Raw genomic sequence first — 47,844 nt, 5'->3', positions numbered from 1 at the left:
TCAGAAAGAATTTTTTGTTCTATAGTTGTTTTAGCTTTTTCAATCCCATCAATTATTTTATTTTCAAGTTCTTTTTCATTTGCCTTTAAAATCTTGCTTTGAAAGTATTGAACTGCATACGGAAGAAAAACTCCAAGTATTGCTACTAAAGTTGTTAATAGAAAAATAAGTTTACTCCATGCAGAATCGTAAAAATCATTTACCTTACTTAAAATTTCTAAAGTATCTTTTGAATTATTTACTGCTGTTTCAGTAATTGGTTTTGCAATTTCTAAAAATAATCGGATCATAGCTTAATTTCTTTTTGGTTGTGCGCTAATATAATTTATTCAAATAGCAAATCATTACGGAAAACCGTAAACAAGTTGATTTAAAAAAGAAAACTTTTTATAGCAAGTTTATCTCGTGCTTAATCAATTCTGTATTTACGTGCTTTATTCTTCAATTTAGAATAATTTTAAAATAACATTTGCTACTACCCTATAAATATTTTAAGTAAAAATCCTATATTTGACATTTATGACAGAAGCCATATGATAGACAAGAAAATACACCAAGGAAGAAATATTAAGCGTTTTCGTGAAATGCTTGGAATAAAGCAAGAAATACTTGCCTATGAACTGGGCGAAGACTGGAACCAAAAGAAAATCTCTCTTTTGGAACAAAAAGAGTCTATAGAAAAGAATATCTTAGAACAAGTATCCAAAATCCTGAAAGTACCTACTGAAGCTATTGAAAATTTTGACGAAGATATGGCAATTAACATTATTTCGAATACTTTTCATGAAGGATCAATTGCTAATGCAACTGCTGAAAATATACAGTGTACATTTAATCCCTTAGATAAAATGGTAGAGCTTTACGAGCGTATGCTTGAACAGCAAAAAGAAATGATTGACAAATTGGAGAAATTGATTAGAGAGAAATAATACTAGATATTCCTGTTGCGCGTAATTATTTTTAAACACATAGAAACATAGATTCGATGTCTATAAAAGAGTATTACAAGAAACATGTTTCTTACACATAGTAGTCTCTGTGTGTTTTAAATAAGTGAAACGCCTTTTTTGAGACATAAAATCTATGTTTCTATGTGGTAAATGCGTTAAGTATTATCTTTTTCTACTCATACAATTTCGTTAGAACTGTTTCTTTAGGAACTAAATCATCACCACCTCTTTTGGCAAATTGTAAAAGATCTTCCTTTACAAATAAAACCGCACTTGCCGAACCGTCTTTGCCTTTGATGCTAATTTGAGCTTTCTCACCAAGTGCATATACACTACCATCAACCTCCATGACACCGCTAACAAATTTTTCGTTACTGCTTGTAATTTCAGCCGTTCCGAATATTTTGTTATTGGATTGCGCCAGGTTTAATTTCAGTACATATTCCTTGCTGCAAGTTTTACAATTTTCAGTGCTCCAGGTTCCGGTAAATTTATTGGCCTGCGCATACGATTGAAAGCTTACGAGAATCAATAATAGAAGAATTTTTTTCATGAGTTTTAAAATAGGTAAAATTTATCAATCAAATATAAACGAAAAAAAGCACCACAAAATATGTGGTGCTCCATATTTCCCGTATTTGAAAAATTATTTTAATTTTTTCAAATAAACCGATTTTCCGTTTAGAGCAACATTTATTTCATTGTTCTTTTCTGAAAAAGTTGTTCTCAGTGCATTTCCTTTAAAAATGGTAACGTCACCATAAACTTTTCCGGTTGCGTCAGAAACATACTCAAACAATAATTTTTTATTGTCTGGTTCAAGTCCAATTTTATAACTTGAAAATTTAGAAGTTGTCAAATCAAATTCCTGATGCGTGTCAATGATATTACCGTCGGCGTAAAAATTAGTAACCGTTTTACTTAACGTAATATCCGGATAATACTGATTGACCTTTTGCAGCAGAGCATATTGCTCCGGAGATGCGTCTTCTTTTTTAGAAGTAATTGTTTGTGCAAATGAAATTGTGGTAAAGATAAGTGTAAATAATAAAATGTAATTTCTCATAATTTAAAATTTTAAAGATTAGTATTAAAATGATTTTTGGCAATCTATTTATGCGTAATACACCCAAACTTTTATTAAAAAAGGTTTAAATCACACTACAAGATATGAAATCTTTACCTTTGCAAAAAATGAAAAGCAATTTTTTAAGAAAATGACAACAAAAAAATACATTAAGCTCATCCTTATCTTAGGTTCTTTAACAGCACTTGGCCCTTTTTCAATTGATATGTATCTGCCTGGTTTCTCAGGTATAGCAAAGGATTTACATACTTCAGTCGCCAAAGTTTCGATGAGTTTATCGAGTTATTTTATTGGAATTTCGGCCGGACAATTACTTTACGGACCATTATTAGATCGTTTTGGAAGAAAAAAGCCTTTATTTATAGGTTTGATGATCTATATTTTGGCTTCTTTAGGCTGTATTTATGTAACTGACATTGACTCCTTTATTCTTTTGCGATTTGTTCAGGCTATCGGAAGTTGTGCAGCAACAGTAGCTTCTGTAGCCATGGTTCGGGATTTGTTTCCTGTAAAAGATATTCCGAAAGTATTCTCTTTATTAATGCTTGTCGTTGGGCTTTCTCCTATGCTGGCGCCAACAATTGGTGGTTATGTTACAGAAGATTACGGCTGGCATACTGTGTTTTTTATTTTGATGTGCATGGGAATTGCAATTCTTATAGCGTCTCAAATTGGTTTACCTGACACCTACAAACCGGATACGTCAATATCGTTAAAACCAAAGCCGATTATTACCAACTTTTTAAAAGTGCTTAAAGAACCTCAGTTCTACACTTACGCCTTTACAGGGGCTATCGCTTTTTCGGGTTTATTTTCATACGTTGCGGCCTCACCTATAGTTTTTATGGATATTTATAACGTTGATGCTAAAACTTACGGCTGGATTTTTGCTTTTATGTCGGTTAGTTTTATTGGTTCAAGTCAGTTAAATTCGGCCTTACTGAAGAAATATTCCAGCGAACAAATGATTTTTGGTGCGTTGATTTCACAGTCTGTCATTAGTATTATTTTCCTTATTTTGGCTTTAAATGACCTTTTAGGATTGTATGAAACTATTGGAATGTTATTTTTATTCCTGGCTTGTCTGGGAATTTCAAACCCAAACACTGCAGGTCTTACTTTGGCTCCTTTTGCTAAAAATACGGGAAGTGCCTCGGCTCTAATGGGTGCTATTCAGCTTGGTTTAGGAGCTTTGGCTTCATTTGCTGTTGGAATTTTTGTAAAGAATTCTGTTGCGCCAATGGTGGCCATTATGACAACAACTACCATTACAGCTTTTATTGTTTTAAATATTGGTAAGCGTTTTATAAAACAAAAAGTAAAAGTTTCTAAGGATGATGATGTTGTGATTGGTCACTAAAGATTATTAAACTCCAATCATTTAAATTTCAAATTCCAAAGAATTGTGAGTATTTCATTGAGCATAAAAAAGCCAGATTCTATTACGATTCTGGCTTCTTAATTATAATATAGTTTGTATCTTTTTTCTTTTTGGAATTTGAAATTTAAATGATTGGGATTTATTTTCTAAGATCTTTTATCAGGTCTGATAATCATTCTCAAAGACTGATCTCTTGCAAAATACGCGACCATCCAGTTCCAGAATGTATTTAATCTGTTTCTATAAGTAATTAAAGATATTAAATGGATAAACAGCCAGATAACCCAGGCAAAAAAACCTTTAAAATGCCATTTTGGACTTGGTAAATCAACTACGGCTTTGTTTTTTCCTATAATTGCCATGGAACCTTTGTCATTGTAAGCAAAAGGTTTCAAAGGTTTGTTTTGAACTAATGCTTTAAAGTTTTTAGCCAGATTTAAACCTTGCTGAATGGCAACCTGAGCAACTTGCGGATGTCCGTCAGGGAAATTTTTATCACCGGCTGTGATGGCTGTGTCACCAATAGCATAAATATTTACGAGTCCATTGACTTTATTGTATTCATCTGTCGCCATTCGTTTTCCACGGCCATAGCTTTCTGCTGGGATTCCTTCAAAAATTTTAGCAGAAACTCCGGCAGCCCAGATCAGATTTTTTGTTTTAATGGTCTCGCCGTTAGCGAAATGAACGGTATCATCAATATAGTCTGTAACACGAGTATGAAGTTTAACTACAACTCCTAATTTAGTAAGTGCATCCAGAGTGTCTTCCTGAGAAGCTTTACTCATAGGCGAGAGGAGTGCGTCTCCCCCATCGACTAAATAAACATTACTCGCAGATGTTTCCAATTCCGGATATTCTTTTAGCAAAATACTCTTTCGCATTTCGGCAAACATTCCAGATACCTCCACTCCTGTTGGTCCGCCTCCTGCTACCACAATGGTTAACAATTTGCGTCGTTTGCGAATATCTTTGGTAATTGCTGCTTTTTCAAGGTTTTTTAGCAGTGCGTTACGCATTTCGATGGCATCGTTTAAAGTTTTCATCGGAATAGCGTTTTTCATAACGTTTTCCATTCCAAAATAACTCGTTTCTGCACCGGTTGCAAAAACCAAATGATCGTATGTTAATTCTCCATTATTTAAGATAATTTTATTCTCAGCCGGAACAACAGAAAGCAATTCGCCTAAACGAAATTGCAGATTTTTTTTTCCGGCAAAGAATTTTCTAAAAGGATAACTGATGCTTGAGGGTTCTAAAAATGCAGTTGCAACCTGATATATAAGTGGTGGGAAAAAGTTATAATTATTCTTATCTACAAGTGTTACATGTATTTGAGGATGGTTAACCAATTCTTTTGCAAGATTGATTCCTGCAAAACCACCTCCTATAATTACTATCTTCATATACGCTGTTTATTAAGTAAGATTATACTAAAATTACCTTATAAATATACAACATAAATTAGCAAAGTAAATTGCCCAGAATACTACTTTTTGAATTTTTTAACAGGTTTTTCAGCCACTTCAACTTTGTTCTGCAGAACATAATTTGCTAACAATTTTTCAATCAATTCATCCTTAGTTAAATGATGAAAAACAGTTTTTACTTTAGTTTTCAAATCTGTTGAAATATCATGATTCGGTTTTGTTTTAAAGATTTGTTTCGCCCATAAAAGAGTATTGTTCTCTTCAAGACTTGCTACCGAAGGCTTTTGAAATTTAGTGAATTTAATTCCCAGTTCATTTTCAAATTCAGGAATTTCGACTACTTCTTCCTCTTGTAAAACAGTTAATGAAAGTCCTTTTGCCCCTGCTCTTGCTGTTCTTCCGCTACGGTGAACATAATTTTCATAAGTATCAGGTAAATGATAGTTTACCACATAAGAGATTTCTTTTACATCAATTCCTCTTGCGGCCAAGTCGGTAGCGACTAATATGTTGATATGTCCTTCACGAAACTGCTCCATAATTCTGTCTCGAATTCCCTGTGATAGACTACCATGAAGCGCTCCTGAAGAAAAACGATTGATTGCTAAATTCTTCGCCAATTTATTGACTGCAGCTTTGGTTTTACAAAAAATAATACCGCGTTCACCTTCTCGTGAATTTAAAAAATGCATTAAAACATCCAGTTTTTCAATTGGATCTACTACAATATATTCATGATCAATTCCTTGATTACCTGCAGTTTCCATATTTGCGCTAACCTGAACTACATTTTTATTTAAATAGTTCTGAATCAACTGCTTGATTGTTCCAGGCAAAGTAGCTGAGAACAATAAAGTACGGTGCTTTTTAGGAAGTTCGGCAACAATTTCGTCTAAACTTTCTTTAAGAATGGAAACCATTTCATCAGCTTCATCTAATACTAAATAGTCGGTTTGTTTTAGATCAATAGCTTTGCGCTGAATTAAATCGATCAAACGTCCCGGTGTTGCTACTACAATATGGGTTGGCTGAGTCAACCGCTCGATTTGTGGTTTTATTGGAATTCCGCCACAAGTTGAAGCGATAGATATGTTTGGAATGTGTTTTCCAAAATCCTCTAAATTTCTAAATATTTGTTGTCCAAGTTCTCTTGTTGGAACCAAAATGACAGCCTGAACTATAGGAGACTCTGTATTAATCAATTGTAACAAAGGCAATCCAAAAGCTGCTGTTTTACCGGTTCCGGTTTTGGCTAAACCAACCACATCGTGAGCTTCTGCTAAAAGTAACGGAATTGTTTTTTGCTGGATTTCTGTTGGTTCAACAATGTTCAATTCGCTTAATGCTTTTAAAATTGGTGCTGAAATTCCTAATGATGAGAATTGTTTAGACATCTTTTATTTTTGTTTATTTTGTTTTTATTTGTTTCAAGTTTCAGGTACTTTGAGAACTTAAAAATGAATTTCTAGTAATTTGCAAAGGAGAAATTGCAATAGAATTAATTACTCTAAAATGCTATTTCTCCTTTTAAAAATATAATTTTGTTTAGATTCCAAAAAACTTGAAACCTTAAACCTGAAACAAAATATCTCTATTCGTCCGGTTCGTTCATGATTTTTTCACGATACTTTTTACCAATCAGTAAAACTAATTTTAGTTTGTAATCGTCAACCAGCCATTCACGGTAGTTTTTACTACATTGGCTTAAGCATTTTGCATAACGTTTGATACGGCATTCTATATCATCATCAAGTTCTTTACCTAATGATTTTGCTTCTTGTAAAGTTTCTGTATTATCAACACACATCGCAGCATGCTGCTCCAATGATTTATCCAATACAACTTTGGATCGTAAATTTTGTTTGATGATTAATTTATGTTCTTCATCAACATCAAAAGTAACATCGGCTGTTTTGCTGAATTTAGCACGTAATTCCGGTGGCATGCTGTATTTGAAATACAATTCGATCTCTGTGTCATCACGTAGGTTTTCTAAATAAAACTCTGGTGATTTAAAAATGTGTTGCCAATTTACCGGCTCACTCCATAGACCAAAACGAGCAGCATTATTACCAAGATCAATCACTGTAAATTCATCTTTTCCAGGTAATTTACGAGATCCGCGACCAATCATCTGATAGTATAAAGTTAATGATTTTGTTGCTCTGTTTAGGATAATCGTTTCAACTGTTGGCTCATCAAAACCAGTTGTCAAAATCCCTACAGAAGTTAAAATCGCATCTGGAGTCTTTTTGAACCACTGCAAGATGTCTTTACGCTCTTCAGAACTACTCGTGTTATCAAGGTGTCTGATATCATAACCTGCTTCTCTAAAAGTTTCATACACGTATAACGAAGTATGAATACCATTATTAAAAATTAGGGTCTTTTTACCTAACGAACGTTCGGTATAAGCATGCAGTAATTTTTCCTGCATGATGGTATTTGTATATAAATCATCTGATGATTTTACAGTATAATCACCATTGATACCAACTTTAAGTGACGTTAATCCAACATCATAACTATAAGTAGTTGCACGCGCCAGAAATCCTTTGTCAATCAATGAACTAATAGTGTCACCCACAATAAGTTCATTGTAACTCTGGTGCATTGGTAATTTTATGTTTGAACTCAAAGGTGTTGCAGTTACTCCAAGAATAAAAGCATTTTTGAATGAGTTTAATAGTTTTCGGAATGAGTTGTAATGCGCCTCATCAATAATAACCAAACCAATGTTATCTAAATGTAACTTCTCGTCGTTGATACGGTTTTTCAATGTCTCCACCATCGCCACGAAACATGAAAAATCGTTTTGATCCGGTAACTCTTTTACTTTACTATTAATAATTTTATTAGAAACACCAAACCCTTTTAGCATTTTTGAAGTTTGCTTACAAAGTTCGATACGGTGTGTTAGAACAACCACTTTTTTATCATTATTAGCTAAATAACGACGAACGATTTCGGAAAAAATCACTGTTTTTCCACCACCAGTAGGTAATTGATATAATAAATGATGTTTCGAAGGAGCATTATCTAAACGTTCAAAAATGGCATCGATATCGCCTTTCTGATATGCATAAAGTTCTTTTTTCTCTTCTCTTTCTATTTCTAAAGTGTTTTGAGACATTGTTTATTTTTGGATTTTTGCAAAAATACACCGAAAAAACAGTTTTTCACTTTATTTTAACCTAAAATAAATGTTTTTTTTAAATAAGATTTTTTATGAGAACTACTCTTATTAATCAATTTTCTCTAAAATTGCCTCAAAATCATACTTATTTTTCCATTTTTGTTGAAGAGTTTCTTGTTCAATGGCAATAATTCTATCTTTAAAATCAGGCAAAATTCCGTTGGAAATTGAAAAATTCACAGCTTGTTCAAATGAATTCAGGATGCTTTTGTAAAACAATTCCTGCTTCACCGGATTTTGTGACGAATACGTTTGCGCAATCTCTATATTGTAAAGCATGATATCTGCCACAACAAAAGGATCTACTCCTAATAGCATAAAATGTTTGATGTATTTCTGCGCTACCGAACGACGGAGTTTTGCTTTAGGGCGTCTCTTGGCTCCAGCTTTTTTAATTGGAAAATATTCGTGCGAAATTTTCACCTTACATTCCTGTAGCAATTTATCTTCTTTTGGATTAAAAGCAAAATCATAATACACTTTAACAGGATTAAACTTTTCATACAATTCGATAATTTGCTCTTCGAGCTGCTCTTTGTTTAATTCAGCAAGGTATTTTTTTAAATCACGTTTACTCATTGTCAAAGTTTAAGGTTACAAAAGTAAATTACTTTCCTGATTCATACCGCAAAAACCAACGATAATACTTAATTTTGCTTGTATTAAACTCAAAAAATAGAATATGCTCAAGATTTTCAAAGTTACTGCAATTTTAGAGGGAATCTCTTATTTAGTATTGTTTACCAATATGCTTTTCATCAAAACCAATAATCCTGAACTTTATCATACCCTGTTACGTCCATTAGGAATGACTCATGGCGTTTTATTTATCGGATATGTGCTGTTGGCATTTTTACTTAAAAAACCACAAAATTGGGATTTAAAAACCTTTGCAATTATACAGATCGCCTCTCTTATTCCGTTTGGAACTTTTTATGTAGAAAAAAAATACCTGGAGAATAATGCCTAGACTTTTGGATAAAATATTTAATTTTTTATACCCTATTTTTAGAGATTGGGGCATGAGCCGCAATATGGCTTCTTATGTCAGCCTGATCTTTAATATCGCCATCATGGTGATACTGGCTTATGCTATTTATTATTTGGCAAAATTTGTTTTGGTTACACTGACTGCTGTTTTCGCTCAGCGTACTAAAACAAAATTTGATGATTATCTGATTCACAATAAAACAACCAAATACACGGCATACCTAATTCCGTTTTTCTTTATTTACAAGGCAGTTCCAATTATTCTGGATAAGTACGAATACTGGGAGTCAGTTTTTGGAAAAATCGTTGGTGTTTATATTGTTTTGCTTGGATTGTGGATTACCAGAACCATTTTTAATGCCTTACGTGATTATTTAAAACAAAAACCGGAATACAGCGATAAACCTATTGATAGCTTCGTTCAGGTTATTATGATCGTGCTCTGGATTTTTGGAGTTGCCATTATTATCTCAAAGTTATTTGGAATCAAGCAAGGCGAATTACTGACCATCTTAGGAACACTTTCGGCTATTATCATCTTGATTTTCAGGGATACTATTCTTGGATTTGTTTCGAGTGTTCAGGTAGCTATAAACGATATGGTTCGCATTGGTGACTGGATTACGATGGATAAGTTTGGTGCGGATGGAGATGTTATCGAGATTAACCTGACGACTGTTAAGGTCCGAAATTTTGACAATACGATTACCACAATACCAACCTATGCTTTGAGTTCTGATTCTTTTCAAAACTGGCGCGGTATGCAGAAGTCAGATGGACGACGTATTAAAAGACATATTTTGATCAAAAGCAGCAGTATTCGTTTTCTGAATGATGAGGATTTAAATCAGATGAAAAAAGTTCAATTGATCGCTTCTTATATTGAAACCAGACAATCCGAAATCGATAAATACAATGATTTACGTGGTGTCGATAAAACCTTAGCGCTTAATGGACGCAATATGACTAACTTAGGATTGTTTCGAAAATACATCATGCAGTATTTGATAACACATCCGGGTTTAAACAAAGACATGCACATGATGTGCCGTCAGTTGCAATCGAGTGCAAATGGAGTTCCTTTAGAGATTTATGCTTTCTCGAGCGATAAACGCTGGGCCAACTACGAATATATTATGGCTGATATTTTTGACCATGTTATGGCTTCTGTAGAATACTTCGACCTTGAGATATTCGAATTGCCTTCGAAAATTGGGCATTTAGATTAGTTTTCAGTCTCAGTCTTCAGTCTCAGTTTTCAGTTTTATACTGAGACTGAAAACTGAGACTGCGACTGAAGTTTATTTCTTAACTTTTTCAAAAACAAACCCTGATTCGTTATATTCTATGGGTACTTCAGGTACAAAAAGAGGAAGATTCATATAGGTACCAATTATCCCTTTCCCTAAAATAAATTTGTTTTCTTTTTTCAGTAAAGCCAACGGAATTCTTCTCCAGCCACCTCCATTGGAAATAAAATGAAAGTCACCTCTTAAAGTATCACCTTTAATGTTTCCTCTTACATCTCCAGAATCCTTACCAATTTTATGGTAGAAAATTTCATAACGACCGTAAAATCTCTTGTCGTTTATATGGATATCTAAGACTGCTGTATCACCTTTGTGAACCGCACGATAAACGGCATGATTGTAAATTTCTTTGTTTTCTTTTGAATTACAGGACAGTAGAAAAACAAACGATAAAGTAACGAGTATATTTTTTTTAGTCATTTTAGAAGGTTTATGCTGTATAAGATATAAAAGAACTATAGACGGTCTTTTACGAATTCAATTTGAGTTTTTCCGTGAGCTTTAGGTTTACCTTCTTCATCGAGATTAACCATTGTAGTCTTGTCTATGGTAATGATGATTTCTCGGGTCATCATGTTACGTACTGCACATTTTAGAATTAATGAAGTATTTCCAAATTTTACAACATCTATTCCAATTTCAACAATATCCCCTTGTCGGGCAGAACTTTTAAAATCAATTTCCGACATGTACTTGGTTACGACTCTGGTGTTTTCTAATTGAATAATCGTATACAGTGCCAACTCTTCATCGATCCAGGCGAGTAACTTTCCGCCAAATAATGTTCCGTTTGGATTTAAATCTTCGGGTTTGACCCATTTTCTGGTATGAAATCGCATAATATTTAGTTTGAATAAAAAATTTTGTATCAGAATTTTTTCTAAATTTAAAGAAAAAACATGGAAGCGAGAGACACTTTTTTAAAAGAATTCAGAGGCGAAACTTTAGGAACAATAAGTGCTCAATCTTCAGCAGACGAGTTGTTTCAAAATCAAACCATTAGACCTATTTTAAAACTTCAGAATGATTTGTTTATTGCGGTTTTCATCAACTATGTCAATAAAAATAAGGCTGATTTCTATTCTTATACGGTCGAAAAGAAACTTCAGGTTATCGAAAACTCCATTCAAAAGGACATTAAGTTTCGAAATTCTCTGAAAGGAATTGTAATTGCTCTCTTTACAATTGAAGAATATGAAACATATATTCAAAACTCTTCAAGCTTAAACAAAAGAATGATGAATTTATTGATCGACCGATTGAAAAGTCAGGTACAGTTGTTTGAACTGGAGTCGAATTCGAAATAAATACTTTAAATGACCATAGAATTTACTGAAGATAAAAAGCAAAGTTTTTTTGCTTATAAAAATGATGAATTATTGTTTTATTCCACTATAAAGTTTAACTGGTTAAGAAAGAATTTAGTTAAAATTTTTAATTCTAATAATGATCTAATTTTAGAACTGCAAAGTTATGAGCCTGTTTTCAGTTCTCCGAAGTATAAAATTTTATTTCAGAATAAGCAAAAAACAAAGGATATAAGTGAAATTACGGAACTAAATTTATTCTTTGATATCAATAAAAAAATAAGAAAAACAAATGAGAATCTCTTTTCTTTCAAAACTAGTTTTTCTTATTATTCGACTACAACTAAAATAGCTGATTTAAAAGTAAAGTATTGGAGCTCCAAAATGTCTTTGCAAATTAATGATGAAAACATTGAGTTTCTTGATCCAATAATAATTCATCTTTTATCAACTTACACAGGACATAATTATGGTGTAGACTAATAGTTTTAAAGTGATTTAATCAAATCCGAAATAAAGTCCAAAAATATTTAGTTCAAAAGGTCGAAAAAATAAAAAAGACTAACTGGTTACAATAACCTGTTAGTCTTTTTACAATGCACCTGTTAGATGCGACTCTCAAAAAAATGTTTTATACACAGATAAAACAAAATCATATAAACAATGATTCTAAAATATAGAATCATTGTTATTTTTATTCCTCAGACAACATTAATTCTTTAATGTATTTCACAGGAGCACTTCCAAAACTTAAGAATTTCTCATGAAACTTTTTCAGATTAAACTTATCTCCTTCTTTCTTTTTAAGTTCCTCTCTTAAATTGTAGATTTCTGTATATCCTGTAAAATAAGAGCACAGCTGTACTTGCGATAAAGTAACACGTTTCCATTTTCCATCTGCCTCAGCCTGTTGCTGGAAAGCTTCTTTGGTTAACAAATCCAAAGCTGCTTCTTTAGACATATTTTTAGTATGAACACTAATATCTAAAATAGTATTGCAAGTTGCTCTTAAATTCCATTTGTAATACATCAACCACATTTCATCAGAATTTTTATAACCGCTTTCCAACATCATTTTCTCCGCGTAAACAGCCCAGCCCTCTATCATTGCACCATTTCCTAAAATAGATTTAATGATACTTGGCGACTGGTTACTGTATACCAATTGGGTGTAATGCCCCGGAACAGCTTCATGAATGTTTAAAATCTGTAAAATATAATCATTGTACTCGCGTAAGTAGCTTTCTGCGTTTTCAGCTGTCCAGCCCGCCATACTTCCTACATTATAATAGGTATTGGCATTTTTATCATAAGGGCCCGGAGCCGAAATCGAAGCTCCCGCAACTCCAGCCATATAAGCAGGTTCTTTGCGAACTACCAGCGGTTTTGAAGGGTCAATATACAATAAATCTTTTGCTTTTACATAAGCCGTTAGTTCCGGAATTTGTTTTTCAATTTCAGATTGGAATTTCTCCGGTGTAGTGTGCTGCAAAGAGATTTTATCAATTACCTGTTTGATTAAATCCAGTTTATCTGCAGGTTTTGGCTCATTTCCTTTGTATTCTTTCCAAAGTTTATCCGCCAGAACAAACATTTTTTCATGTAAGTCTTTTTTATGATCTACTGCAATTTTAAAAATCTCCTCTGCTGTATAGCTCGATTGGATATCAAAATTGAATTTTTTAGCGTACAATTCCGATCCAAGTCTAAAAGAACGAGGTGTTTTATTCGGTAATTTTTTCAACCAATCCACGTAGTCAGCAATTGCTTTTTTAGCAACTATACCTTTGTTCAGCATTTCTTTTTTCTCAACAGAGCTTAGCTTACTTTTTTCTAAAGCTGCAGCCAAATCCACGTCAAAAACAGTAGAACCTCCAAGGTTTTGTGCTATAGCAAGTTCTGTATGTTCTACAGTTGGATTTTTAATATTCTTTTTTGCTGCTTCATAATAAGCCGGAACATTATTCATTTTAGCATTGAAAGCACGCAAACGAATTTCCGGAGTATCGTATTTACCGTTTAGAATTTCTGCAAATGCTCCGCAGACATTATATTCAGAAGGATTCCACTGAGACGATTTTAGTTCTTTTACACTAAAAATAGTAGCCTCCAATTGATTTTTAATCATCTGAAAATCGGTCTTATTATTATCAGACAAATCTTCAGGATTAAATTGTTTTAAAGAATCTAATTGTGCATTAGCGAAATCAAGTTGTCTTTTTTCCTCAGATGCATCCGGAACAACCAAAATGCTGTCTAGTTTGTGATAACCAACCCCCGAAGCCCAGCCTGGGTTAATCTTCCATAAATCAGTAACAAAGCGATCCTTGTAGGTGTCGAATTTTATATCTAACTCTTTATCTCCGTTAGACTTGCCACTTTTATTACAGGAAAAAAGTACCGTAATTGCAAAAAATGAAACAAACAGTTTTTTCATAAGTTATTTTTTTTATGGTTTAAAGATAAAAAAAATGTTCTTTATGCAAAACAATTTACTATTTGTAATTAATATTTCAATAATTCTAACAAAACACCTTCAAAACGATTCCTAGGTAAAAATTGATCTTCGAGGGCCTTCGTAAACGGAATCGGTGAATCTAAACTGGCTACCCTTTTTACAGGACCATCCAGATATTCAAAACATTCTTCCATAATTAAAGCCGAAATATCGCTGGCAATACCACCAAACAAAGTATCTTCCTGATAAATAATCACTTTTCCTGTCTTTTTAACCGAATTAAAAATAGTTTCGGTATCCAAAGGCTGTAATGTTCTAAGATCAATTAAATCAGCCTTTATATCAGGATTTTTACTCAACGTTTCCAACGCCCAATGCACCGTAGCACCAAAAGCGATAATAGTAACGGACTCTCCTTCTTTTAACAAGGCCGCTTTCCCTAACGGAATGGTATAATATCCTGCAGGAACATCCTGATATATACTTCGGTACAATTGTTTGTGCTCGAAAAACAAAACCGGATTTGGGTCATTTATTGAGGTATTCAATAACCCTTTTGCGTCATACGGAAAAGCCGGATAAACGACTTTTAAACCAGGTGTTTTAGTAAACCACGCTTCATTAGTCTGCGAATGAAAAGGTCCAGCCTGAGTTCCGCCTCCGCATGGCATACGTACGACAACATCGGCTTTTTCACCCCAACGGTAATGAGATTTGGCTAGTAAGTTAACGATTGGATTAAAACCTGTAGAAACAAAATCGGCAAACTGCATTTCTACAATAGCTTTGAAACCGTTAATCGATAACCCCATCGCTGCAGATACTACTGCGCTCTCGCAAATTGGTGTATTCCGGACGCGTTCTTTTCCAAACGCCTTTACAAAACCATCAGTAATTTTAAACGCTCCACCATATTCTGCAATATCCTGGCCCATTAGAACCAAATTTTCATGCCGCTCCATAGATTGCTTTAAGCTACTGCTTATCGCATCAATGAATCGAATATTCTCTACTTCTGAATCTGCTTTAACTTCTTCATAGGTATAGGGTTTATAAACATCATTTAATTCATCACTATAGGTAGGAACGATTTCTGGCTCTGCATTGGCAATTGCCCAATTCTCATCAATTTCCTGTTTAATAGTACTGTGTAACTGTTCATCTAATTCGGGAGTAAGCACGCCTGTCTCAACTAAATATTTTTTATAGTTCACTACTGGGTCTTTGGCAGCCCATTCGTCCATTAATTCCTGCGGAACATATTTTGTACCACTCGCCTCTTCGTGACCACGCATTCTAAAGGTTTTAAACTCCAACAAAACAGGATGCGGATCTTTCTGCATCTCCTCTTTCAATTGCGCCAGCTTATTATAGATTTCCAGTATATTATTTCCATCAATAATATAACTATCAATACCATAACCTATACCTTTATCGGCCAGATTCTCACAAAAATATTGCTCGTTTGTTGGCGTCGACAATCCGTAACCGTTATTTTCGATGACAAACATTACAGGTAGTTTCCAAACAGCAGCTATATTCAAAGCCTCATGAAAATCACCTTCGCTAGTAGCGCCTTCACCTGTAAAAACAGCTGTTATTTTATTATCTTTTTGAAGTTTATGTGCGAGAGCAATTCCGTCTGCGATCCCCAATTGCGGACCCAAATGCGAAATCATTCCTATAATATTGTATTCCTGAGTACCAAAGTGAAAACTGCGATCTCTTCCTTTTGTAAAACCATTTGCTTTTCCTTGCCATTGCGAGAATAAACGGTGTAACGGAATGTTTCTGCTGGTAAAAACACCTAAATTTCGATGCATTGGCAACACATACTCTGAGTCATCTAAAACAGAGGTAACTCCTACTGCGATTGCCTCCTGCCCGATTCCCGAGAACCATTTAGAAACTTTTCCCTGACGAATTAGAATCAGCATCTTTTCTTCGATGAGTCGCGGTTTTAGGATTTTTTTATATAAGTCTAATAATTGAGTATCAGTTAGGTCTTGTCTGTAAAAGATCATTAGCGGTTAGTTTTTAGTATTTCAAATATAGAAAAATATAACAATTTTATAGCTTTTTGTTAGAAAATTTTAATTTTAGTATAACTTTTAAAATTCAATTCTAAAATATTCTCTACCTTTGTTATTGAAAGGTCTTAGAACGCCTTTTATCTTTAAATAAAAATGTAAAGTATGCAAAACATTCCTAGTGTAGACTTACGTGATTTCCTTTCGGACGACCCGAAACGTAAACAAAAATTTGTAAATGAAATCGGCAGTGCATTTGAAAACATTGGCTTCGTAGCCCTAAAAGGTCATTTCTTAGACGACCAGTTAGTAGACGAGCTTTATAGCGAAATTAGAAAATTTTTCGCTTTGCCAATAGAAACTAAGCATAATTATGAAATTCCCGGTATTGGCGGACAAAGAGGTTATGTATCTTTTGGAAAAGAACATGCTAAAGGACGCAAAGAGGGAGATTTAAAAGAATTCTGGCACTTTGGCCAGTACGTAGATGCTTCTTCTAAGTATGCAACGGAGTACCCTGAAAATGTAAATGTTACCGAATTACCTCGTTTTAATGTTGTAGGTAAAGAGGCGTATCAAATGCTTGAAAAAACAGGGGTTTATGTATTAAGAGCCCTGGCTTTACATTTGGGTTTAGATGAGTTTTATTTTGACCAGTATGCCAAAGAAGGAAACTCTATTTTAAGACCTATTCATTACCCACCTATTACTTCTGAGCCGGAAAATGCGATTCGCGCAGCTGCTCACGGAGACATCAACCTTATCACATTATTGATGGGTGCTCAGGGTAAAGGTCTACAGGTACAAAATCATGATGGCGAATGGATTGATGCTATCGCAGAAGACGATCAGTTGGTGATTAATGTTGGAGATATGTTGTCGAGACATACAAACAATAAATTAAAATCGACGATTCATCAGGTAGTTAATCCGCCAAGAGAATTATGGGGAACTTCACGTTATTCTATCCCGTTTTTCATGCACCCGGTAAGCGATATGAAACTGGATTGTCTAGAAAACTGTATTGATGACGAGAATCCTAAGAAATTCGAAGATATTACAGCGGGAGATTATTTATACGAACGCTTGGTAGATTTAGGTTTAATTAAAAAATAAACATAAATTAAATTCCAATCTTTAAATTCCAAATTCCAAATTCATAATTGGAATTTGGAATTTAATTTTTACATACTATATTTATTGGAATTTATTTTAAGCATAAAAAACCATGGACTTACAAGATCAATTAAAAAATTTGTTTCCGGATCATGTCGAATCCAACGAACCTGAAGAAATTCAGGAACAAGACCATGTTCTTTTTATTCAAAAAGAACCAATGATCTGCAAATTCGAAAAACGAAAAGGAAAAGCCACCACCATAATCGAAGGCTACGAAGGATCAGATGAAGATTTTAAAGTTTTGGCCAAAGAAATTAAAACCAAACTTAGCGTTGGCGGAACTTTTAAAGACTCGGCTATAATCATTCAGGGTGATTATCGCGACAAAATAATGGAAATCCTTAAAGCTAAAGGATTCAAAACGAAAAGAGTCGGCGGGTGATGATTTTAGATTGCAGATTTCTGATTCATAGAATATAGATTATAGAATATAGATTATAGAATTTTCAAAAATCTCAGAACCTCAGAACCTTAGAACCTTTGCTCCTTTGCACCTTAAAAAAAACTTAGAACCTTAAAAAAAAATGATACAAAATTCAGAATTAATACTTAATCCGGACGGGAGTGTTTACCATTTAAACCTTCGTCCTGAACATATAGCACACGATATTATTTTCGTAGGAGATCAAAACAGAGTAGAAAAAATCACTCAGTTTTTTGATTCTATTGAATATTCAACACAAAAAAGAGAATTTAAAACCCAAACCGGGATTTACAAAGGAAAAAGAATCTCTGTAATGTCAACCGGAATTGGTCCTGACAATATTGATATCGTGATAAACGAACTTGATGCTTTGGTAAACATCGACTTTGAAACACGCCAGCCAAAAGAAAATCTGACTTCTTTGAATATTATACGAATTGGAACTTCAGGTTCTTTACAAACCGATATTCCTGTAGACAGTTTTGTGATGTCTAAATTTGGATTGGGACTAGACAATATGCTTCGCTCTTATTTAATTGATGACGTTTCGAATGCTGATATCGAAGAAGCTTTTATCAAGCATACGAACTGGGACGCTAGAAAAGGAAAGCCTTATGCAATTGCTTGTTCTGAAAAACTGGCGAAAATTATCGAATCGGATCAAATGTTTAAAGGAATCACTGCTACAGCCGGAGGTTTCTACGGACCACAAGGACGTGTTTTACGTTTGAACATCCAGGATGAGGAATTAAACAGTAAAATGGATAATTTTAATTTTGATGAGCAAAGAATTACCAATTTAGAAATGGAAACTGCTGCTATCTATGGGCTTTCAGCACTTTTAGGACATAACGCCTTATCTTTAAATGCTATCATCGCCAATCGTGCTTCAGGAACTTTCAGCGAAGATCCTTATAAAGCGGTAGACGCGCTTATTGCTTATACTTTAGATAAACTGGCAGGAAACTAATTCAATAACTTAGTCCATTCGGAAATTTAAATACTTCATGGAAAACGCTATTTTAAAATTTGAACGATTACTGAATGAGAATACTGCTTATTTCCCTTCTCTTGAAAACGAAGTTTTAGAAGCAAAAATCCTGGGAAAATGGTCTAAAAAAGAAATTATTGGGCATTTGGTTGATTCCGGAATTCATAATCTGGTTCGGTTTACAGAAATTAATTATTTGAAAAAACCTTACCATCACAGACCTTATAACCAAATGGATTTGGTAAATTTAAATCAGTATCAGACCATGGACATTTATGATCTGACACAGCTTTGGCTTTCTATCAACCGGCAAATCGTAAGAATTATGAAAACGGTTGATAAAAAAGCTTTAGAGTATGCAATCATTTTAAGTGATGGGTCTGAAATTGATTTAAAATTCTTAATGACCGATTATGTAGAACATTTAGAACACCATATTCACCAGATAAGATCCTAGCTTATGTTTTTAAGAGTTGCCCGACATACCGATAATATTGAAAAAATGGTTGATTTTTATGTCAATGTCCTTGGCTTTGAAGTTTTGGGCAACTTTCAGAATCATAAAAATTACGATGGTGTTTTTCTTGGAATGCTCGGATTGGACTGGCATTTTGAATTTACACAATCTAAAACAAAAGCAAATCATACCTTTGATGAAGATGATGTTATTGTGCTTTACCCGAAATCAATTATAGATTACAATGAACTGATAGACAGAATTGAACACCACAACATCTCAATCTTAACTGCAACCAATCCTTTTTGGAATGAGAATGGTAAAATGTTCTTAGATCCTGATGGTTATCGTATTGTACTATCGCCGTTGAAAGCCGTGATCAGTGAAATCAACTAGTTCAATAAAAAAAATACAAATTAAATAATGGCAGAAACGCATAAAAAAATCCTGTTCAAATATTACAGTACCTATCTCGAAGAAATAGTTTCAGAAACCATGTGGGCCGAAATTATAGATTTAGAAAAAGGATATTTCAAACTGGATAATATTCCCTTTTTTGGGCCTTTAATTGCAACTGATGATACTTTTAGAGCAGAATATGATGAAAATGAAAAGTGTTTTATTCACAAAGAAACAATAGAACATTCAGGAAACTCAATCGTTCAGGTTCTGATTTTAGATAAAGAATTTGATAAAGAAATCATACGTGAAAAATTAAAAGCTTTAAACTGCTTGTCAGAAGCATTAAACGAAACCTTTCTTGCAGTTGAAATTGTAAAAAGTATCGATTATTCAATGGTAAAAATTATATTATCAGAATATGAATCCAATGCCATAATAGAATTTGCTGAGCCTTGCCTCTCTGAGAAACACAGAACTGATTTGTTGAAAAATTAATTCCCCAAATAAACTTAAATTACGCATACCAAACTTAAACTTATACCAGAATGAAAACTGTAAAAATTGTAGGTGTTCCCGAGCACTTCAATTTACCATGGCAACTTTGCATTGAAAATGGTGAATTTGAAGCTGAAAATATCGATTTACAATGGAAAGATATTCCGGAAGGTACCGGCAAAATGTGTCAGATGCTTCGTAATGATGAAGCAGACATTGCTGTTATCTTAACAGAAGGAATTATAAAAGATATTGTAGCAGGAAACCCCAGCAAAATAGTTCAGATCTACGTACAATCTCCTTTAATTTGGGGAATTCACGTCGCTGCAAAATCAAATTTTGAAACGGTAAAAGACCTTAAAGGTAAAAAAGCAGCCATTTCGAGACTAGGTTCAGGATCGCAGCTGATGGCGTATGTAAATGCGCATGAACACGGCTGGGAAACCGATAATTTACAGTTTGAAATTATAAATACCATTGACGGAGCCGTTGAAGCTTTGACCAACGAAACTGCTGATTATTTTATGTGGGAACGTTTCATGACGAAACCACTGGTGGATAAAGGTATTTTCAGAAGAGTTGGCGACTGCCCTACTCCATGGCCATCCTTTGTAATAACAGTTAGAGACGAATTTTTGAAAAAGAATCCGAAAATTGTCGAAAAAATACTGGAGATCATTAATAAAACGACTCAGGATTTTACTGAGATTCCAAATATTGATAAAACCTTATCGGAACTTTTCAATCAAAAACCAGAAGACATTCAGGAATGGTTAAAACTAACACAGTGGTCTCAGAAGCAACTAACTGAGAAAGCTTTTATTAAAATTCAAAATCAGTTATTTGATCTCGGAATTATTGATAAAAAAAGTACTTTTGTTGAAACCGTAAAAGCGCTGTAAAAACTGCTTTTGATTCTTATGATAAATTTTCCTAAAATTGACTTTCCGCAATTAAAATCCAAATTACAGGTGAAATCACCTTGGGATAGGATTATAATTATGCTATTGAGTCTTTTGATTACGATTCCAATTTTTATCATATTACATCAGAATCTGATCGATTTAGAATGGAAATTCAATTTAGATCGCGTTTTTATCTTTTTATTTGTTTTTGCTGCAGTTTTCTTTCTTTTAATGTTACTCAGAACTATCATTATACTGTGCATAGCCCTGTATTTATTGGTTTTGTTTTACGGAACCGTTATAGGAAATTATGGTTTCAGCGAAATCTCTGAAGATTATAATTCGATGATTTATACCATGTCTGACAATCCATTTCCTCAGGATATCATCGTGGCTAAACTGCTGCCTTTTCCCAACAAATCAAAAATCATCAATGCGATAGAATATCAGAATCCAAAAGTTCGGAATTTTGCAATAATGGCTACTACCAAACATTTCAAAGGTTTAAAAGGATATTCAGATTACAGAACTATTATTCAGTGCTTTGCTGTGTTTAAGGAAATCAACAGTCGCTGGAATTATGTTAATGACCCTAAAGAAGGTGATTATATTGCAACAGCTAGTGAGTCATTAGAGTATTTTTCCGGTGACTGTGACGATCATTCTATTTTGATGGCAGCTGCCATTCGATCTATTGGCGGAACTCCGAGATTAATACATACCAAAGGACATATTTACCCTGAGATCCTTATTGGTTCAGCCATCGACTTAGAAAAAGTAAACTACCTGATCAAAAATGTTCTTTTTGTGAAGGAAAGTTATGGTAAAAAGATTCATTACCATATGGATGAGCGTGGTCAGGTTTGGATGAATCTGGATTATACTGCCAAATACCCCGGCGGGCCGTTTATGTATGAAGAAATTCTGGGAGCTTTGACACTAAACTAATTGTCCTAAACTCGTCAAAATCATAAATCACTCATACACTGAGACTTTTTACTAACCGCAATGTTTATTGGATTTTAGCTTACAATGAGATACTTGAAGTCTCAAATTTTATAAATATTTGATTTTTAGATTTTTAATTAAAATAAATTTTGTAATTTTCTGTAGTTTAACATCTAATCACAAAATCATGAAAAAATCTAAATTACTTATCTTCGGAATTGCATTATTAACAGTGCTAATGGTTTCTTGTCATAAAAGTCGAAATAAATTGGTAAACTCCTGGAAAATTACTGCTGTAGATCCTAAAACGCCGCTTTCAGATTCTCTGAAAAATGTAATTATAACTCAAGGTACACTAACATTTACTGAGGACGGGCACGTGACCGGATTTCTTACACAAGAAATTAATGATGGTACTTATGCTTTGACAAAAGGTGGAAAGAATTTAGTAATTAAAGATGAAACCGGTACTCCTTATCCTTGTGAAAGTACTATTACAGAAGAGCAACTGATTCTGGACAGTAAAGAAATGAAAATTACCCTCAAAAAAATATAATGTTTTATACCTTAAAACAACGAAACCACTCTTTTTAAACCGAAAAGAGTGGTTTTTATTTTGCTTAACTTTTGTGAATTAGCATTTTAAACCTAATTTTAATACATGCTAACAAATGAATCCCAATTGAACCTATGTCTTTAAATTCAAAAAAAATATTTCTAATCGATGGTTTAGGAGCCTTATTCTCTACCCTTTTATTGGGCGTAGTATTGGTTGAATTGGAAATCTACTTTGGCGTACCCAAAAAAACACTCTATCTTCTTGCTGTTCTAGCCTGCCTGCTTATGGCTTCTTCGTTTGCCAGTTATTGGCTTGCCAAAGAAAACTGGCGTGGTTGCCTTAAAATTATTGCTTTTGCAAACCTTTTATATTGTGGTTTCACAGCAGGCCTGTTGTTATATCTTTATACCCATATCACCTATTTAGCCGTATTTTATTTTTTGGCAGAAATTGCAATTATACTCTTTCTGGCCAGAACGGAACTAAAAATCGCAAACCGTTAACTCCAATCTGTCCTACTACTATTCTATAACTCTATCCTCCAAAAGCATTGAAATCATTGGTAATCTAGTAATTACAAAAAAATATTTTAAAAAAATATCGTAAAAAATTTTGCGCAGTCAAATAACTGCACTAAATTAGCAGTCAAATAACTGCATAATGGAAATTCGTAGAGATGTATTTCAGGCAATTGCCGACCCTACCCGCAGGGCAATCTTAAGCTTAGTAGCAATCCAGTCAATGACTCCGGGGGTTATTGCGGCAAATTTTGATTCGTCAAGACAAACGATATCAAAACACATTCAAATATTAACGGAATGTGAGTTGTTGGAGCAAACGCAAAATGGAAGAGAAATTTACTACCTCACCAACGCCAAAAAAATGAAAGAAGTTGCCGACTTTATAGAGCCTTTTCGCCAAATGTGGGATGATCGCTTTAACAAACTGGAAACTATCATGAAAAACTATAAACCAAAACAATAACCTATTTATGGAACGAAAAACAAAAATTAGTGCCGAAGATGGCCAACAAGACTTAGTAATTACAAGAGAATTTGATCTTCCGCTGAAATTATTATTTATGGCTTATGTCGAACCCGAAATTGTCGAACAATGGATGGGAACGAAAGTGCTAAAGCTCGAGAACAAAAAATACGGAGGCTGGCAATTTGAAACTTCAGATCCCAAAGGAAATGTTGTTTTTAAAGCCAATGGAGTTATTCACGAGTTTTTTCCGGAGGAGAAAATCACAAGAACATTTGAAATGGAAGGTTCTCCTTTTCCGCCACAGCTTGAGTTTCTTGAATTTGAAGCTGTAACAGCTGAAACCAGCCTTCTAAAAATGCATATTATTTACCGATCTGCTGCACTCAGAGATCAGATGTTAAAACTGCCTTTTGCTCAGGGAATCAATATGGCACACAACAGATTGCAGGAAATTGCTAATAAACTAAACTAAAACGTTGGGTGTATTAATAAAAAATCATTAAACACATAGAAATATATTTCTAACATATAGCAGTCTATATGTGCTTTGAATAAGTGAAACATCTTTTTAAGAATATTAAATCTAACTTAAACTAAATTATAAAATCATGAAAAAAAGAGACAAAATTATCTATTGGGTTGCGACATTATGGCTGGCGTTAGGAATGACCGCAACTGGAATCGTACAAATGTTAAAAATAAAAGAACAGGAAGGCATGATACAGCATTTGGGGTTTCCTTTGTATTTTTTAACACTGCTTGGAGTTTGGAAATTACTGGGTGTTATTGCCATTTTGATTCCTAAATTTCCTTTATTAAAAGAATGGGCTTATGCCGGGTTCTTTTTTGCCATGAGTGGTGCCGTTTTTTCACATTTTGCTGTCGGAGATCATCCAAAAGAATTATTCGGCCCGGTATTGCTTATCGTTCTTACGATTGTATCCTGGTACTACAGACCTACAGAAAGAAAAACAGCTTTAGTGAGTGCGTAATTTTTTGTGACTTGGTAAACCCTAAAACAAAAGCATTTATTAAAATATTTATCCCCTAAAATATAAAGAAATGAAAAACAAACTGTCAGCAGAACAAAGTGAAGAATTATTGAAAGTATTAAGAATTCGTTTTGAAAATAACATGAACCGACACGAAGGCCTGGATTGGGACGACGTTCAGAAAAAACTGGAAGCAAATCCGGGAAAACTATGGTCCCTTGATGAGATGGAAAGAACAGAAGGCGAACCAGATGTAGTTGGTTTTAATCCGGAAACAAACGAGTATACTTTCTTCGATTGTTCGACCGAGAGCCCAAAAGGCCGCAGAAGTTTGTGTTTTGATCATGAAGCCTTAGAAAAAAGAAAAGAACACAAACCTGCTGGAAGTGCCATAAATATGGCTGAGGAAATGGGAATTAAGCTTTTAGATGAAGTACAATACAAACAGCTTCAAAAACTCGGTAAGTTTGATGCTAAAACCTCAAGCTGGATCGCCACACCTATTGAAATTCGTAAACTGGGAGGCGCGCTATTCTCTGATTTTCGTTACAATACCGTATTTGTCTATCACAACGGTGCTGACTCTTATTATGCCGCAAGAGGTTTTAGAGGGGCTTTGAACGTTTAAATGAATTTTAACAACTGTGCTTATGAATCCAAAAGTTGATTTTTATTTTGAGAATGCCGAAAAATGGCAGAAAGAACTGGACGAATTGCGAAAAATCGCTTTGGATTGCCAGTTGACCGAAGAATTAAAATGGGGTACCGCCTGCTACACTCTTCATGATAGCAATATTGTTTTAATCCACTCTTTTAAGGATTACTGTGCATTTTTGTTTTTTAAAGGTGCTTTATTGGCAGATACCGATCAGATTCTTATCCATCAAAGTGAAAATGTACAGGCAGCACGACAAATTCGCTTTGCCAATCTTGAAGAAATAGTTGCTCAAAAAACAATCTTGAAAACCTATATTTATCAGGCTATCGAAGTAGAAAAAGCAGGCTTAAAAGTTAAATTAAAGAAAACGGACGAGTTTAAGATGGCCGAAGAATTTCAAGAGAAGTTAGACGAGAACAAGGCTTTAGAAACTGCTTTTAAAGCTTTAAGTCCGGGACGTCAACGTGCTTATTTACTGTATTTTTCATCTCCTAAAAACTCTACAACCAGAGCATCAAGAGTTGAAAAAGTGATCGATCAGATTCTTGAAGGGAAAGGATTAAAAGACTGATCTCTTTAGAAAAACAACTAATAATGTTGTCAAAAATAAATTGATATGAAGAAACAAATGTTCTTCTCAGTGAAGGCTTTGATTATAAAGAACGATACTTTTTTAGCTGTCTATAACCTTGTAGCGGGAATTAAAATATGGGATTTACCTGGTGGCAGAATGGAATTTGGAGAGACTGCGGAAGAAACATTGAAAAGAGAAATTAAAGAAGAATTAAATCTCGAGATCAGACCTGTTAAAGTAATTGACACCTGGAATTATATGCCTAGCGATGATTGTCAGATTACAGGAATTATTTACTACAGTGAACTCATTACAAATCAAATTAAAATATCAGAGGAACACGATGGCTACGATTGGATTGGATTTGAACAAGCGGGTGCTTTTTTCACAAAGGATTTTCTGTTAAATCAAATACAACTTTGGGATTGGAATTCAATTAGGAATGATAGTGTTAGATTTATTAAATCCGTTGACTAATCTCTACTATTCATTTTTTATCATTTTGAAAGAGGGCATACTCGAGTGATTGAGATTTTAATTGGAGTTTTTTTGCAGAATTTGTGCATCTCCTCAAAGGGGCTAAATTTTGACTTTACCAAAAAAAATAGTTTTATCTTAGTATTAAAAACAAATCTTATGGAAGACCAAAAAAATCAAACCGACCACTCCTCTTCTGACCAAACTCCAAAAGTAACGGGAGTTGGAGGTATATTCTTTTTTTCAGACAATCCGAAGGAAACCAGAGAATGGTATGCCAAAAACTTAGGAATCGAAGTCAACGATTGGGGATCTACTTTTGAATCCCGAAAAATAGATGCGCCAGACGTTGTAGAATCACTTCAATGGAGCCCGTTTAAAAAAGATGACCCTTATTTTTTGCCTTCCAAAAAAGAGTTTATGATTAATTATCGGGTACAACATATTGAAGCTCTTGTCACTCAGCTTAAAGAAAACGGGGTAACGGTACTTGATGATATTGCCACCTACGATTATGGGAAGTTTGTACACATTATGGATGCTGAAGGCAATAAAATTGAACTTTGGGAACCAGTTTGAATTAATTGTGAATGGTTAATCATAAGTAAATAAAATAAGAGCTCGATTATTAATAATCGAGCTCTTATTTTATTTGAAGAAGTAGTTAATTTAGTTAATATAAGTTACAATTGCTTCTTTATTCTTTGCAGCATCAGAGTAAAATTGCTGTATATCTTTAAAATATTCATTTAAGTAATCAAAAGCTTCATCTCCATCACGTTCCCAAATTTCTGGATAAACCTCTAATTTCTGCATTTTCTGCGGATCGTATTTTTGTCTTAAATCGTCAGTTGTGATTTCAGAAATTTTGTTACTAAATTCTATGACTTGTTCAGGTGTTAAATAATGAGCTGGACCATATCCTAAATCCTGTTCATTATCAATTATTTGGCCACTAAACAAAATTTTATAAAAAAGGTGTTTTGGAGAATTTAAAGCACTGTCACCCGTTAGTAAAAAAACAATTCCATCCCAAGCTTTATCAATATCAATAATTGTTACATCTAAAGGCGCATTTTCATTGTAAATATCATGCTCTAAAGTAGCGCTATCTTTGATGTAATTTTCAAGTTTTGTTTTACTCGCTCGAAGTAAGTTTCCTATCATTCCCATTTAATTAAGTATTTAGATTGAAATGTAAATATACAATAAACAAAGAAAAAACCTACTTTATAGTATTAGTATTAATATCTTTTAAGGTTTCAGCATACTTAAGGTACTCGATGAAATTGCGACTTATGATTATGGGAAGTTTGTTCACACTATGGATGCTGACGGTAACAAAATTGAGCTTTGGGAACCGGCAGAATTTAAACCTTCAACATTAAATTTGTATCTTTACTACAAACACCATTCTGAATCAATTTAAATGAATTCATTAGTATTGTATTTTGCTAAACTTGGCTTTTCAGAAAAGGATATCGCCGAGTTTTTAAGCTGTATCAAAACACGTCAATTTTCTGCAAACGAGTTAATTTTAACCAACAGTCAGTTGGAGAATTATTTGTCTTTTATAGATACGGGAATTGTCCGCTATTTTGTACTTACCAATGACAAAGAAATTACCTTTGATTTTGCCTTCAAAAACTCCTTTTACTGTGCATACGATTCTTTTTACAACAGAACTCAAACACAGGTTTACATTCAGGCACTTACAGATTGCCAATTATACTCTGTCTCTTACGATCAGCTGCAGAAACTTTATGACAAATGTGAAACAGCAAAAAAACTGGGCCGTATCGCAACTGAATATTTACTGGATAAAAAAGTAAAAAGAGAACTGGATCTTTTAACCAAAACTCCGCAGGAACACTATCAGAGTCTTCTTGAGGAACAACCTAAATACATTCAGCAGATTCCGCTCAAATACCTTGCCTCCTACATAGGTGTTGTTCCGGAGACGCTCAGCAGAATCCGCAAACGCATTTCTTGACCAAAGTCAATTGGTAAAACCGTTATTAAACTCAATTTTGTCCTTTTTTCTAACCTTAAAATCAGAACAAAATGAAAGTTACCATTACCCATATTGACACAGCTTGTGTTTTAATAAACATCAATGGATTTAAAATTATTACAGATCCGACACTGGACAAAAAAGACGGCTTTTTTCCACAATATGTAAGCCGCCCATTGGCATTTTCAAAAAAATATATTGATCCGGCCTTGTCAATAGCCGAAATTGGAAAAGTAGATTTGGTTTTATTAAGCCACGATCACCACAGTGATAATTTAGACAAAAGCGGCAGGGCATTTATCAAAACTGTGCCTGTTGTTCTCTCTACAAAAGATGCGGTGAAACGTTTAAAAAACAATAATACCATTGGTCTTGACAATTGGGAGGAATATACTGTTTCAACTTCAAAAGTAAAAGGTTTGAAAATAACGGCTATACCCGCTCAGCACACTAATATTAAGAGATTAGATAAAGTTATGGGAAAAGTTATTGGTTTTACCATAGAATGGGAGAATCAAACTGGCGGCTGTCTTTATATTTCAGGAGATACTGTTCTTTTTGAAGGTTTATTGGAACTGGAAAAAAGAAAGAAGGTTGAAACGGTTATTTTGCACCTTGGAGCTGGAGCTTTTCCTTATTTGAAAAGGAATTTAAGGGTTACTATGAATGGTGAGGAGGCACTTGAAACGACACGACTTTTAAATCCCCGTACGGTAATTCCAATTCACTACGAAGGCTGGTGGCATTTTAAGCAATCGGTAAAATCATTAAAAAGTGAAATTGAGAAATCAGAATTGAAGGAAAAATTCTTATGGCTGGAAAGCGGAATTGAAACAGCGTTGAAATTTTAGATAGATGTATTCTTCTAAACCGTTAAAGAACTTGTAAAAAAACACTCGCTACTCATCTTTTAACCTACCAAACAAGGCTTTAATTCTAAAGATAATTCCTATATTCGCTGATGTGGATGTTAATTTTTAACTACACCAACTAACAATCAAAAAAACGCCATAACCAAAAAAAATTATGAAAAAAGTAACTCGTCTGTTTACATTAATGCTCTTTATTTACTACGCTTCTCCCCCTCTCTATTCGCAAATTACATCTGAAAAAATCGATCTTTTAATGCAGGATGCTTTGGAGAAATTTAAAGTGGCGGGGGCTTCAATTGCAGTTGTTAAAGACGGAAAAGTAATTCATCAAAAAGGATATGGTGTTGCCTCTATCGAAACAAGAAAAGCCGTAAATGAGAGTACAAATTTTCAAATAGCCTCCAATAGCAAAGCTTTCACAACTGCTGCGCTTTCTATTCTCGAGGACGAAGGCAAATTGAAATGGACGGATAAAGTGAAAGATCATCTTCCAAAGTTTAAAATGTATAACGACTATGTAACTGAGAATTTTAACATCCAGGATTTACTAACACATCGCAGCGGACTTGGATTGGGCGTGGGTGATTTGATGTTTTTTCCAGATGGTTCTAATTTCACAATAAATGATGTTCTAACTAGTTTTCAATATTTTAAACCAGTCTCTGCTTTTCGAACTAAGTTTGATTATGACAATTTACTCTATTTAGTAGCAGGCGAATTAATTGCCAAAGTAAGTGGTATGACTTATGAAGATTTTATACAAACCCGAATTATTGATCCTTTGCAAATGAGCAATTCTTTTGCACAAAGCGACAGGATAAAAGATAAAAGCAATCTGGCGGTATCACATTCATCAGAATCCGGAACTATAAAACGAATTGATGGATTTGGAGTACAGATAAACGGTGCTGCGGGAGGAATCATTTCAAACGCAGCCGATATGGCAAAATGGATGACTTTGTGCCTAAACAAAGGGCAGTATGGAAGTGATTTGAAATCAACACTGTTTTCTGTGAAAAATCACAACGAAATGTGGCGCATCCATACTGTTGAAGAGGTAGATCGTGATCCAAGATACAATTCGCATTTTAGTGGTTACGGCTTAGGCTGGGGATTAACCGATGTGAAAGGAAATCTAAAAGTATCACATACAGGAGGTTTACCCGGAATGTTATCCGTTGTTATCATGTATCCGGATCTAAACCTGGGCATCGTGATTTTGACTAACACAGAGAATGGCGGTGGCGGACTTTTTACTGCAGTTTCCAATACTATTTCTGACAGTTATCTAGGACTGGACGATTTTGACTGGACCAATAAGATTGTGGAATGGATGAAACAAGGTAGAAATACCGGAGATGATGTCACCAAAAATGTTTGGGAGAAAGTAAAATCGGTAAAGAATTTGAAAGTGAAAAACGAAGATTTTATTGGTGTCTATGCTGACAATTGGTTTGGGGAAATCGAAGTATTTGAAAAAAACAAACAATTATGGTTCAAATCCTATCGCTCACCCAAGTTAAACGGTCCTATGGCTCTTTATAATGCCAATACATTTGCTATTAGGTGGGAGTATCAGGCAATGAATTGTGATGCCTTTGCAATGTTTTCACTAGATGAAACCGGTAAAGCACAATCGATTAAAATGAAAGGCATCTCCCCTAATATTGATTTCAGTTTTGACTTTCAGGATCTGGACCTAAAAAGAGTGAGCAAGTAAATTCATTCTTTTACTTTAGTAGTTTACACAAAGTCCGCAAAGTTTTCTTTTAAACTTTGCGGACTTTGTGTTTTTCTATCTAATCAAGTAAGGCTTTTAGTGTAGATTCTTTTTGATTGATAATGAACAGTTGACTTTTATCTTCTAATAAAATCTTATAATCAAATTCTTTGGCAGCATTAAATTTCCAGTTTTTCAATTCCTTGAAGCTGCTTTTGATTAGCTTTAGATTCTCATTATTGTTTTTCGACACAATAATCATTTTGGTAAGACTTGATTTTCGCATCTTTTCAAGTGCATTTATGCTTATTTCGGTTTCATCCTCTGATCTGGAACGGTAACGGTACTTTTGTTTGATAACATCAAAATCTTTCTCCTTTTCAGAAATAACATATCTGTAAGCCATAAGGTTATCCATCTCATCGATCCAGTTTGGAAATTTTGTTTCATAAATTTCAATATAACGATCAATAAACTTTCCGTCTATTGCTTTCTTTTGAGAAAGGTACTCGTTAAGCATGGGGTAAATTTCCTTTGCCATAAGATTGATGTATTTTTTGTTGTACCAATCACCGCTATCTGCTTTTCCGTTCAATTTTTCATATACATAACCATTAGCTAAGGAAGTTGCCAGTGCCTCATTGAGTAAATGATAGGCATAATTGCTGCATTTTGATTTACTTTCTTTAAAACTCCTATCAATGACTTTTTTAAGCTCTAATGACTGTTCGTTATAAATAATATGGTAGGTTTCGTGGAGCATTACACTAAAAAGATCCTTATAATCTGTTAAATCGGTCTGAATAGCACTGATAAAATTGTTATCAAAAGAGTTCGCCGTAAAACCTTTGGAATTAGGTAAAGGATAAAAGGCAATTTCAAAAGGAATTGAGGTATCCCAACTCGAATTATAGAAAACTAAACCTGTTTCAAAATATTTCTCAATATCATTTTCATTGGCGTATTTGGTAATTTCAATAAGTTGTTTTTCGAATTTCTCTTTATTGGGATTGTATATCAGTTCGTTGTAAATTGGAGTAAAAGCCGCAATAATTCTCGTAAGGTCGTTCAGTGTTTTGTTCGTCACAATTCCTATAGAGCGTATTTTAAAATCTTTTAGATTCTTTGTCTCTATCAAGTTTTTTCTCAAAAAATCGATAGATTGCATTGGCTTTTTAGAGCCTTCCGGAAATTCCTCGAACTTGTAGCTGTAGTCCAATGACAGTTTGTCAAACTCCGTTGCTAATTTCTGAAATTCTTCGGTATTGTACTTTGATTTTTGAAACTCTGTTTTAAAAACATTATCCGGATAGCTCTCAGATAAATTCTGAAGAAAAACAAAAACGGCCAATTGTTCGGAATACTTAATATTAAATACTGTTTTCTGAGCAAAAGACAAATTTGTTACTGCACACAGTATAAAGACTAAAACTTTGATTTTCATTATAATTTTCATCATTTATTAAGTAAAATTGGTTTAGATTAGCATTAGAAGCAACAAAATAAATTGGTAACAAATACAGACTACGGCTACATAAAACTTTATTGGTTTTATGTAACCCTTAATAACTCTTATAATCTGTTTTTAGTATCTAAAGCCCAACCATTTTGCACTGGTAATCTTTTGTCTTAAATTTGTGCTCTTGTAAGAGGTGCAACTAAATTCTTCTACTACTGGAGAATCTAAATCAAATAAAAAAACTAAACGTGAATACGGTAGAAAATGCAGCAGGAAACTGGACTATTTGTCCGGAATGTCTGGGACGCGGCAAAAACAGTCAAAGGCTCAGTAAGAAAGTACGTCTCCGTTATCAGATCGCACTAGAGGAGTTTGAAAAAGCAGCTGGCTTAGGAACTCCTCCATCTCGTCCTAAAGCGCATCTTAACAGCTGCACAAACTGTAACGGATCGGGATTGATTCCTTCTGTTAGTCCTACAGTTGTTGATACAGAAAACTATCCGCATGTTGCCATTATTGGTGCTGGTATCGGAGGTGTGGCATTGGCTGTTGCTTGCCTGCATCGCGGGATTCCTTTTACGCTTTACGAACGTGATACCAATTTTGACGCCCGCTCACAAGGTTATGGACTTACACTACAGCAGGCCAGTAAAGCAATCGAAGGATTCGGTATCTTCTCTTTGGAAGAAAAAGTGATTTCAACAAGACATTTGGTACATACCACAGAAGGAAAAGTAATCGGTGAATGGGGAATACGAAAATGGATTCCTTCCGATACAAAAATAGCTCCGAAACGTACCAATATGCATATCGCAAGACAACACTTACGGTTGGCATTATTGAAACAGCTTGGCAGTCATGAAGTGGTACAATGGGGACATCAACTAATCGATTTTAAGGAATCCGAAGATCAAAAGGTTGATTTAAAATTTGAAGTAAATGGAAAAATAAAAAACGCTACAGCCGATTTAGTGGTTGGAGCTGACGGCATTCGAAGTTCAGTACGAAAACTATTAATCGGTGATGACACAACACCTTTACGTTATCTGGGATGCATTGTAATATTAGGTATTTGTCCTTTAGCAAATCTCGAGGGTCTTGACAGTTCTTTACTGGATTCGGCAACTGTCTTTCAAACTGCTAATGGTAATGAACGAATCTATATGATGCCCTACACTTCTGATGCAGTAATGTGGCAACTGAGCTTTCCAATGTCAGAAGAGGAAGCTAAAAGACTTAGTAATCAAGGACCTCAGGCACTAAAAGAAGAAGCCTGTCGCAGAACGCAATGGCATGATCCTATTCCGCAAATTTTATTGGCAACTATGGAAACTCAAATTTCTGGTTATCCGGTGTACGACCGAGAATTACTGCATTCAGAATTACTAACTAAAAACGGACAAACGACCTTAATTGGTGATGCGGCTCATCCGATGAGCCCTTTTAAAGGACAAGGTGCAAATCAGGCCTTATTGGACGCACTCTCTCTGGCACGTGGAATCGTAAGAGGATGCCGACCGTTATCGCAATGGAGAAAAAGTGGAATACGAGAAAGTGTACTGACGGAATATGAATCAGAAATGCTTAAACGAAGTGCAAAAAAGGTAAAAGATTCTGCTGATGCAGCGGAGTTTCTGCATTCTGAAATAGTGCTTCATGAAGGCGATGAACCACGAGGAAGGTGTTTAAAGAAAAAATAAGCGATGATCGTTTATTGAAGTTTTATTTTTTTTCTAGCAGATTGCTTCGCCTGTTCGCTATCGCTCGGGTTGGCAGATTTGGCAGATTTTTTTGGTACACATAAACCTTTTAAAAAAATATTTTAACACATAGAAACATAGGTTTTAGCTGTAAAAAGAGAACTAAAAAGAAAAATATATTTCTTTCACATAGTAAGATATGTGTATTTAAATGAAGTGAAAGGAGCCATTTTTTGATGGCTCCTTTTCTATAACTGAAATGTTTGTTTATTGAATTCTTTTTACAGACAATTTATCCAAACAGAAATAAGCCGCAGTATTCATTCCGTAGATCGGATGTGAATCTGTTGAAGCCATTTGAAAAACAAGGTATTTAACATCTCCTAAACCTTGAAGCGCTGTAGCACTCACGTTCACCCATCCTGTTGGCATTACCAAAGAACCTCCTGTGTAATCTGCCAATGATTGTGTGATTGGAGCAGTAATAGTTCCGCTTGAATCTACACCGTAGATCAATAATTCAAAATGATCTCCTGAAGAAAATGCCTGAGCAAAACCGTCTCCATATAAACAACCGTAATATGGCCACGGATGATTGTTGATTTTAAGTCCTTTTATCTGATACAATCCTGTGTTTCCAATTTTAATCCAGTTAGAGAAACCTGCTTCTGTAAACGTAGTTCCCTGTGGATTTTTTGGATCTGTGTAGCTTGACCAGTAAGCTACAATATAAGGGTCTCCAGTTGTTCCTGGAGTTCCTGCAGCAATAGTTGATGAAGTACCAAAACCACTTCCTGCCATAGCTCCCCACTGATTTGCAACCCAACCATTAGACCCGCCAGAACCTGCTCCTGAACCATAATTTGTAATATCATTTACATTAGATACAATAAAACCGTCCCAGTAGTTATAACCTGCTGATGTTGCTGTATGTGAAAATGTAAACAAATCAACTGTTAAGTTTGTATTCGACACATAAGTATTCTGCCAGTACTTCCCTCCTGTTGTTGATGTTCCGCTGGTTAATAAAGAACTGGTCAGGTTAAGCGTAGAAGTAGTCCCTACTGCCGGATCAGTCACTGCTTTTTTAGAAGTAACACTTGAGCTTTTTACTGCTGCATTGCCGCTTTCGTTGTTTGAAAGGTTTTCATCATTGCTACAAGACGAAAGTCCCAGCATCAAACCTACTGTCAAAAAATAAAGTACTTTTTTCATTATTTATAAAATTTAGGATTAATATACTTGGTTAGTTAATAAAACAGTATTATTTAAACTTGCCCATTGGGTGTAATTAAAAAACAAAAGATTTAACATATAGAAACATAGATTTTTAGGCCTAAAAAGGGAACAAAAAAAGAAATCTATTTCTTTCACATAAGAGGTTATGTGTATTTCAATAAAGTGAAACGTCTTTTTTATGAATACAGAACCTATGTTACTATGCGTTAAAATGAATTTACATCCAACGGACTAAACTTCTTTGGTTATTTGCCTGCAGCAAAATTTAGATCTTCAACCTGTTTAAAAGAGTTTGTTAGTAGGTCAAGTGCCCCAATCTCTGTGAATGTAGGAACGTATACTTTGACAAAATCTACACCCGGCAAGTGTACTTTCACACCATTACTGTCTACGGCCCAACTAATGTCTATCGAAGGGTCTTTGATTCCGCCATAGCCCCATTCAAAAGTTCCCACATTAAATGCTGCACCTTCTCCATCACTAATATCTTTTGTAGGCAAATTGATTTTTGTACCTTTCAACGTATAAGAATCTCCAATCCATTGTGGATAATAGTTGTAACGTCTCCATTTTTTAGTTCTGGTAATAAAACCGGTGGCATTTTTATTATTGGTCCATTTCAGATACTCCTTGTCAAATTGCCAATCCGATTTTCCTGCGACAGCTGCTTTGTTTACATCTGGCTTGTAATAAGTAATTTCATAATTTTTTACTGTAGACGATTTGTAATACTCGCTTCCGGCAATCTCATACCACTCGTTGTCTTCTGCAATACCATTTTTGTTTGCGTCGTAAGCAACCGCGATACTTACCGGAGAAAATTTTGAAGAATTAGAAATGGGATTCATCTGAACTGTAAAATCTCTTTTACCATAAGCATTGATCACAGTATGGTCGAATTTTGTCACAATGTAACCTCCAAAAGTGCCCAAATCAACAAGATTTCCGTCAGTAAGATTAGTTTGTGCATTCTCTATCGCTTCTGCTTTTGTTGCAAATTCAAAGCTGTCATTGTTATAATGCGGAGCCGGTACATAATCAACAATCGAAAAGGCTTTTGACGTATAGACTTTACCCGTTTCGGCAACGGATACTTTTGTTGCTGCCTGTTTTACTACTTTATTCAAGGTTACCGTAAGCGCTACATCATAACTCAAAGCTTTTGGTGCTATAAACTTTAAAGTCTTAGTCTCGCCAATAACAGAATCTTTGGCAACACCATCTTTGCCAGTTACTTTTACAGTCCATTTGTACTGTGCAGTAGCTCCATTCGCATTCTCAATAACTACTTCCGGATCAATAGCAACGACATTGTATCGTTCTGTCTTAAAATCAGCTTGCAATTTCAAAGTAAGTGACGGATCTTTAATCGGCTCGGGTTTAGGTTCTTCTATTATAGAATCAGGTTTTGCATCATCGTTGCTACAATTGTAAAAAACGCTAATAACCATTAGGCATAAAGTATATTTTATAAACTTTTTCATATTCTTATTCTCTTACTTTTTTAGATTATATTTTTTTATGATCTGAAGATCTGCAGCTCCTGAGAACCTTGTAGCCATTGACGATTGTTGATGACAAAGTCCCATTGGCTCACTCACACAGTTCACCACTTTTATAAAATGAATTCCGGGAAGATTAGCTTTATTGCCGTTTTTATCAACCGCCCACTCAATATCAATATCCGGGCTTTTAGCATTAACATACCCCCATTCCGGAGCATCGAAATTCCACAAAGTAGTTTGTCCGGGACGTACTGCCGCAAAATTTACATTTAACTTTGTTCCTTCATAAACAGCGGTGGTTTGAGTTGCCCAGGCTGGATAATATTCCTTTTTAGTTTTAGATCTTGGCAAAAAGTAAGTCTGAGACTGATTGTTCTCGCAATAGAGATGTTCACGATCTAAGAAAGGATCGTTTGGTCCGCTTACTACAACCTTTTTACCTACTGCCGGTTTCTGATATGTAATTTTAAAATTCTTAATCGTATTTTCTTTTGCGTGCTGACTTCCAATAATCTCATACCATTCATCATCATCCGGTTTTCCGTTTGCATTCTTGTCATAAGCCACATAGATTAATCCCGGAGCTGGCGGATTCGCTTTATCACTCAGATCTGCGCCATAAACTCTGAAATCTTTCTTTCCCGGAAGATTAACTACCAAATGATCAAATCCAACTACAATTGAACCTCCAAAGCCTCCTAAGTCAATTGGATATCCCACACTTGTTTCATTTATCCTTCCCAATGCTACCCTCATAACGTCGGTTTTTGCAAATCCGTCTTTGTACAAATCATTGGCAAACATACCCGGTGCCGGGCTAAAATCGAAAATACTTGTGATGTAAGGATTGTAATTTTGAGCCTCGTTAATTACATTGACCGTTGTTGCGCTTGTTCCTTTTTTATCTCCTTCAGTAACATTTAGCGTTAATTCATAAGCCCCTGGATACAAAGCGATAAATCGTAAATCTTTAGTAGTCCCTACAACAGAATCTTTAGTTTGATTGAAAGGATTTTTTTTAAGCACCCACTCGTAATTTGGGTTACTCGTTTCGGCAGAAGCGGTAATATTCAAAACATTAAAGGTCGCTACTTCAAATTTTCCCTGAAGTTTTACTGCTATTGGTATAACTAGTCCTTCTCCTGAGTTGGCATCATTCTTATCGTCATCGCTGCATGCGGTAAATACCGATGCCAAAACAAATAATAATAAATGGGCAAAGTTTTTTTTCATAATTCTGGTATAATAATTTAGTTTAACACATTTTTGAATAGGGCTATCGCGTTGGAATACTTTCTCCTGACAGATACAAATCGGTTGCTCCCATTATTTCAGTCGAAGTTTCTCCCAGCCACCCCGCCTGCTGATTAAGGCCGTTGTACACTTTTACAAAATCAATTCCCGGAAGCAGCACTTTGTTTCCGTTTTTATCTACAGCCCAGTTGATGTCTATTGCTGAATTGTCATCGGCATTTGGAGCATTATCAGCGTAACCGTACAAAAAGGCATATTGTACGAAGTAACTTCCGGTCCCGCTTTCATCTACAGCGTTATCCGGTAATCTTGTTCCTTTAAAAGTGATAGACGCTTGATCTTTAAGCCATTTTGGCCAGTAATCTAAAGAATGATTATAAGCATTATTCTGTACCAGATAACCGTTTTTTCCCTGATTATCTTTCCAATAGATATATTCCATATCAACAAAACCTACTGTGCCTGTAGTTCCTCCCGGTACCGGTTTTTTATTAGGATCCGGACGATAATATGTAATTTCATAATTCTGAATCGTTTTAGGCATTTTATGTCCGCCTCCTTCTATTTCATACCATTCATCGTCGGGAAGACCGTTTTTATTCTTATCATAAGAAACCATTATAACTCCTGCCTCACTACTTCCGCCACGCATTGTACTATTTGAATTAGGGTTGGCTTCTGCCCAAAATGCATTGCCCAGAACTCTAAAATCACGTTTGCCTTTTACATTAACAATAGTATGATCAAACCCAAAAACAACATAACCACCAAAGGCTCCAAGCGAAATCAAATCCCCGTTCTTTTTGGCTAAATAAGTATTGGCTCTTGACAAAATTCTTTCGGCACTATCTCCGTCATTTGCAGCCGGAAGATCGTTTATAAACTGTCCCGGAGCGGGTTTAAACTCGAATACCTTAGCGATATAGGCTTTATATTCCTTCGTTTCTTTCGTTACTGTAATCACTGCTTTTTGTGTTTTTAAACTCCCTTTGTTATTTACAGCTACTGTTAATTCATAAACCCCGGTTTCTGCTGCAGCAAACAGCACTTCTTTTTCGGCAATATTGGTTAAGACATAGTTTTCGGATGTCGCTTTTGAAACACTCCAGCTGTAGGTAGCTTCCGTAGCTGCATTGATAGTAGCATTTATAGCTAAAATTGCAAATCGTTGCGTGTTAAGCGCCAGATCGGAACTTACCGGAGCCGGATTGTTATCCTCTTTTGCTGTATCATCCTCAGAACAGTTGGTTAGGCAGAGTGCCGCAATAAAAAAGAATAAGAACCGGAAATATTGGGAGGTATTGTTAAACATGTGGTATTATTTAAGTTGGAATTGATAATCACAATAAAAATTGAAGTAATTGCAGGGAGGTTTATAATTTTAATCTTCAACCGGATGCCATATCGTATCTGTAAATTATATAGTGCCACTCAGCATCGGGATTAGTGCAGTTTTTTATTGAGATGGTGTAGAAATATGAGGAGAGAGCAGTAAAATGATCGCTAAATGCATTCCGTAATTTTACAGAAGAGGTTACTCTAAGGATCGACTCTTTATAACATCCTCTTCTCGGAACAAATCTTTTAAAAGCCTGAAAACAGCTCTTTAATACTCGTGACTGAAGAAAAATAGAAACAACTGCGATAAGAATAAATAAAGCTCTTTTTTTAATAGTATACATCACTAAATGAATTAAGTAAACTCCGTGACGTAATAATCAAAAAAGCAATAAGAAAGAATCCCGTCATAAAAAATGACAGGTCTGTTTATTGTTGTTCAACTTTATTCCACGAAAGTCTTAAACTATGTGATTGTGGCAGGTCTCCTGACTTGTTCCATCTTTAAAACAACCTTCTCATCCGCCGCGGCGGACAATGGCATTAGTAACGTTTAAAGACTTTTATAGAACTTACAGTAGCGGGTCTGTTCAGGATTTACACCTGATTCCCTTTTAACTGTTTTTTCTTAAGAAAAAACAGACCAAAATCTGGCGCAAATATATAACTATCTTTTACAATAGGGTGATTTTCAAAATAAAAATTCCAAATCCCAAATACTACTCACCGCAATACCAGGATTTGGAATTTTCTAATAACTTTAACTACAAAAGCACGAAATCAAAAACAAAAAACTTTAGAAACAAGGATTCAAGCCAGCTTTCACAGTTAAAAACTATTCATCTTTTGATAAAAACTTATTCTTTTTTTCTTTTTCTTATTACTCTACTTCCAATCATATAAAGAGCTATTAGTGCTAAAAAATGAACTAAGTAAGACTTTGGTACACCTTTTTCGTTCACTACAGAAAAAACACGATTCCATCTTATTTTATTAATTCCTTTACCGTCCTTATCCCAGCTAAACCAAATAAATACCGGCTTACCAACTACGTGATCAAAAGGAACAAATCCCCAAAATCTCGCATCTAAAGAATTCTGACGATTATCCCCCATCATCCAATAATAATCTTGTTTAAAAGTATAAGTTGTACTCATTTTTCTATTAATTAGAATCTGATTACCAATAACTTTTAAATCATTGTGTTCGTATTCTTCAATAACTCGTTTATAAAATGGAAGTGTTTTAATATTCAATTCTATAGTTTTTCCTTTTTCGGGAATGTAAAGAGGTCCATAATTGTCAATATTCCAACCCAAAGAAAGATCCTGAGGAAACACGCCTTCACCTTCTCCCTTTGCCATTAAATGTTTCTTAACTCCTTTTACAACCGGATTACGGGCTATTAATATTGCTTCTTCATTTGTCAATGTCAGGAAATATTGTCCGGTATCGGTTAAGGCAAAATTCCCATTTTCGTACTTCATGCCTTCTCTGGCTCCATAATGACTTACTAAGACATCTTGGTTAATTGGTTGTCCTTTGGTATCAATTAAAAAGTTATACTGAATTTTAGCGCTTTGCGGCAGTTTCTCTATTTTACCATTGATATAAACATCCCCTTCACGAATTTCTAGAATATCCCCCGGCATTCCAACGCATCGTTTTATTAAATTTGTTTTTTTATCTATTGGTTTGTAATAATTTCTATCCGGATGAAAATTATCCATGTCACGCAGCGTATCAGCAGGCTGATTAAAAACTACAATTTCATTGCGTTTGATCTTTTCTAGTGCAGGAAATCTAAAATAGGGTAATTGAAATTTGTTTAGTATTGACGTTCCTTTTTTAGTAAAATCGTCGCTAAATAAATATGACTTTGTACCCAAAAAAGGAATTGAATCATGGACCATGGGCAATGCAACCGAAGTCATTGGCGTTCTTGCTCCATAGTTAAACTTACTAACAAATAAAAAATCTCCGATGTACAATGTTTTCTCCAATGATGAAGATGGAATGGTAAATGGCTGTATAAGATAAGTATGTACCAATGTTGCTATAATAACCGCAAATAAAAGAGATCGTACAGTATCTTCTGCTTTGGTTTTTGGTCCCAAATCTCTGTTATCAATATAGGTTAGATCCTTAGAAAAATAATTTAAAAAAGTGATATAAAACCCTAATGTTAGTAAAACCAATACAACATCTCGCATAGTATTTTTCCCGAAACTTCTAATAGTTTCGATCCAAACTACGGGAATCATTAAAAGATTGACAATAGGAACAAAAAGCATCAAAACCCACCAAACAGGACGATGTATAATTTTCAATAGAATTACTAAATTATAAATTGGTATAAAGGATTCTACCGCTTTTCTTCCCGCTTTTACATAAAACCTCCAGGTAGACACACCATGAATAATTTGCATAATTAAAATAAAAAAGAGCCATTCTAATACATTCATACTTTTGATTTTTAGTTGTTTTTTATACTTTTTTGAGAACTAATTGGGCTTATAGGCACTGAGAATCAAATCATTAATTATTTTTTTTTGTTTTTAACAAATAAAACTATAATTAACACCAAACACCTCACGACACCAGTAGTATTTGTAGTATTTTAATTAATTTGTTACAAATTATTCAATAAAAAAAACTCCTTAATTTCTTAAGGAGTTTATATTTGAAGTTGTTATCGAATTATCTTTATATAAGCACTATAAGCGTCGTCCTTAATGGTGGTTCGCAGATAAACTTCGTTTTCGTCTTTGCTTTTAAACTCAAATTGAATCAAAGCAGCATCCGAATAATAAAAGAAATAATCATCGCCTACAAATTCAAAATTTGAAATGGGTCTCGTCGTCAATTTTGTTTCGAACGCTATTTCACCATTTGTTATGTCTATTTGAAAAAGCTTTCCTTTACGGGTATATCCCCAAATATTATCACTTTCCTCAACCATATACTCGACATTGTCGTCTTTAAAATCCCTTTTCCAAATCTGAGTTCCCGTTTTTGACTCGAGAGCGTATATCGAAGAAACTTCCGGGCCTTGTGCGCCTACATAAACTTTATTGTCTTTGCAAAATATGCGCTCCTTGATATTCTGTTGATTTTCATCTAATTTAAACTGCCAAACAATATCAAGTTTATTATCACTTAATGCATAAAGCTCGTTTTTTTCATTTGCTATAAACACATTTTCACCATCTGTCACCACTTTTCCGGACATAACTCCCTCAAAGCTTTTTTGAGAAAGAAGTTTACCTGTATTGGCTTCAAAACTATATAAATTAGTTCCACTTTGAGTAAAAACTTTGTTGTCGAAAACAAGAACCGGACTATCATTATTTGTTTCCTCCAACTTGTAACTCCATACTAAACTACCATCTTTTGTCTCAAGGGCATAAATACTATTATTGGGACTTTGCGCAGTTAGGTACAGTTTTCCTCCATTTATAGTTGGAATTTGGTTCTTTATTACAATTTGATCCATAGTATTGCCTAATCTTGATTTCCAAAAAACGACACCAGTTTGGTTATTTATTGCAAAAATTTCTCCATTAACAAACGGAATGTACACTACTCCATCTTGCAGTGTGATAGCGTTTGCGCACATTTCAGTATTAGAATCTGTAGCTTTTACGGTCCAATTGATTTTCTCAGATTCCAAATTAAAAGAAAAAAGCGAACCATCGTAATCGTAAATTAAAATGGACTCTTTATCTAATGGGACTTTTGTTAGCGGTTTTAAGACTTTATTAGAGACCTTATCCGTAGCATAAGAAGTTTTATCAGGTTGTGGCAAGGTTGGTAGTTGTCCAAACATATTTACAACAGTACTTACAAACAAAAGAGTTATTAGCTTTTTTTTCATTTTTAAAATTTGGGTTAATGATTTGATTTCTTTTTTAGCGGTAGGACGCAAAAATAAAGATCATTTAAATATGAATTAAAGCACTGAAATTAAACTTATTTAACGCAATGCCTAAACCAATATCTCTGCCAAATATAGTTAAAAATTATTATAGCATTTTGCAAGTTCCGACTTGTTTTAACTGAAAATTGGAGCTCAAAATAGAAGCGGATGCAAAATAAAAAACCTCCAAAATCAAATGACTTTGGAGGTAGTATTATTTGGGTAATACCAGGGACAACTATCTTAGTTTTCCAACAAATATCACACTACCGCCGATCGCTTCAGAAACTACTTCAAACTCAGCAGCTCCTTTTTGCTTCAAAAGGCTGAATTTTCCATCAGGAGCAGTGATATTACCATAATATTCTACATCATTAATTGTACCTACAGTATAAACGGTTCCGTATTTTTCAAAAGAAGTAAAAGGCTCAACTTTTAACGTTTTTAAATCTACAAGTGCAAATTTTGTTGGAGCATTGTACCAGTCAGCAGGCTTTGCCGGTGGAGTAAACGTATTATCCAAATACTGAGCAAGGGCTTTATCTCCATGAACATAAGCTACTACATTTACTGAATGTGCTTTTAAAGCAACTTTTAAATCCACAAAAAAGTTAGGATCAAATGTCCCGTTAGGGTTTACTTTTAACAATCCACCAGCCGGAGGAGCATCTTTTACAGTACTGTAATCTAATGACAAAGATGTAGCACGTGAAGGTCTGTAGTACAAAGTACCGTCATTTCCTTTAGCAAACGTATCATACCCCATTGACATACGAGAATCTTTAACATAAGAAACTGCTTTTGAAGCTATATCAAAAACTGCAATTTGTGCATATTGTGGAAATTTATTAAAATCAGTAGGCGTTGCGGCCACCGGTAAAATGATTTTTTTTGCAGAAGTAACATAACTCATGTAAGTAGATGTTTTTATACCAGCATCGTTACTTAACGGTAATGGAGTCACTGCAATAGTTTCTGTTATCGTCATAGTCTCCGGATTGAACTTAATAATTTTCCCATCATTTAAGGCGAAAAAATAAGCCTCTGTTTCGGACACGAAAGCAGGAGGTCCAAAAGTACCGCTAACTCCGGTACCAGCAAGACTTAAAGCATCTGCCTTCGAAATTTTCATTTCTGTACTTACATTATATTTGGTCAAGGTCGAAGCTGTACCATTCCAAACATAAGGATGTTCGCCAAACGAATATACTGTTGCGCCCGGACCTATCTCTGTCATTGTTTTATAATCAAGAGTTGAAGGGAATTTATCGTATGCTCCTAAATAAAAAACTCTTCCGCCAGGCGTATTTACACGAACTGATGCGATAACTGCAGGATTCTTACCTTGACCTTCATCTGTTTTGGTATCATCTGAGCTACATGATGTTAACGCGAATACAGAACACATTATGGCTAATACTGCATGTTTTATAAAAAATCGATTTGTTTTCATACCTGTTTGGTTATATAATTATGATTAAAATTGAGTTACTAGTTTGATATTAAATGATCTTCCTGGTTTTTGCACACCAAAAAAGTCATAATTTTTTTCGTTGCTTACATTTTGTATTTCAGCAGTGATCGCATATTTGGCGCCTTTTATACTATTGTGGTAGGTCGTCCCAAAGTCAAGTGTCTGCTGACTCGGTATCACAAATGGATTTACAGAAGCACTTTCCCAGCTTCTATAAAATTCATATACATACCTTACATCAAGAAAAAGAGATAATTTATCTGCCTTGCCAATTAAGTTGTGAAAAGAATAATTAGCTCCGCCGTTAGCAAAAAAATAAGGCTGATTAGGCACTCTGTCTCCTTTGTACACTGCAAATATTCCTTTGTTTGAGTCATTAAAAAAGTGCTGATATGTACTATTCGCATGAAAAGAGAGTTTGTCATCTTTTGAAGTCCAGCTTCCCGAAACTTCAATTCCTTTAGAAGTGGCCGCAAATACATTCTGATAAATATTATTGCGATCTACACTCGGAACAAATAAGATCTGATTGTCTATCTTTCTTAAAAAGACATTGGTTTGAACTTGCCAGCTGCTGCTTTCATAATTTGCTTTTGACTTGAAAAAAAGCTCAAAATTGACGTTGTGACTGCGTTCGGGTTTTAAGTTTATATTCCCTTGTATGAATTGTCCGTCTCCGAACAACTCATCGGTTTGAGGCAAGCGGGTAGCATATTCGTACGTTAACTTGGTAGAAAACTGTTCGTTGAATTTAAAACGAAATCCATTTCCAAAACCAAAATAGTTCACACTATTCTTTTCTTTTATTACGGAATTATTAGATGGTATTTTCTCCTCAGAATTGATTTTTTGTAGATAATTTTTAGCAAAAAAAACATTCTCTAATTTTTCATTAATGGCGTTTATTTTAAAGTCTGCACCATTAATCCATGTAAACATTTGTCTTGCAGCACTGGCCGGATCATAACCGTTAATAAGCCGGTCGTCTCCGGTTTGTTTGGAATAGGTAGGTGCTGAAGTAAAACTCAAAGCATATTGATCGTTAATTTTCCATGAAGCTTTCAGACGTGAAAAAACATCATTATTCCAGGTATACGTATCACTCGGACCAGTAGATTCCGAAATTTCTCCGCTGATATTTCCTGTAGAACCCTCAATACGCTCACCGTACCAATTGTAGACAAAATCAGATACATCTGTAAACTGACGCTCTCTATAGTTATATCCCGAAATAAAATCGAGTATAAAATTTTTACTAAAATCATTGCGGTACGTAAGAACAGATCCGGCAGACTTTCGATAAGTCATAACCTCTCCGTAAGGAACTCCAACCATTAATTGATTGTGCTGGATTTCCTTTGTATAATCGGTATAAAATCCTTCGACACTCAATTCTTTAGCCCAAATTCTGTTTCTTATACCCGTTTTTAACTGCACTCCCAAACCTTTGTATGCATCATGAAATCGCGGTACGGTTACTTTTTTTATTTTCCCGACATTATCCGGAACATCAACATCTACTTTATAATTGTTTTGAGAGCTGTCGTAAAATGCACTTCCTCTTATAAAAAAACCACTCTTTTCATTATAATTATTAAGTATTATTGATGTACGGTAAGTTCCAAAAGATCCCGCCTGAGCTGAAAAAGATCCACTAAAGCCAGGTTTTATTTTTGGAGTGATTAAATTGACAGCACCACCAAGAGCATCTGCTCCAAATTCGATAGGAACAACTCCCTTATAAACTTCAATACGATCAATTAAATTAACAGGGACGGTTGAAATACCGAAAGTATATCCGTGATACTCTAACGGAATACCATCTAAGAAAAACCTGATTTGATTTCCTGTGAGTCCATTCATCGAAAAATTTGTTCTGGAACCTAAACCACCGCTTCGTCTAACGCTAATGCCTTGCGTTTGAGCAAGTACTTCGCCTAAATCGGCAGTTTTAAACTTGGCTTCCCGCATTTCGATTACAGAAACGGCTTGTGCCGACTGCTCTTTTTTCTTTTTTTCAGATACACCCTTTACCACTACATCATTTAACTTCTCTGCCTCTTTCGACGTTTTGCTAACCTTTTCTAAAGTTATGGCAACTGAAGAATTGAAAGAACTTTCTAAAACAATTTTATGTTTCCTGGAGATATATCCATCTGAGCTCGCTTCAATGGAATAACTGCCTTTTGCCAGATTCTCGATCTTATAAAGTCCATCAGCATCAGTTTTTACATTTATTTCTGTACCTAAAAGCTGAATATTGACTCCGCTTAATGGAGTGCCGTATTCATCATTAACTTTGCCAGAGATTGTGTTTTGTGCGATTAAAAATGTCGTCGAGAATATAAAGAGCAATACTATTTTGAACCTCATGAAATAAACTTATAATTATAAATTATTCTTATTTAGAATGAATAAAAAAAGTGCAAAAATATAAAATTTTATCAATTAACAATACTCCTAAGGGTAAATAAAAATTTTACCACCTATAGCATATCAATACAAAACGTTGTGAGGTTGATAGAAGTTATTCTTTTAATTAACGATTTCAGCTATTCACTTAAGAGATCATTATATTACAGCTGATTTTATAAGTAGCGCCCTCTTTCGGTATAAATATTTGAAATGTTAAAAAAGGGCTAAAAGCCCAAAAGCGTAAAAATAATGCAACGCATTATAAATTTAGATAATCAATCATATTGCCCTGAAAAAGAAGCATAAGCAGTTATAAATAAAGCATAAGGTCTTGATTAAAAGTTGCTAACTTTCGGAAATATCAAAAAGTAATATATGTGCTTTTTGGGTTATGCTTTCGCTCTTACAGAGCTTAAAGAAGTATTTATCATTATTCATAGCACTTCGTGCAATGTTACTGCTAAGGCTCTTTCAGAGCAACAGATTCCATATACTTGTCCCTTATAGGGTAAGCTGTAAATTATTATTATTTTGCAATTAAGAAATTTTAGGAAAATGTAAAACTTTAAAAGATTGCAAAAAGCTGCCACTTTTATCCCTAAAGTCCTTTACGGTAAAGAGAATACTATTTATATCACTCCACAACTTTGGATCAAGAACAAAACCTGGGGAGGAATGTCAAAATAAAATTAGAAATTTGTAATCTAAGAATTAGATATGACACCTATAGAGCTTTTAAAATTTATGC

Annotated in this window: 48 protein-coding genes, 1 pseudogene and 1 riboswitch; of the genes and pseudogenes, 28 read left to right on the top strand and 21 right to left on the bottom strand. The window is 34.5% G+C overall.

Annotated features, from left to right (window positions below; genetic code table 11):
* On the bottom strand, positions 1-290 hold a 290-nt coding region (locus tag FLA105534_RS20165), incomplete at its 3' end, for a hypothetical protein (protein WP_173967882.1).
* Positions 291-533: 243 nt separating this feature from the next.
* Between FLA105534_RS20165 and FLA105534_RS20160 the strand changes: the two genes are divergently transcribed.
* Positions 534-929, top strand: coding sequence for a helix-turn-helix domain-containing protein (locus FLA105534_RS20160; protein WP_173967881.1), 396 nt, complete (start codon positions 534-536; stop codon positions 927-929).
* A 193-nt stretch (positions 930-1,122) separates the two neighbouring features.
* On the opposite strand, the gene FLA105534_RS20155 is transcribed toward FLA105534_RS20160, so the two are convergent.
* Both FLA105534_RS20155 and FLA105534_RS20150 read right to left on the bottom strand, forming a co-directional pair.
* Positions 1,123-1,503, bottom strand: a complete 381-nt coding sequence (locus FLA105534_RS20155) for a hypothetical protein (RefSeq protein WP_173967880.1) — start codon at positions 1,501-1,503, stop codon at positions 1,123-1,125.
* Between the two features lie 93 nt (positions 1,504-1,596).
* The gene (locus FLA105534_RS20150) at positions 1,597-2,016 is read right to left on the bottom strand and encodes a hypothetical protein (protein WP_173967879.1); all 420 of its coding nucleotides are present in this window, start codon (positions 2,014-2,016) and stop codon (positions 1,597-1,599) included.
* A 151-nt stretch (positions 2,017-2,167) separates the two neighbouring features.
* On the opposite strand from FLA105534_RS20150, the gene FLA105534_RS20145 reads away from it, so the two are divergent.
* A complete protein-coding gene (locus FLA105534_RS20145; RefSeq protein WP_173967878.1) occupies positions 2,168-3,397 on the top strand; it encodes a multidrug effflux MFS transporter in 1,230 nt (409 codons plus the stop codon).
* 167 nt (positions 3,398-3,564) lie between these two features.
* Here FLA105534_RS20145 and FLA105534_RS20140 read toward each other — a convergent pair whose 3' ends face one another.
* From FLA105534_RS20140 to FLA105534_RS20125, 4 genes are all read right to left on the bottom strand, one after another.
* Positions 3,565-4,824: an NAD(P)/FAD-dependent oxidoreductase gene (locus FLA105534_RS20140; RefSeq protein WP_173967877.1), complete on the bottom strand. Its 1,260-nt coding sequence runs from the start codon at positions 4,822-4,824 to the stop codon at positions 3,565-3,567.
* Positions 4,825-4,907: 83 nt separating this feature from the next.
* Positions 4,908-6,242 carry a DEAD/DEAH box helicase gene (locus FLA105534_RS20135; protein WP_173967876.1) on the bottom strand — a complete coding sequence of 445 codons (1,335 nt, stop codon included), beginning with the start codon at positions 6,240-6,242 and terminating at the stop codon, positions 4,908-4,910.
* Between the two features lie 197 nt (positions 6,243-6,439).
* Positions 6,440-7,981 (bottom strand): DEAD/DEAH box helicase, encoded by a 1,542-nt coding sequence (locus FLA105534_RS20130; protein WP_173967875.1) that lies wholly within the window; start codon positions 7,979-7,981, stop codon positions 6,440-6,442.
* Between the two features lie 111 nt (positions 7,982-8,092).
* Entirely contained in the window at positions 8,093-8,623 is a 531-nt protein-coding gene (locus FLA105534_RS20125; protein ID WP_173967874.1) for a DUF6155 family protein, read from the bottom strand.
* Positions 8,624-8,726: 103 nt separating this feature from the next.
* Here FLA105534_RS20125 and FLA105534_RS20120 point away from each other — a divergent pair, with 103 nt between their 5' ends.
* Complete coding sequence (locus FLA105534_RS20120) at positions 8,727-9,014, top strand: DUF3817 domain-containing protein (protein ID WP_173967873.1); 288 nt, start codon at positions 8,727-8,729, stop codon at positions 9,012-9,014.
* The gene (locus tag FLA105534_RS20115; protein WP_173967872.1) at positions 9,007-10,263 is read left to right on the top strand and encodes a mechanosensitive ion channel family protein; all 1,257 of its coding nucleotides are present in this window, start codon (positions 9,007-9,009) and stop codon (positions 10,261-10,263) included. Before FLA105534_RS20120 ends, FLA105534_RS20115 begins: the two co-directional genes overlap by 8 nt.
* 72 nt (positions 10,264-10,335) lie before the next feature.
* Here the strand turns inward: FLA105534_RS20115 and FLA105534_RS20110 are convergent, their stop codons facing one another.
* Both FLA105534_RS20110 and FLA105534_RS20105 read right to left on the bottom strand, forming a co-directional pair.
* Positions 10,336-10,764, bottom strand: coding sequence for a hypothetical protein (locus FLA105534_RS20110; RefSeq protein ID WP_173967871.1), 429 nt, complete (start codon positions 10,762-10,764; stop codon positions 10,336-10,338).
* 35 nt (positions 10,765-10,799) lie between these two features.
* A complete protein-coding gene (locus FLA105534_RS20105) occupies positions 10,800-11,183 on the bottom strand; it encodes an acyl-CoA thioesterase (RefSeq protein WP_173967870.1) in 384 nt (127 codons plus the stop codon).
* A gap of 60 nt (positions 11,184-11,243) precedes the next feature.
* On the opposite strand from FLA105534_RS20105, the gene FLA105534_RS20100 reads away from it, so the two are divergent.
* A complete protein-coding gene (locus FLA105534_RS20100) occupies positions 11,244-11,651 on the top strand; it encodes a glyoxalase (RefSeq protein WP_173967869.1) in 408 nt (135 codons plus the stop codon).
* Positions 11,652-11,660: 9 nt separating this feature from the next.
* Complete coding sequence (locus tag FLA105534_RS20095) at positions 11,661-12,134, top strand: hypothetical protein (RefSeq protein ID WP_173967868.1); 474 nt, start codon at positions 11,661-11,663, stop codon at positions 12,132-12,134.
* A 211-nt stretch (positions 12,135-12,345) separates the two neighbouring features.
* Here FLA105534_RS20095 and FLA105534_RS20090 read toward each other — a convergent pair whose 3' ends face one another.
* Both FLA105534_RS20090 and FLA105534_RS20085 read right to left on the bottom strand, forming a co-directional pair.
* Positions 12,346-14,088, bottom strand: coding sequence for a DUF885 domain-containing protein (locus tag FLA105534_RS20090; protein WP_173967867.1), 1,743 nt, complete (start codon positions 14,086-14,088; stop codon positions 12,346-12,348).
* A gap of 68 nt (positions 14,089-14,156) precedes the next feature.
* Positions 14,157-16,133, bottom strand: a complete 1,977-nt coding sequence (locus tag FLA105534_RS20085; protein ID WP_173967866.1) for an alpha-ketoacid dehydrogenase subunit alpha/beta — start codon at positions 16,131-16,133, stop codon at positions 14,157-14,159.
* A gap of 171 nt (positions 16,134-16,304) precedes the next feature.
* On the opposite strand from FLA105534_RS20085, the gene FLA105534_RS20080 reads away from it, so the two are divergent.
* The 17 genes from FLA105534_RS20080 (at position 16,305) to FLA105534_RS20000 (ending at position 26,766) form a co-directional block, all read left to right on the top strand.
* Complete coding sequence (locus FLA105534_RS20080) at positions 16,305-17,255, top strand: isopenicillin N synthase family dioxygenase (RefSeq protein ID WP_173967865.1); 951 nt, start codon at positions 16,305-16,307, stop codon at positions 17,253-17,255.
* Between the two features lie 112 nt (positions 17,256-17,367).
* Positions 17,368-17,700 carry a translation initiation factor gene (locus tag FLA105534_RS20075; RefSeq protein WP_173967864.1) on the top strand — a complete coding sequence of 111 codons (333 nt, stop codon included), beginning with the start codon at positions 17,368-17,370 and terminating at the stop codon, positions 17,698-17,700.
* A 142-nt stretch (positions 17,701-17,842) separates the two neighbouring features.
* The gene (locus FLA105534_RS20070; protein ID WP_173967863.1) at positions 17,843-18,712 is read left to right on the top strand and encodes a nucleoside phosphorylase; all 870 of its coding nucleotides are present in this window, start codon (positions 17,843-17,845) and stop codon (positions 18,710-18,712) included.
* A gap of 37 nt (positions 18,713-18,749) precedes the next feature.
* A complete protein-coding gene (locus tag FLA105534_RS20065; RefSeq protein ID WP_173967862.1) occupies positions 18,750-19,190 on the top strand; it encodes a DinB family protein in 441 nt (146 codons plus the stop codon).
* 3 nt (positions 19,191-19,193) lie between these two features.
* Complete coding sequence (locus tag FLA105534_RS20060) at positions 19,194-19,586, top strand: VOC family protein (RefSeq protein WP_173967861.1); 393 nt, start codon at positions 19,194-19,196, stop codon at positions 19,584-19,586.
* A 27-nt stretch (positions 19,587-19,613) separates the two neighbouring features.
* Complete coding sequence (locus FLA105534_RS20055; RefSeq protein ID WP_173967860.1) at positions 19,614-20,087, top strand: DUF4265 domain-containing protein; 474 nt, start codon at positions 19,614-19,616, stop codon at positions 20,085-20,087.
* 50 nt (positions 20,088-20,137) lie between these two features.
* The gene (locus FLA105534_RS20050; RefSeq protein WP_173967859.1) at positions 20,138-20,989 is read left to right on the top strand and encodes a substrate-binding domain-containing protein; all 852 of its coding nucleotides are present in this window, start codon (positions 20,138-20,140) and stop codon (positions 20,987-20,989) included.
* A gap of 18 nt (positions 20,990-21,007) precedes the next feature.
* On the top strand, positions 21,008-21,940 hold the full coding sequence (locus tag FLA105534_RS20045) for a transglutaminase (RefSeq protein WP_173967858.1): 933 nt from the start codon (positions 21,008-21,010) through the stop codon (positions 21,938-21,940).
* Positions 21,941-22,127: 187 nt separating this feature from the next.
* Entirely contained in the window at positions 22,128-22,496 is a 369-nt protein-coding gene (locus tag FLA105534_RS20040) for a hypothetical protein (protein WP_173967857.1), read from the top strand.
* A 134-nt stretch (positions 22,497-22,630) separates the two neighbouring features.
* The gene (locus FLA105534_RS20035) at positions 22,631-23,002 is read left to right on the top strand and encodes a hypothetical protein (protein WP_173967856.1); all 372 of its coding nucleotides are present in this window, start codon (positions 22,631-22,633) and stop codon (positions 23,000-23,002) included.
* A 157-nt stretch (positions 23,003-23,159) separates the two neighbouring features.
* A complete protein-coding gene (locus FLA105534_RS20030) occupies positions 23,160-23,483 on the top strand; it encodes an ArsR/SmtB family transcription factor (protein WP_173967855.1) in 324 nt (107 codons plus the stop codon).
* Positions 23,484-23,490: 7 nt separating this feature from the next.
* Positions 23,491-23,958, top strand: a complete 468-nt coding sequence (locus tag FLA105534_RS20025; RefSeq protein ID WP_173967854.1) for an SRPBCC domain-containing protein — start codon at positions 23,491-23,493, stop codon at positions 23,956-23,958.
* A gap of 136 nt (positions 23,959-24,094) precedes the next feature.
* Entirely contained in the window at positions 24,095-24,478 is a 384-nt protein-coding gene (locus tag FLA105534_RS20020; RefSeq protein WP_173967853.1) for a DoxX family protein, read from the top strand.
* Positions 24,479-24,548: 70 nt separating this feature from the next.
* Positions 24,549-25,106: a DUF4256 domain-containing protein gene (locus tag FLA105534_RS20015; protein WP_173967852.1), complete on the top strand. Its 558-nt coding sequence runs from the start codon at positions 24,549-24,551 to the stop codon at positions 25,104-25,106.
* A gap of 22 nt (positions 25,107-25,128) precedes the next feature.
* Complete coding sequence (locus tag FLA105534_RS20010; RefSeq protein WP_173967851.1) at positions 25,129-25,707, top strand: YdeI/OmpD-associated family protein; 579 nt, start codon at positions 25,129-25,131, stop codon at positions 25,705-25,707.
* A gap of 45 nt (positions 25,708-25,752) precedes the next feature.
* Positions 25,753-26,187: an NUDIX hydrolase gene (locus tag FLA105534_RS20005; protein WP_173967850.1), complete on the top strand. Its 435-nt coding sequence runs from the start codon at positions 25,753-25,755 to the stop codon at positions 26,185-26,187.
* Between the two features lie 159 nt (positions 26,188-26,346).
* Entirely contained in the window at positions 26,347-26,766 is a 420-nt protein-coding gene (locus tag FLA105534_RS20000) for a VOC family protein (protein ID WP_173967849.1), read from the top strand.
* Between the two features lie 90 nt (positions 26,767-26,856).
* On the opposite strand, the gene FLA105534_RS19995 is transcribed toward FLA105534_RS20000, so the two are convergent.
* Positions 26,857-27,354 (bottom strand): YfbM family protein, encoded by a 498-nt coding sequence (locus FLA105534_RS19995; protein WP_173967848.1) that lies wholly within the window; start codon positions 27,352-27,354, stop codon positions 26,857-26,859.
* 109 nt (positions 27,355-27,463) lie between these two features.
* On the opposite strand from FLA105534_RS19995, the pseudogene FLA105534_RS24050 reads away from it, so the two are divergent.
* From FLA105534_RS24050 to FLA105534_RS19980, 4 genes and pseudogenes are all read left to right on the top strand, one after another.
* Positions 27,464-27,616, top strand: a pseudogene (locus FLA105534_RS24050) (VOC family protein); the annotation flags it as partial.
* Positions 27,617-28,180: a Crp/Fnr family transcriptional regulator gene (locus FLA105534_RS19990; RefSeq protein ID WP_173967847.1), complete on the top strand. Its 564-nt coding sequence runs from the start codon at positions 27,617-27,619 to the stop codon at positions 28,178-28,180. It abuts the pseudogene before it with no gap.
* A gap of 71 nt (positions 28,181-28,251) precedes the next feature.
* Positions 28,252-29,052, top strand: coding sequence for an MBL fold metallo-hydrolase (locus FLA105534_RS19985; protein ID WP_173967846.1), 801 nt, complete (start codon positions 28,252-28,254; stop codon positions 29,050-29,052).
* Between the two features lie 175 nt (positions 29,053-29,227).
* Positions 29,228-30,793, top strand: coding sequence for a serine hydrolase (locus FLA105534_RS19980; protein ID WP_217427717.1), 1,566 nt, complete (start codon positions 29,228-29,230; stop codon positions 30,791-30,793).
* A gap of 79 nt (positions 30,794-30,872) precedes the next feature.
* Here FLA105534_RS19980 and FLA105534_RS19975 read toward each other — a convergent pair whose 3' ends face one another.
* The gene (locus tag FLA105534_RS19975; RefSeq protein ID WP_246253272.1) at positions 30,873-32,252 is read right to left on the bottom strand and encodes a hypothetical protein; all 1,380 of its coding nucleotides are present in this window, start codon (positions 32,250-32,252) and stop codon (positions 30,873-30,875) included.
* A gap of 248 nt (positions 32,253-32,500) precedes the next feature.
* Between FLA105534_RS19975 and FLA105534_RS19970 the strand changes: the two genes are divergently transcribed.
* A complete protein-coding gene (locus FLA105534_RS19970) occupies positions 32,501-33,952 on the top strand; it encodes an FAD-dependent oxidoreductase (RefSeq protein WP_173967845.1) in 1,452 nt (483 codons plus the stop codon).
* Between the two features lie 267 nt (positions 33,953-34,219).
* On the opposite strand, the gene FLA105534_RS19965 is transcribed toward FLA105534_RS19970, so the two are convergent.
* From FLA105534_RS19965 to FLA105534_RS19930, 8 genes are all read right to left on the bottom strand, one after another.
* Positions 34,220-35,167, bottom strand: a complete 948-nt coding sequence (locus FLA105534_RS19965; protein ID WP_173967844.1) for a DUF4465 domain-containing protein — start codon at positions 35,165-35,167, stop codon at positions 34,220-34,222.
* Positions 35,168-35,436: 269 nt separating this feature from the next.
* Positions 35,437-36,675 carry a hypothetical protein gene (locus FLA105534_RS19960; RefSeq protein ID WP_173967843.1) on the bottom strand — a complete coding sequence of 413 codons (1,239 nt, stop codon included), beginning with the start codon at positions 36,673-36,675 and terminating at the stop codon, positions 35,437-35,439.
* 12 nt (positions 36,676-36,687) lie between these two features.
* Positions 36,688-37,929, bottom strand: a complete 1,242-nt coding sequence (locus FLA105534_RS19955) for a hypothetical protein (protein WP_173967842.1) — start codon at positions 37,927-37,929, stop codon at positions 36,688-36,690.
* 43 nt (positions 37,930-37,972) lie between these two features.
* Positions 37,973-39,262 (bottom strand): cell surface protein, encoded by a 1,290-nt coding sequence (locus FLA105534_RS19950; protein ID WP_173967841.1) that lies wholly within the window; start codon positions 39,260-39,262, stop codon positions 37,973-37,975.
* 487 nt (positions 39,263-39,749) lie between these two features.
* Positions 39,750-39,951, bottom strand: a riboswitch (cobalamin riboswitch).
* A gap of 194 nt (positions 39,952-40,145) precedes the next feature.
* On the bottom strand, positions 40,146-41,753 hold the full coding sequence (lepB, locus tag FLA105534_RS19945; RefSeq protein WP_173967840.1) for a signal peptidase I: 1,608 nt from the start codon (positions 41,751-41,753) through the stop codon (positions 40,146-40,148).
* A 227-nt stretch (positions 41,754-41,980) separates the two neighbouring features.
* A complete protein-coding gene (locus FLA105534_RS19940; RefSeq protein ID WP_173967839.1) occupies positions 41,981-43,165 on the bottom strand; it encodes a PQQ-binding-like beta-propeller repeat protein in 1,185 nt (394 codons plus the stop codon).
* Positions 43,166-43,445: 280 nt separating this feature from the next.
* Complete coding sequence (locus tag FLA105534_RS19935) at positions 43,446-44,660, bottom strand: hypothetical protein (RefSeq protein WP_173967838.1); 1,215 nt, start codon at positions 44,658-44,660, stop codon at positions 43,446-43,448.
* A gap of 24 nt (positions 44,661-44,684) precedes the next feature.
* Positions 44,685-47,054: a TonB-dependent receptor gene (locus tag FLA105534_RS19930; protein ID WP_173967837.1), complete on the bottom strand. Its 2,370-nt coding sequence runs from the start codon at positions 47,052-47,054 to the stop codon at positions 44,685-44,687.
* Positions 47,055-47,844: the final 790 nt, after the last annotated feature.

This window comes from Flavobacterium collinsii (assembly GCF_902804485.1).
Classification (GTDB): Bacteria; Bacteroidota; Bacteroidia; order Flavobacteriales; family Flavobacteriaceae; genus Flavobacterium; species Flavobacterium collinsii.
Note: the sequence above shows the minus strand (reverse complement) of the source record. Positions and strands in the feature narration are given on the sequence as shown.

Bases quoted from the DNA above. Each gene is read 5' to 3' on its own strand.
- FLA105534_RS20155 (WP_173967880.1), bottom strand. From the start codon at position 1,503: ATGAAAAAAATTCTTCTATTATTGATTCTCGTAAGCTTTCAATCGTAT.
- FLA105534_RS20070 (WP_173967863.1), top strand. From the start codon at position 17,843: ATGATACAAAATTCAGAATTAATACTTAATCCGGACGGGAGTGTTTAC.
- FLA105534_RS20045 (WP_173967858.1), top strand. From the start codon at position 21,008: ATGATAAATTTTCCTAAAATTGACTTTCCGCAATTAAAATCCAAATTA.
- FLA105534_RS19930 (WP_173967837.1), bottom strand. From the start codon at position 47,054: ATGAGGTTCAAAATAGTATTGCTCTTTATATTCTCGACGACATTTTTA.
- FLA105534_RS19995 (WP_173967848.1), bottom strand. From the start codon at position 27,354: ATGATAGGAAACTTACTTCGAGCGAGTAAAACAAAACTTGAAAATTAC.
- FLA105534_RS20110 (WP_173967871.1), bottom strand. From the start codon at position 10,764: ATGACTAAAAAAAATATACTCGTTACTTTATCGTTTGTTTTTCTACTG.
- FLA105534_RS20100 (WP_173967869.1), top strand. From the start codon at position 11,244: ATGGAAGCGAGAGACACTTTTTTAAAAGAATTCAGAGGCGAAACTTTA.
- FLA105534_RS20030 (WP_173967855.1), top strand. From the start codon at position 23,160: ATGGAAATTCGTAGAGATGTATTTCAGGCAATTGCCGACCCTACCCGC.
- FLA105534_RS20150 (WP_173967879.1), bottom strand. From the start codon at position 2,016: ATGAGAAATTACATTTTATTATTTACACTTATCTTTACCACAATTTCA.
- FLA105534_RS19975 (WP_246253272.1), bottom strand. From the start codon at position 32,252: ATGATGAAAATTATAATGAAAATCAAAGTTTTAGTCTTTATACTGTGT.
- FLA105534_RS20040 (WP_173967857.1), top strand. From the start codon at position 22,128: ATGAAAAAATCTAAATTACTTATCTTCGGAATTGCATTATTAACAGTG.
- FLA105534_RS19960 (WP_173967843.1), bottom strand. From the start codon at position 36,675: ATGAAAAAGTTTATAAAATATACTTTATGCCTAATGGTTATTAGCGTT.
- FLA105534_RS19985 (WP_173967846.1), top strand. From the start codon at position 28,252: ATGAAAGTTACCATTACCCATATTGACACAGCTTGTGTTTTAATAAAC.
- FLA105534_RS20020 (WP_173967853.1), top strand. From the start codon at position 24,095: ATGAAAAAAAGAGACAAAATTATCTATTGGGTTGCGACATTATGGCTG.
- FLA105534_RS20115 (WP_173967872.1), top strand. From the start codon at position 9,007: ATGCCTAGACTTTTGGATAAAATATTTAATTTTTTATACCCTATTTTT.
- FLA105534_RS19950 (WP_173967841.1), bottom strand. From the start codon at position 39,262: ATGTTTAACAATACCTCCCAATATTTCCGGTTCTTATTCTTTTTTATT.
- FLA105534_RS20060 (WP_173967861.1), top strand. From the start codon at position 19,194: ATGTTTTTAAGAGTTGCCCGACATACCGATAATATTGAAAAAATGGTT.
- FLA105534_RS19955 (WP_173967842.1), bottom strand. From the start codon at position 37,929: ATGAAAAAAAACTTTGCCCATTTATTATTATTTGTTTTGGCATCGGTA.
- FLA105534_RS20145 (WP_173967878.1), top strand. From the start codon at position 2,168: ATGACAACAAAAAAATACATTAAGCTCATCCTTATCTTAGGTTCTTTA.
- FLA105534_RS20080 (WP_173967865.1), top strand. From the start codon at position 16,305: ATGCAAAACATTCCTAGTGTAGACTTACGTGATTTCCTTTCGGACGAC.
- FLA105534_RS20015 (WP_173967852.1), top strand. From the start codon at position 24,549: ATGAAAAACAAACTGTCAGCAGAACAAAGTGAAGAATTATTGAAAGTA.
- FLA105534_RS20095 (WP_173967868.1), top strand. From the start codon at position 11,661: ATGACCATAGAATTTACTGAAGATAAAAAGCAAAGTTTTTTTGCTTAT.
- FLA105534_RS20105 (WP_173967870.1), bottom strand. From the start codon at position 11,183: ATGCGATTTCATACCAGAAAATGGGTCAAACCCGAAGATTTAAATCCA.
- FLA105534_RS20135 (WP_173967876.1), bottom strand. From the start codon at position 6,242: ATGTCTAAACAATTCTCATCATTAGGAATTTCAGCACCAATTTTAAAA.
- FLA105534_RS20130 (WP_173967875.1), bottom strand. From the start codon at position 7,981: ATGTCTCAAAACACTTTAGAAATAGAAAGAGAAGAGAAAAAAGAACTT.
- FLA105534_RS20005 (WP_173967850.1), top strand. From the start codon at position 25,753: ATGAAGAAACAAATGTTCTTCTCAGTGAAGGCTTTGATTATAAAGAAC.
- FLA105534_RS20050 (WP_173967859.1), top strand. From the start codon at position 20,138: ATGAAAACTGTAAAAATTGTAGGTGTTCCCGAGCACTTCAATTTACCA.
- FLA105534_RS20075 (WP_173967864.1), top strand. From the start codon at position 17,368: ATGGACTTACAAGATCAATTAAAAAATTTGTTTCCGGATCATGTCGAA.
- FLA105534_RS20085 (WP_173967866.1), bottom strand. From the start codon at position 16,133: ATGATCTTTTACAGACAAGACCTAACTGATACTCAATTATTAGACTTA.
- FLA105534_RS20035 (WP_173967856.1), top strand. From the start codon at position 22,631: ATGTCTTTAAATTCAAAAAAAATATTTCTAATCGATGGTTTAGGAGCC.
- FLA105534_RS20140 (WP_173967877.1), bottom strand. From the start codon at position 4,824: ATGAAGATAGTAATTATAGGAGGTGGTTTTGCAGGAATCAATCTTGCA.
- FLA105534_RS19990 (WP_173967847.1), top strand. From the start codon at position 27,617: ATGAATTCATTAGTATTGTATTTTGCTAAACTTGGCTTTTCAGAAAAG.
- FLA105534_RS19940 (WP_173967839.1), bottom strand. From the start codon at position 43,165: ATGAAAAAAAAGCTAATAACTCTTTTGTTTGTAAGTACTGTTGTAAAT.
- lepB (WP_173967840.1), bottom strand. From the start codon at position 41,753: ATGAATGTATTAGAATGGCTCTTTTTTATTTTAATTATGCAAATTATT.
- FLA105534_RS20055 (WP_173967860.1), top strand. From the start codon at position 19,614: ATGGCAGAAACGCATAAAAAAATCCTGTTCAAATATTACAGTACCTAT.
- FLA105534_RS20125 (WP_173967874.1), bottom strand. From the start codon at position 8,623: ATGAGTAAACGTGATTTAAAAAAATACCTTGCTGAATTAAACAAAGAG.
- FLA105534_RS20160 (WP_173967881.1), top strand. From the start codon at position 534: ATGATAGACAAGAAAATACACCAAGGAAGAAATATTAAGCGTTTTCGT.
- FLA105534_RS20000 (WP_173967849.1), top strand. From the start codon at position 26,347: ATGGAAGACCAAAAAAATCAAACCGACCACTCCTCTTCTGACCAAACT.
- FLA105534_RS19980 (WP_217427717.1), top strand. From the start codon at position 29,228: ATGAAAAAAGTAACTCGTCTGTTTACATTAATGCTCTTTATTTACTAC.
- FLA105534_RS20090 (WP_173967867.1), bottom strand. From the start codon at position 14,088: ATGAAAAAACTGTTTGTTTCATTTTTTGCAATTACGGTACTTTTTTCC.
- FLA105534_RS20120 (WP_173967873.1), top strand. From the start codon at position 8,727: ATGCTCAAGATTTTCAAAGTTACTGCAATTTTAGAGGGAATCTCTTAT.
- FLA105534_RS20065 (WP_173967862.1), top strand. From the start codon at position 18,750: ATGGAAAACGCTATTTTAAAATTTGAACGATTACTGAATGAGAATACT.
- FLA105534_RS19965 (WP_173967844.1), bottom strand. From the start codon at position 35,167: ATGAAAAAAGTACTTTATTTTTTGACAGTAGGTTTGATGCTGGGACTT.
- FLA105534_RS20025 (WP_173967854.1), top strand. From the start codon at position 23,491: ATGGAACGAAAAACAAAAATTAGTGCCGAAGATGGCCAACAAGACTTA.
- FLA105534_RS19935 (WP_173967838.1), bottom strand. From the start codon at position 44,660: ATGAAAACAAATCGATTTTTTATAAAACATGCAGTATTAGCCATAATG.
- FLA105534_RS20010 (WP_173967851.1), top strand. From the start codon at position 25,129: ATGAATCCAAAAGTTGATTTTTATTTTGAGAATGCCGAAAAATGGCAG.